Genomic DNA, 56,544 nt, shown 5'->3' on the forward strand with positions numbered 1-56,544 from the left:
GAGCTCACCGCCGGACGCGGTGCCGCCTGCCACCTCACCGCCGAGCAGCGCGCCGAGTTCTTCGCGGACTTCGCCGGCACCCGGGCCCCGGGCACGTGCCCGGGGCCACCGCCGTACCTCCGACGAGGAGGACGGGAAAGACGGGGAATCAGTCGTCGAGCGAGGTCATGACGTGCTTGATGCGGGTGTAGTCGTCGAAGCCGTACGCGGAGAGGTCCTTGCCGTAGCCGGACTTCTTGAACCCGCCGTGCGGCATCTCGGCGACGAGCGGGATGTGGGTGTTGATCCACACGCAGCCGAAGTCGAGGTTCTTGGACATCCGCATGGCGCGGGCGTGGTCCTTGGTCCACACCGAGGAGGCCAGGGCGTACTCGACGCCGTTGGCGTACTCCACGGCCTGGGCCTCGTCCGTGAACTTCTGGACGGTGATGACCGGGCCGAAGACCTCGTTCTGGACGATCTCGTCGTCCTGCTTGAGGCCGGAGACGACGGTCGGGGCGTAGAAGTAGCCCTTGTCGCCGACCCGGTGGCCGCCCGCCTCGACCCTGGCGTGGGCGGGGAGGCGCTCGATGAAGCCGCTGACCTGCTTCAGCTGGTTGGCGTTGTTGAGCGGGCCGTACAGCACGTCCTCGTCGTCCGGCAGCCCGGTCTTGGTGTCGGCGGCGGCCTTGGCGAGCTCGGTGACGAACTCGTCGTGGATGGACTCGTGGACCAGGACGCGGGTTGCGGCCGTGCAGTCCTGGCCGGCGTTGAAGTAGCCCGCGACGGAGATGCCCTCGACGGCCTTGGCAATGTCGGTGTCCTCGAACACGACGACCGGGGCCTTGCCGCCGAGCTCCAGGTGGACCCGCTTGACGTCCTTGGCGGCGGACTCGGCGACCTGCATGCCGGCCCGGACCGAACCGGTGATGGAGGCCATCGCCGGGACCGGGTGCTCGACCATGGCGCGGCCGGTGTCGCGGTCGCCGCAGATGACGTTGAAGACGCCCTTGGGCAGGATCTGGCCGATGATCTCGGCGATCAGCACGGTCGACGCCGGGGTGGTGTCGGACGGCTTGATGACGACGGTGTTGCCCGCGGCCAGGGCCGGGGCGAACTTCCAGACGGCCATCATCATCGGGTAGTTCCACGGCGCGACCTGCGCGCAGACGCCGACCGGCTCGCGCCGGACGATGGAGGTGAGGCCCTCCATGTACTCACCGGCCGAGCGGCCTTCGAGCATCCGCGCCGCGCCCGCGAAGAAGCGGATCTGGTCCACCATCGGCGGGATCTCTTCGGTGCGGGTGAGCTCGATCGGCTTGCCCGTGTTCTCCGACTCGGCGGCGATGAGGTCCTCGGCGCGCTCCTCGAAGGCGTCCGCGATCTTCAGCAGGGCCTTCTGGCGCTCGGCGGGCGTGGCGTCGCGCCAGGCGGGGAAAGCGGCCGCGGCGGCGTCCATGGCGGCGTCGACATCGGCCTGCCCGGAGAGCGGCGAGGTCGCGTAGACCTCCTCCGTCACCGGGTTGACCACATCGATGGTCCGCCCGTCAGCGGCGTCCCGGAACTCTCCGTTGATGTAGTTGCGCAGACGGCGCACCTCGGTGGTCACAACCACCCCTCCTGTCGACACGTCCAATGGGTGAGATGTCCAGCCTAGTCGCTCGGGTGTCGCTTTCGACATGCCCAACCGCCGTGAACTTCGGATTCAGTTAGATCAAGGTCCTCAGACAACGAATTTCATCGATCTGGGGTTGCCAGACGGACGAGTCCCGTGCACAGTGGATGTGTGGCCAGTCGCAGCGCAGACTCCAGGACCGGGAACGGATCGTCACCAGCGGTCGATGCCGTGTCCCTCGCAATCATCGAGCAGCTCCAGGAGGACGGACGCCGTCCGTACGCCGCGATCGGCAAGGCCGTCGGTCTTTCCGAGGCGGCCGTGCGACAGCGCGTCCAGAAGCTGCTCGATCAGGGCGTGATGCAGATCGTCGCCGTCACCGACCCCCTCACCGTGGGGTTCCGGCGCCAGGCGATGGTGGGCATCAACGTCGACGGCGACCTCGATCCGGTCGCCGAAACGCTGTCGGCCATGGCCGAGTGCGAGTACGTGGTGATGACCGCGGGCTCGTTCGACCTGATGGTGGAGATCGTCTGCGAGGACGACGACCACCTGCTGGAAACCATCAACAAACGCATCCGGGCCATACCCGGGGTGCGCTCCACCGAGAGCTTTGTGTACCTGAAGCTCAAGAAGCAAACCTATATGTGGGGAACCCGATAGCCGTGAGCAAGGACCTCAGCCGAACCGCGTACGACCACCTGTGGATGCACTTCACCCGCATGTCGGACTACGAGACCGCGCCCGTTCCCACCATCGTGCGGGGTGAGGGCACCTACATCTACGACGACCAGGGCAAGCGCTACCTGGACGGCCTGTCCGGCCTGTTCGTGGTCAACGCAGGTCACGGCCGGCACGAGCTCGCCGAGGCTGCCTACAAGCAGGGCCAGGAGCTGGGCTTCTTCCCGGTGTGGTCCTACGCCCACCCGAAGGCCGTCGAGCTGGCCGAGCGGCTGGCCGACTACGCGCCGGGCGACCTCAACAAGGTCTTCTTCACCACGGGTGGCGGCGAGGCCGTGGAGACCGCCTGGAAGCTGGCCAAGCAGTACTTCAAGCTCAAGGGCAAGCCGACCAAGTACAAGGTCATCTCGCGCGCGGTCGCCTACCACGGCACCCCGCAGGGCGCCCTGTCGATCACCGGCCTGCCGGCCCTGAAGGCCCCCTTCGAGCCGCTGGTCCCCGGCGCGCACAAGGTCCCGAACACCAACATCTACCGCGCCCCGATCCACGGCGACGACCCCGAGGCCTTCGGCCGCTGGGCCGCCGACCAGATCGAGCAGCAGATCCTCTTCGAGGGCCCGGACACCGTCGCCGCGGTCTTCCTGGAGCCGGTGCAGAACGCCGGCGGCTGCTTCCCGCCGCCGCCCGGATACTTCCAGCGGGTGCGCGAGATCTGCGACCGGTACGACGTGCTGCTCGTCTCCGACGAGGTCATCTGCGCCTTCGGCCGCCTCGGCACGATGTTCGCCTGCGACAAGTTCGGCTACGTGCCGGACATGATCACCTGCGCCAAGGGCATGACCTCGGGCTACTCCCCGATCGGTGCCTGCATCGTCTCGGACCGCATCGCCGCGCCGTTCTACGAGGGTGGCAACACCTTCCTGCACGGCTACACCTTCGGTGGCCACCCGGTCTCCGCGGCGGTCGGCCTCGCCAACCTCGACATCTTCGAGCGCGAGGGCCTCAACCAGCACGTCCTGGACAACGAGAACGCCTTCTTCACGACGCTGCAGAAGCTGCTCGACCTGCCGATCGTCGGCGACGTCCGCGGCAACGGCTTCTTCTACGGCATCGAGCTGGTGAAGGACAAGGCCACCAAGGAGACCTTCACCGACGAGGAGACCGAGCGCGTCCTGTACGGCTTCCTCTCCAAGGCGCTGTACGACAACGGCCTGTACTGCCGGGCCGACGACCGCGGCGACCCGGTCGTCCAGCTCGCGCCGCCGCTGGTCTCCGACCAGTCGACGTTCGACGAGATCGAGGGCATCCTGCGCACCGTCCTCACGGAGGCGTGGACCAAGCTCTGATTGGCACCCCGGTGGGGCGGACCGGCCACGGACCGGCCCTCCCACCGGCCGCCCGTCCGGCGGACCGGGAGCCCTCGCGGCTCCGGCCCCCCGGACGGGCGTGCCGCTCGACCGTCGTTTGACCGGCTCCGGACGGTCATCCCCTACGGTCCGCACGGCCCGGATGCGCCCATTCGAGTGGGAAGGGGCGCATCCGGGCCGTGTGCTGTGCGCTCACCGCGGTTCGGATCCCTACGGTGCCGAGTGACCGATCGGCCCTCTCTTCGTTCCCCCGTACGGGGGAACGGGAATAACGATCTGAACCGAGGTGTACGCCATGGTGGCCCCGCCGGACAACGATGTGATCTGGGCGCGCTCCCTGCACCACTCCCACAACGGCTCGCCCGCGCTCGGCGGCGTCTCCCTGGGGGTCCGCGACGGCGAGATCCTCGCCGTGACCGGTCCCCGGGGCTGCGGCAAGACGACCCTGCTGCACTGTCTGTCCGGTCAGTTGGTGCCCGAGCAGGGCGAGGTGTGGTTCAACAGCGTCCCCGTCCACACCATGGGTCCCCGGCTGCGCGAACGGCTGCGCCGCGACAGATTCGGCTGGATCGCCCCCGAACCCCAGCTGGTGCCCGAGCTGAACACCTGGGAGAACACCGCCCTCCCCCTGCTGCTGCGCGGCGCCTCGCACCGGGCGGCGAAGAAGGCCGCCATGGAATGGCTGGAGCGACTCGACATCGGCCCCTGCGCCAAGCAGCGGCCGCACACCCTGCTCCAGGGACAGCGCCAGCGGATCGCCGTCGCCCGCGCCCTGGCCGCCACCCCCGCGGTGATCTTCGCGGACGAGCCGACCGCGACCCTGCACCGGAGCGACCGCACGCACGTGCTGCGCACCCTCACCAGCGCGGCCCGCTCGCACGGCATCACGATCGTGCTCGCCACCCACGACGCGGAGGTCGCCGCCCTCGCCGACCGCACGGTCCCGCTGCTGGACGGCCGCCGCGTCGCCACCGTCGCCCTGCCCACCGGGTCCGATGCGGAGGGGCGCGCGGCGTGCTCGCTCTCCGTCTAGCCCGGGGCTCCCATCCGCTGGTCCTGCTGCGACGGCTGCTGGTCGCCGCCGCCTCCGCCGGGGTCGGCTTCCTCCTGCTGTGCACCCTGGGCTACGCCTCGGGGCACCCGACCCACTCCACCGGGGCCGTGCTGCGGCTGCTGTGGTGCTTCGTACCGCTCGCCGCCACCGTACAGTTCGCGGTCGCGGTGGCACGTACGGACCCGAGCACCCGGCCCCGCTCCGGACTGTCCGCCGTGGGCCTGGGGCCGGTCCGGCTGGCCGCCCTCGCGGCAGTCTCCACCGCCGTGGCCTGCACCCTCGGGTCGGCGGTGGCGCTGCTGTTCTTCCTGCACCTGCGCGGCGACCTGTCCGGGCTGCCGTTCGACGGTGCGGCGGCCGGGCTGCTCGGCGCGGGCACCCCGCTGCCGCTCGGCGCCGCGCTCGTGCTGCTGGCCCTGGTCCCGGTGGCGTCGGCCGTCGCGAGCGGACTGTCGCTGCGCACCGGGCCGGTTTCGCCGGCGGCCCCGGACAGCACCTCGTCCGACGTCCGGACGGAACCGGAGCCGCCCGACCCCGCCGCGCCCCCGACGGGGCTGCCGTGGGGCGTGGCGCTGATCGCGACCGGCCTGGCCGTCGAGGCGTACCTGAGCCGGGGCGACGGACACAGCCTGCTCCCGCTGCCCGGCAGGCTCGACGCCACCCCGGCCGGGGTGCTGACGGGGTGGACGCTGGCGGCGATCGGTCTGGCCCTGGCCGGCCCCAGTCTGACGTACTTCTGCGGGCGGCTGCTGCAGTCGGCCCGCCCGGGAGCCGTACGCCTGCTGGCGGGCCGGGTGCTGATGGACGAGGCGCGCCGGATCGGCCGGCCGCTGGGAGTGATCTGCGCGGTGCTCTCCGCCACCGTCGCCGCCCACGCGCTGTACGGGTCGGGGGAACACTCCTTCGGTCCGCTCACCGTGCTGGGCACGGTGCTCGTCCTCGGCTGCACGACGGCGACGCTGCTGACCTCGGCGCTGGAGGCGCGGCAGGCCCGCTCCGAGGGGGCGGGGACCCTGCTGCGGCTCGGTGCCCCGGCCTCGGCCCTGCGGATCTCGGCCGCGCTGCGCGCCGCCGTGCTGCTGCTCGTCTTCGCCCCGCTGACCTGGCTGATCGCGGAACTGGCCGCGCTGCCGCTGACGGCCTGAGAGCCCCGGGCCCGGTCGCCCGGTACGCCCCGGTGGGACGGGACGGGGCGTTGCCGGGTTCCGGGCCGTGGTGCCGGCTCAGGAGGAGGACGCGAGCCGGGCCGCGAGCGCGTCGAAGAACGCCTCCCAGCCGTCCTCGGCCGCCGCGTACTGCTCGGCCGTGAGGTTGCCCCCGCGCTGCCGGAAGACCATTTCGGTGCTCCCGTCGCCGCGGTCGGCGAAGGTGGCGGTGACGGTCTCGCCCTCGCTGCCGGCGGGCGCGGTGGCGTCCTTGAGCGTGAACACCAGGCGCTCGGGGGCGACCACCTCGCGGTAGACCCCGTGGAAGGGCATCTCCGCGCCCGGCACCACGATGACCAGGCTCCAGGAACCGCCCGGCCGGACGTCCATCGACACCCGGTCGAGCGGTACCTCGGCCTCGCCGCCGTACCAGGCCGCGAAGTGCTCGGGGGTCGTCCACGCCTCGAAGACGCGTCTGCGCGAGGCGTGGAGGACCCGGGTGATGTCGATGCCCTCGCGTGTTGACTCGGTCATGGTCCCTCGTCCTTCCCGCTTCCGGGTGCCCTCCGGGGCGACCGGTTCCGCGCCACGGGGACATCCGGCCATCGTCCAGCCCCCGGACGAGGTCTGCCACCGGGGCCCGCCGGACCCGTGCGGGAGGCGTACCGTCAGCGGGCGGCGGGCAGGACGACCGTCTCCGCCGCGTCGAAGCCGACCCCGACCACCGCACCCTCCTCGGGGGCGTCCCGCAGCGCGCACTCCGCCTCCAGGGCCGGACCGTTCTCCGGCAGCAGCCGTACGGCGACGTGGTCGCCCCGGAACGTCCGCGTCCCGACCACGCAGCGCAGCCCCTCGTCCGGGGCGCCGAGCCGGACCCCGGCCGGGCGCACCAGCAGATCGCACGCCCCCTGCGGCGAACCTCCCGGCACCGGCACCTCGCCCCACACCGTGGCCGCGACGGTTCCGTCCACCGTCGCCGCCACCACGTTGTCGAAGCCGAGGAACCGGGCGACGAAGGCGGAGGCGGGCCGCTGCCAGACCTCCAGCGGCGTACCGGCCTGGGCGATCCGTCCGTCGCGCATCACCACCACCCGGTCGGCCAGGGCGAACGCCTCGCCCTGGTCGTGGGTGACGGCGAGCACCGTCGTGCCCAGCCGCCCGAAGAGCGTGCGGAGTTCGACGACGAGCCGTTCGCGCAGGCCGCGGTCGAGCTGGCCGAGCGGCTCGTCCAGCATCAGCAGCTTGGGGCTCGGGGCGAGGGCCCGCGCGAGGGCGACCCGCTGCTGCTCGCCGCCGGACAGCGCGGCAACGGCGCGGCGCTGCGCACCGGGCAGGCCCACCAGGCCGAGGAGTTCACCGACCCTGCGCTCCTGGTCGCGGCGCGGCACCCCGCGCATCCGCAGCCCGAAGGCGACGTTGGCGCCGACGTCCCGGGTCGGGAAGAGCTGGTGGTCCTGGAACATCAGGCCGAGCCCGCGCCGGTGCACCGGCACCCCGGTCTGGTCGGCACCGTCCAGCAGCACCCGGCCGCCGTCCGGCGGGTGCAGTCCGGCGACCACCCGCAGCAGGGTGGACTTGCCGCTGCCGCTCGGCCCGAGCACGCACACGATCTCGTGCTCGGCGACCTCCAGGTCCACCGCGTCGAGCGCCACCCGCTCGCCGAAGCGCACCGTGGCCGATTCCAGTGTCAGCATCTCCAGAACTCCCCGGACATCTCTAGAACTCCCCGGACCGGTCCGTGCGGATACGTTCGAGCAGCAGCAGGGAGAGGGCGCAGACCACCATCAGGACGGTGCTGAGGGCCATCGCCTGGCCGTAGTTGAGCTCCCCGGCCCGCCCCAGCAGCCGGGCCACGGCGACCGGCAGCGTCGGACGGTCGGGCCGGGCGATGAACACCGTCGCACCGAACTCGCCGAGCGACACGGCGAACGCGAAACCGGCCGCGACCAGCAACGCCCGCCGCACCAGCGGCAGATCGACCTCCCGCCAGGCCCGCAGCGGCGAGGCGCCGAGCACCGCCGCCGCCTCCCTCAGCCGCCCGTCCACCGCCCGCAGGACGGGCAGCATGGTCCGTACGACGAAGGGCACGCCGACCAGTGCCTGGGCGAGCGGCACCAGCATCCAGGAGGTCCGCAGATCCAGCGGCGGTTCGTCCAGGGTGATCAGGAAGCCGAAGCCGACGGTGACCGCGGACACCCCGAGCGGCAGCATCAGCAGCGCGTCGAAGCCGCGGACGAGCCGCCCCGCGCGCCGGGTCAGCGCGGCGGCCGCGAGCCCGCCGACGACCAGTGCGACGACCGTGGCGACCAGCGCGTACTGCACGGAGTTCCAGATCGCTTCGAGCGGCGCGACCAGGAACGTCCCGCCGCCGGCGTCCACGGAGCCCAGGGCCCGGTAGAAGTCGGCGCCGTGGCCGCCGGGGGTGTCCAGCGAGCGCTCGACCAGCACCCCGAGCGGCAGCAGGATCAGCACCAGCACGGTCAGCAGCACGCCGCCGAGCAGCGCCCACTGCCCGGCGCCGCGCGGCCTGCGGGCGGTCCGCTCCGGGTCGACCAGCTTCAGCGCGGTCTCCCTGCGCCGTACCGTCCACGCGTGCACGGCGAGGATCGCGCCGACCGCGGCGAACTGCACCAGCGTCAGCACGGCGGCCGTCGGCAGGTCGAGCAGCTGGGCGGTCTGCCGGTAGATCTCCACTTCGAGCGTGGAGTAGCCGGGACCGCCGAGGATCTGCACGACCCCGAAGGAGGTGAAGGTGAAGAGGAAGACCATCAGCGCGGCGGCGGCCACGGCGGGGGCGAGGGCCGGCAGGGTGACCCGCCGCCAGGCCGCGAACCGTCCGGCGCCCAGGACCCGGGCGGCCTCCTCCTGCCGGGGGTCGAGCTGGGACCACAGCCCGCCGACGGTCCGTACGACCACCGCGTAGTTGAAGAAGACATGGGCGAGCAGGATGGCCCAGACGGTGGTGTCGAGCCGTACGCCCCAGAGTTCGTCGAGGAATCCGCCGCGCCCCAGCAGCGCCAGGAAGGCCGTCCCGACGACGACGGTCGGCAGGACGAACGGCACCGTGACGACGGCCCGCAGCAGTTGTTTGCCGGGGAAGTCGAGGCGGGCGAAGACATAGGCTCCGGGCAGCGCGATCAGCAGGGTCAGCGCGGTCGAGGCGAGCGCCTGCCAGCCGGTGAACCAGAGGACGTCGCGGATCTCCGGCCGGGTCAGCACCTCGCCGACCCGGCCGAACTGCCAGACCCCGTCCGCCTTCAGCCCGCGGCCGACGATCGCGGCGACCGGGTAGGCGAAGAACAGCGCGAAGAACGCCACGGGCACGGCCATCAGGCCGAGCCGCACCGCGTTCCCGCGCCGGGCCCCGGCACGGGCAGCACGTGCGCACCCGTGTCCCGGCCCGCGCGCACCGTCCCCGCGCGGGCCCTCCCCGTGGCCGCCCGCCCCGGCCGCGTCCGCCGCGCGTGCGGGGGACTTCGTTACTTCACTACGAGCGAGGACCACGACCGGACCCACTGCTCACGGTTCTTGGCGATGCGGTCCGGGGCGACGGTCGCCGGCTTCTCCACGGTGGCGCCGAACTTCGTGAAGAGTTCCGGCAGTTCCGCGTCCTCGACGACCGGGTTCACGAACATGTTGAGCGGCATGTCCTCCTGGAACTTCTTGCTGATCAGAAAGTCCAGCAGGGCCTTGCCGCCCGCTTCGTTCCTCGCGCCGTCCAGCAGGCCCGCGAACTCGATCTGGCGGAAGCAGGTCCCGGTGGCGACCCCGGTCGGGGCCTCGGCCGGCTGCTTCTTCGCGTACAGCACCTCGACGGGCGGGCTGGAGGCGTACGAGACGACGAGCGGCCGGTCGGCCTTGGCCTTCTTCCCGCCCGCCGAGCCGGAGAACTCCTCGTTGTACGCCTGCTCCCAGCCGTCGACGACCTTGACGCCGTTCTTCTCCAGCTTCTTCCAGTAGTCCTGGTAGCCCTTCTCGCCGTGGGTGGCGACGGTACCGAGGAGGAAGCCGAGGCCGGGCGAAGAGGTCGCGGCGTTCTCGGTGACGAGGAGGTCCTTGTACGCGGGCTTGGTCAGGTCGTCGAAGGACTGCGGCGGCGAGAGCTTCTTGTCGGCGAAGTACTTCTTGTCGTAGTTGACGCAGATGTCGCCGGTGTCGACCGGGGTGACCCGGTGCTCGGCGTCGAGCCGGGTGGCGTCCGCGACCCGGTCGAGGCCCTTGGCCTCGTACGGCGTGAAGAGACCGCTGTCGAGGGCGCGGGAGAGCAGCGTGTTGTCGACGCCGAAGAACACGTCGCCGCGCGGCGAACCCTTGGTCAGGATCTCCTGGTTGAGCGCGACACCCGCGTCGCCGCTCTTCAGGACCTTGACGGTGTAGCCGGTCTCCTTCGTGAACTCCTTCAGGACCTCTTCGGAGGCGTTGAAGGAGTCGTGGCTGACGAGGGTCACGGTCTTCGAACCGGAGCCCTTCGTGCCGCCGGAGCCGGAGGCACTGTCGTCGGAGCCCCCGCATCCGGCGAGCGCGGTGACGCCCAGCGCGGCGACGGCAGCCGTCGCCGCGAGCCGCCCGGTTCTGTGGGTGGTGCTCATCGTTGGATTCCTCCTGGGTTTTGGCCAGGAAGAGACGCGGCCCCGCCCGCGGAAAGCGGGCAGGGCGCAACAGCATGAGTTGATGACCGAACTTCCTACCCGGAATGACCCGGGCGAGGTTCAGAGGGTCTGCGGACGACCTGTCCTCGGTGCCGCACTCTCAGCGCTGTGGCGCTCCCCTGTCGGAATATGAAGTTGATTTCGGGGCCAGGTTACACGTGCCCTTCCGGGCCCGGAGTCCGCCGGGTGGCCTTCGGCCGGACGGCCGGGCCCGGTCGAAGGCCACGGCCGCCCGACAGGCTCTCAGCGCTCGGCCGCCGCCAGCTGTCCGCAGGCCCCGTCGATCTCCTGACCGCGGGTGTCCCGCACGGTCACCGGAACGCCGTGGGCGGCGATCGCCTCGACGAACGCCTTCTCGTCCTCGGGGCGGGAGGCGGTCCACTTGGAGCCGGGCGTGGGGTTCAGCGGGATCAGATTGACGTGCACCCGCTTGCCCTTGAGGAGCCTGCCGAGCAGGTCGCCGCGCCACGCCTGGTCGTTGATGTCACGGATCAGGGCGTACTCGATGGAGATGCGGCGGCCGGACTTCTCCGCGTACTCCCACGCCGCGTCCAGCACCTCGCGCACCTTCCAGCGCGTGTTGACGGGGACGAGGGTGTCGCGCAGTTCGTCGTCCGGTGCGTGCAGCGAGACGGCGAGGCGGCACTTGAAGCCCTCGTCGGCGAAGCGGAGCATCGCGGGCACCAGGCCAACGGTGGAGACGGTGATCCCGCGCTGCGAGAGCCCCAGTCCGTCCGGCTCCGGGTCGGTGAGCCGGCGGATCGCGCCGACCACCCGGTTGTAGTTGGCGAGCGGCTCGCCCATGCCCATGAAGACGATGTTGGAGAGCCTGGCCGGCCCGCCGGGGACCTCCCCGTCGCGCAGCGCCCGCATGCCGTCCACGATCTGGTGGACGATCTCGGCGGTCGACAGGTTGCGGTCGAGCCCGGCCTGTCCCGTCGCGCAGAACGGGCAGTTCATCCCGCATCCCGCCTGGGACGAGATGCACATCGTGACCCGCTCCGGGTAGCGCATCAGGACGGACTCGACGAGCGTCCCGTCGTGGAGCTTCCACAGCGTCTTGCGGGTGGTGTCGTCGTCGCAGCTGATGTGGCGGACCACGGACATCAGGTCGGGGAACATCGCCTCGGCGAGCTTGTCCCGCGATCCGGCCGGGATGTTGGTCCACTCGGCCGGGTCGTGCGCATACCGCGCGAAGTAGTGCTGCGAGAGCTGCTGGGCGCGGAACGGCTTCTCGCCGATCGCGGCGACGGCTTCCCTGCGCTCGGCGGGCGTGAGGTCGGCGAGGTGCCGCGGCGGCTTCTTGGCTCCGCGGGGCGCGACGAAAGTGAGTTCTCCGGGCTTAGGCATGGTCCATCCAGTGTCGCAGACGCGACGGCAGGGGCCCGCCGCCCTGTGGACGACGGGCCCCTGCCCGTGAAAACCCCGGCCGGGGCCGGTCTCAGCCGGTGCCGACGAACACCACCAGCAGCAGCCAGACCACGGGGGCGGTCGGCAGCAGCGAGTCCAGCCGGTCCATGATCCCGCCGTGCCCCGGAAGCAACGTGCCCATGTCCTTGATCCCGAGGTCCCGCTTGATCATCGACTCGCCGAGGTCGCCGAGGGTGGCGCTGGCCGCGACCGCGAACCCGAGCAGCAGCCCCTGCCACCAGGAACCGCCGTCGATCAGGAACTGCATGCACAGCGCGCCCGCGGCCATCGCGAAGGCGATGGCCCCGAACAGGCCCTCGCGGGTCTTCCCGGGGCTGATGCGCGGCGCGAGCTTGTGCTTCCCGAAGCGCCAGCCGACGGCGTAGGCACCCGTGTCGCTGACCACGGTCAGCAGCAGGAAGGTGAGCACCCGCTGCGGTCCGTCGTCGGCGGTCAGGAGCATGGCGACGAAGGTGGCGAGGAACGGCACGTAGAACGCGGCGAACACCCCGGCCGTGACGTCCTTGAGGTAGCCCTCGGGCGGCGCGGCCATCCGCCAGACGAGCACGGCGAGCGCGGTGAGCGCGGTCGCCACCCAGGCGCCTTCGGCGCCCCACGCGTAACCGGCCACCACCATCGCCGCGCCACCGACGGCCAGCGGGACGAGCGGCGCCTTGACGCCCTTGCGCTCCTCCAGCCGGGAGGTGAGCTCCCACAGGCCGACGACGACGGCGACGACGACCACGCCGACGAAGACGGCCTTCACGATGAACAGCGAGGCGACGATGACGGCGCCGAGCCCCACACCGACCCCTATGGCGGCTCGCAGGTCACGGCCCGCACGTTTCTTCTGCGGGGGCGGCGCGGCGGTGGACATGGGCTCCTGCGGCTTCTCGTCACGGAACAGGGGGCCGCCGCTCAGGCGTCCGGCCCCCTGGCCCCGGTCATCACGGTCGTCAGCGTCTCTACCTGCGTCGGGAACGTCCGGCACGATGGGCATGGGCCGAGTCTGCTGGGCGCCGTGCACATCGTATGCAGGACCCGCCGGGGCAGCCTGCAACTCGGGCACGCCCCAGCCGCCGGCTCCCGGCGGGGCGCCCCGGGAGGAGTCGTTCATCAGACCTCGAGCAGCTCGGCTTCCTTGTGCTTGAGCAGCTCGTCGACCTGTGCGACGTACTTCGCGGTGGTGTCGTCGAGCTCCTTCTCGGCGCGACGCACCTCGTCCTCGCCCGACTCCTTGTCCTTGACCAGCTTGTCGAGGGTTTCCTTGGCCTTGCGTCGCACGGCGCGGATGGAGATCTTGGCGTCCTCGGCCTTCGCCTTGGCGACCTTGATGTAGTCGCGGCGGCGCTCCTCGGTGAGCTCCGGGAAGGTGACCCGGATGATGTTGCCGTCGTTGCTCGGGTTGACGCCGAGGTCCGAGTCGCGGATGGCCTGCTCGATGTTGCGCAGCGCGCTCTTGTCGAACGGCGTCACGACGGCCATGCGCGGCTCGGGCACCGAGAACGAGGCGAGCTGGTTGATCGGGGTCAGCGCGCCGTAGTAGTCGGCGACGATCTTGTTGAACATCGCCGGGTGCGCACGGCCGGTACGGATCGCGGCGAAGTCCTCTTTCGCGACGACGACGGCCTTCTCCATCTTCTCCTCGGCCTCGAGGAGGGTTTCTTCGATCACCACGTGCTCCTGCGTGTCTTGAGCGGGCCCGGCGTGCTCGGGCCCTGCGGGTCCTGCGTCGCGTCCTCACCTGCACGGTGTCCGACCGGCAGGCCGTTGTCCATCCTTCGGGGCCTATCCCGGGGTGTTGCCCGAGGCCCTCGGCCGTTCCCGTCGTTACCGGGAAGGCCCCCGGTTCTCAGAGCCGGGTGCTCCGGTCACTCACGAGCGTGCCGATCTTCTCACCCTTGACCGCGCGGGCGATATTGCCCATGGCGGTCAGTTCGAAGACGAGGATCGGGAGGTCGTTGTCACGGCAGAGCGTGATGGCGGTGGCGTCGGCGACCTTGAGGTCGCGGGCGAGCACCTCGCCGTACTCGAGCGCGTCGAACTTCACCGCGTCGGGGTTGGTCTTCGGGTCGGAGTCGTAGACCCCGTCCACCCCGTTCTTGCCCATCAGCAGGCCCTCCGCGTCGATCTCCAGGGCGCGCTGGGCGGCGGTGGTGTCGGTGGAGAAGTACGGCATCCCCATACCGGCGCCGAAGATGACGACGCGGCCCTTCTCCAGGTGGCGCACGGCGCGCAGCGGGATGTAGGGCTCCGCGACCTGCCCCATGGTGATGGCGGTCTGGACGCGCGAGTCGATGCCCTCCTTCTCCAGGAAGTCCTGGAGCGCCAGGCAGTTCATGACCGTGCCGAGCATGCCCATGTAGTCGGACCGGGCCCGGTCCATGCCGCGCTGCTGGAGCTCAGCACCGCGGAAGAAGTTGCCGCCACCGATGACGACGGCGATTTCCGCACCGTCACGGACGACGGCCGCGATTTCCCGGGCGATGGCGTGTACGACGTCGGGGTCGACACCGAGACCCCCGCCGCCGGCGAACGCCTCTCCGGACAGCTTCAGCATGAAGCGTCCGGCCACCTTGCCGTCGTCGCGCTTGTGGTCACCTTGTGCGGCGCCCGCGCCCTTGTTCATGGAGATTCTCCTCGTGCACATACGAAGAAGGCCATTGCCGGTGGGTCTGGTGTCCCTCCGCGGCAATGGCCTCCTCGTCAGATCTGCGGTCGTACGGCGTGAGTGCGGCCGACGACTGCACTAGACCCTATAGGGGTCCACCGTTGTTCGCGGACGGACTCAGATGCCGACCTTGATGCGCGTGAAGCGCTTCAGGGTGACACCGGCCTCGTCCAGGACCTTCTGAACGGACTTCTTGTTGTCCAGCGCGTACGGCTGGCCGAGGAGGGTGGCCTCCTTGAAGAAGCCGTTGACGCGACCCTCGACGATCTTCGGGAGCGCGGCCTCGGGCTTGCCCTCGGCGCGCGTGGTCTCCTCGGCGACGCGGCGCTCGGCCTCGACGACCTCGGCCGGGACGTCCTCGCGGGACAGGTACTTCGGGGCGAACGCGGCGATGTGCTGCGCGATGCCCTTGGCCAGCTCGGCGTCGGCCTTGTCCAGCTCGACCAGGACACCGATCTGCGGCGGCAGGTCGGGCATGGTGCGGTGCATGTACACGGAGACGTACGCGCCGGTGAACTGCGCGAAGCGGTCCAGGACGATCTTCTCGCCGAGGTTGGCGTTGGCCTCGTCGACGTACGCCTGGACGGTCTTGCCGGCCTCGATCTCGGAGGCGAGCAGCGCCTGGATGTCGGCCGGGGAGGTGGCGGCGACGTGCGCGGCGAGGGTGTTCGCGACGTTCTGGAACTTCTCGCCCTTGGCGACGAAGTCCGTCTCGCACTTCAGCTCCAGCAGAACACCGGAGGTCTGGTCCTCGGAGACGAGGGAGACGACGGCGCCGTTCTCGGCAGAGCGGCCCTCGCGCTTGGCGACGCCCTTCTGGCCCTTGATACGGAGCGCCTCGACGGCCTTGTCGACGTTGCCGTCGGCCTCGTCGAGCGCCTTCTTGCAGTCCATCATGCCGGCGCCGGTCAGCTCGCGGAGCTTCTTGACGTCAGCGGCGGTGTAGTTCGCCATGAGTCTGTGTTTCTCTCTCGAAGTCTGAAAGATCTACGGGTGAACGGCGGGGGCGGTGCTCGTGGCACCGGCCCCCGCCGTCGTCAGCCGTGACGGCTGTCAGGCCTGCTCGGCGTCCGCGGCCGGGGCCTCGGCCGGCTTCTCGGCCTCGGCGGCCTTCTCGGTCTCGGCGGAGGACTGCACCTCGGCGTCGGCCTTCTTGTCGCCCTCGAGCAGGTCGCGCTCCCACTCGGCGAGCGGCTCGCCGGCGGCCTTCTCGCCCGGCTTCGAGTCACCGGTGGCGGCACCGGAACGGGCGATGAGACCCTCGGCGACGGCGTCGGCGATCACGCGGGTGAGCAGGGTGACGGAGCGGATCGCGTCGTCGTTGCCCGGAATCTTGTAGTCGACCTCGTCGGGGTCGCAGTTGGTGTCGAGGATCGCGACGACCGGAATGTGGAGCTTGCGCGCCTCACCGACGGCGATGTGCTCCTTCTTGGTGTCGACGATCCAGACGGCGCTGGGCACCTTCTGCATCTCGCGGATACCACCGAGGGTCTTCTCCAGCTTGGCCTTCTCGCGGGAGAGGACCAGGAGCTCCTTCTTGGTGAGGCCGGAGGCGGCCACGTCCTCGAAGTCGATGAGCTCGAGCTCCTTCAGACGCTGAAGGCGCTTGTAGACGGTGGAGAAGTTGGTGAGCATGCCACCGAGCCAACGCTGGTTGACGTACGGCATGCCGACGCGCGTCGCCTGCTCGGCGATGGCCTCCTGGGCCTGCTTCTTCGTACCCACGAACATGATGGAGCCGCCGTGGGCGACGGTCTCCTTGACGAACTCGTAGGCGCGGTCGATGTACGACAGCGACTGGAGCAGGTCGATGATGTAGATGCCGTTGCGCTCGGTGAAGATGAAGCGCTTCATCTTCGGGTTCCAGCGACGGGTCTGGTGACCGAAGTGGACGCCGCTCTCCAGCAGCTCCCGCATCGTGACGACGGCCATGGCCGTACTCCTTGAGGTGCTCGGTTGTCGCGACCGCAGGATTGCTGTCGCGCCTGACGCCCCGACGCGCCGTGCCACGAGGGACCGAGGAGCGCGGCCACCGTCCGCTGAGAGGGAGGTGGCGGGGCGTGCGAAGTCGACCCGGTGACCCGGATCGCCATAGGAAGTGTACGGGACGGCCCGGGTGCCGGGTGACGGCGCTGTCCACAACCGGTCGGTAGTCCACAGATCCGGTTCATGATCCACACGGACCGGAGTGTTGCGGGACGGTTCCGTCATGCGATGCACACCTGCTCCGACCGCTTCCCGTTCCCCGCGCGCATGCCGCGGGTCCGTGCCCCGCGCATCCGGCTCGCCGCGCGGGGCGTTCGCGGCTCGTGCGCGGGGCGCGTTGGGAGTGGCGGTGGTACTGCTCGTGGTGCTGTGCGGTCTGCCGGCCGGGGCGGCCGAAGCCCCCGCCTCGCCTCCGACGCCGTCACCTCCGCCCTCCGCGCCTCCGCCCGCGCCCGTTCCTCCACCGGATCCGGCTCCCGGGCCGGGCGGCGGGCGGGGGTGGCCGCTCGTGGGACGGCCCTCGGTCGTACGGGGGTGGGAGCCTCCGGCCGGTCCCTACGGGCGGGGGCACCGCGGGGTCGACCTCGCCGCCCGGCCGGGGGCGGCGGTGCTCGCCGCGGCCTCGGGCCGGGTGTCGTTCGCGGGGCGGGTGGCGGGGCGCGGGGTGGTCGTGATCGAGGTGGCGGGGAGCGGCGATCCGCCCCTGCGCACCACGTACGAGCCGGTGCGCGCCGCGGTCGCGAAGGGCGAGGAGGTGACGGCGGGACAGGTGGTGGCCGCCTTGGAGGCGGGGCCCTTCCACTGCGCGTCGGGCTGTCTGCACTGGGGGCTGCGGCGCGGGGACGCGTATCTGGATCCTCTGTCGCTGCTGCCGCCGTCACTGCTGCGACGGGGCCCGTCCAGGCTGCTGCCGGTCTTCGGCGTGCCGGAGTCCTCGGCACCGGCCGAGGGGACCGGGGACGGGCTCGCCGCCCCCGGCGTTCTGTTCGCCGCCGCGCTGCGGCGACGGCGTCGGTGTCAGTCCCGCACGCCCTGCACGCCTCGGAGGACCATGGCCACGGCGGTGTCCGCGATCACGTCCGGCTCCTCGGCCACACCCAGTTCGATACGTCGCACCGCGGCGTCCACCGAACCCTGGAGCAGCATCGCCGCCAGCCTCGGCTGTTCGTGGCCCAGATCGCCGAGCGCCTCGACGATCATGGCGATCAGCCCGCCGTGCGCGGCCCTGATCTTCTCGCGCGCCCCGGCGTCCAGCTCGCTCGCCGAAATGGCGACGACCGCCCGGTGGCGGCGGTCCCCGACGAGATCGAGCTGCCGGCGCACATAGGCCTCGATCCTGCCCTCGGGCGTGGCGGCCTGCTCCATCGCGCTCTCGACCTCGGCCGCCCAGACGGGGAAGTCGACGGCGCAGAGCTCCTCGACGACGGCCGCGCGGGAGCGGAAGTACTCGTATACGGAGGACCGGGCGAGGCCCGTGCGTTCGGCGAGGGCGGGGAAGGTCAACGCCTCCGTACCGCCCTCGGACAGCAGGGAGCGGGCGGCGTCCAGGAGGGCGCCGCGCTGCATGGTCCGGTGCTCGGCCACCGAGGCCGCTCGAATCCTGGGCACGTGTCCACTCTACGGCGACCGGTGTTCGAGAGAGTGCGTACGGCCCCGATCGGTGGCCGAAGCAGTGATGGCCGGCGCCCGGCCGCAGAAGGTCTCAGCGTCCGGCGTCGGCCAGTTTCGCGCGCAGTTGCAGCACCGATTTGGTGTGGATCTGGCTGACCCGGCTCTCGGTGACCCCGAGCACATTGCCGATCTCGGCAAGGGTGAGGCCCTCGTAGTAGTAGAGCGTGACGACCGTCTTCTCCCGCTCCGGCAGCGTGTTGATGGCGCGGGCGAGCAGCCGTCTGAGCTCGCGGTCCTCGGCGACCTCCACCGGGTCGTCGGCGGCGGGGTCCTCCAGCGTGTCCATCAGGCTCAGCCGGTCGCCGCCCTCGCCGCCGACGTGCAGCAGATCCTCCAGGGCGACCACATTGGCCAATGACAACTGGCTGAAAACCGCGTGCAGTTCATCGAGTGCGATGCCCATCTCCGCGGCGACCTCCGCCTCGGAAGGGGTGCGTCGCAGCTGGGCCTCCAGCGTGGCGTAGGCGCGTTCCACGGCCCGCGCCTTCTGGCGCACCGAGCGCGGAATCCAGTCCAGTGCCCGGAGTTCGTCGATCATCGCGCCGCGGATGCGGGTGATCGCGTACGTCTCGAACTTGATCGCGCGCTCGATGTCGAACTTCTCGATCGCGTCGATCAGCCCGAAGACCCCCGAGGAGACGAAGTCCGCCTGCTCGACGTTGGAAGGCAGGCCCACGCTCACCCGGCCCGCGACGTACTTCACCAGCGGCGAGTAGTGCAGGATCAGCTGCTCCCGCAGGCGCTCGTCGCCCGTGGACTTGTACGAACGCCACAACTCGTCGAGCGAGGAGGGGGCGGGGGGGCGCACAGTGCCACGCGCAGCCGGTGGTACTGCCGCACGGTCAGACCCGGAGGTGTGCTGGGGCATGTGGTGCCTTGAGCCGTTCTGCTGAGAAGCGCTGGGGGACGTATGTCTGAGTCGGAATCCTTGTGAGCGTAGCGTGACTGCGGTGTAGCGGTCCGCGAAGGATATGGGATCGGCGGTCCGTGAATCCGGACGATTCGACAGGACTGCGGTCCGGAACCGTAGTCACGTGCGTGGGCCCCGAAGGCATCGTTGGAGGATCCACCGGGGGCATCGGCATCACCTTTTCACCCGAATGCCCCAGGTCAAGTACCGCCTCGCCGCGCGTCGCCGTTGCGAGCGGGTCGCGACGTCAACTGCCATCCGTCGCCATGTCGTTCGACGAACCCCAGTGAGTGCAGTTCGTACAGTCTGCCGAGTGCTTCGTCGGTACTGGTTCCGGCCATCCGGGCCACGTCGCGCCCGCTGGCGGCGCCCCGGAACGGAAGGGCGTCCAGGACCCGGGCGGAGACCGCGTCCAGCCGGTCCCTGGGGTGCACGGGACCGTGCCTGGCCGGGGCGAGTTCACCGATGTTCCCCACCAGCTCGGCGACTTCCGAGGCGTCGGTCACCAGAATGCCCTCTCCGCGGAGGAGCTCATGGACCCCGGCGGACAGGGCACTGGTGGCCGGGCCGGGCACCCCCATCGTGAAACGGCCGAGACGCTGCGCGTTGCGCGCGGTGACCAGTGAACCGCTGCGGTATTCGGCCTCGACCACGACCGTCCCGCGCGTCAACGCGGCGATGACCCGGTTCCGGAGGATGAATCTGCTGCGGGTGGGATGATCGGACGGCGGCAATTCGCCGATGACGAGCCCCTGTTGCGCAATCCGTCCGATCAGTTCGGCGTGTCCCCGGGGGTAGGCGACGTCCACTCCGCAGGCGAGGACCGCCGCCGTCGCCCCGCCGACGGCCAGCGCCCCGCGGTGCGCCGCCCCGTCCACCCCGAAGGCCGCTCCCGACACGACCACCCATCCCAGCTCCGCGAGCCCCGCGCCGAGGCTCGCCGCCATGTGCGATCCATACGGTGTGCAGGCGCGGGCGCCGACCACGGCGACCGAGCGCAGCGCCCAGAGCCGCAGATCGCGCGGCCCCCGCACCCACAGGCCGGTCGGCCTCGCGTCCGCGAGGTCGTCGAGCTGGGTGGGCCATTCCCGGTCGCCGGGGCAGACGAACCGTCCCCCCGTTCCGGCCACCGCCGAGAGGTCCCGCTCCGGCTCCACGCCCTCGGCCCGCAGCCGGTATCCGGCCAGCCGTTTCGGAGTCATTCCGCTCAACCGTTCCGCGGTGCCGTCCCCGGTGGTGATGCGCCGGAGCAGTTCGACGGCCCCGTACTCGCGCAGCCAACGGCCGCCCCGCTCGTCCCCCGGCTCCAGAATGCGGGTCAGGGCAGCCCGCGCCAGCCGCTCCGAACCACTCACCACCGTCCCCGTCCCCGTCCCCGCTTCCACCTCCGGCCCCGGCCCCGGTACCGCCTTCGCGACCGGCCCCGGTCCGCCGTCCGTCCGCGGGCTCATGACGCCCCGGCCCGGACCAGGGAGCCCCGCGGCACCCCGGTGCGCAGCTCCAGGGCCACCGCGACGTCGGACGCGTCCGGCCGGTCGGCGGCGCGCAGATCGGCGACCGTCCACGCCACCCTGAGCACCCGGTCCAGCCCTCGCGCGGTGAGCATGCCCCGTTCCATGTCCCGTTCGGCCTCCAGGAGTGCGCCCGGTGCCGCGATCAGCCTGGTCCGCAGCTCGTGGCCGGGCACCTCGCTGTTGGTGGACCATCCCGTGCCCGCCAGCCGCTCCGCCGCGCGCGCCCTGGCCTCCCGGACCCGGGCGGCGACGGAGGCCGACGACTCGCCCCTGCCGCCCCGCGCCAGCAGATCGTCGCGCTTGACCGGATCGACGGTCACCCTCAGGTCCACCCGGTCCAGCAGGGGGCCGGAGAGCCTCGCCCGATAACGCCTGACCGAAGACGGCGGGCACTCGCAGCCGGCACCGCTGAGCCCGTGCCGACCGCACGGGCAGGGGTTGGCGGCCAGCGCCATCAGGAATTTCGCGGGCAGCCGCACCACCCCGGCGCTGCGCGCCACCACCACGTGCCCCGACTCCAGCGGCTGGCGCAACGCGTCCAGCGCCCGCACGGAAAATTCCGGCGCCTCGTCCAGGAAGAGGATCCCCCGGTGGGCCAACGAGACCGCGCCGGGTCGCGGCAGCCCGTTGCCGCCGCCGACGAGGGACTGCATCGTCGCCGAGTGGTGCGGTGCGCAGTACGGCGGGCGGGAGACCAGCGGCTCCCCCGGCGGCAGGATGCCCGCCACCGAGTGCACCGCGGTCACCTCCAGGGACTCCGTCCTGGTCAGCGTCGGCAGGATCGTCGGCAGCCGTTCGGCCAGCATGGTCTTGCCCGCCCCGGGCGGTCCCGAGAGCAGTAGATGGTGCCCGCCCGCCGCGGCCACCTCCAGGGCCTTTCTGGGCCGTTCCTGTCCCGCCACGTCCGCCAGGTCCGGCACGTGCCCCTCGCCCGGCCCGGTCCCTTGGGCGAGCCCGGTGCCGATGCCCGCGCCCGGCACCATCAGCCCGGACAGCATGGTGTCGGGGCGCCCCTCCTCGTGTTCCTCCCGCTCGTCCGGCACCGGCTCGTCGCAGAGCACGGCGATCAGCTGCCGCAGACTCCGCACACCGAGGACGGCGACCCCGGGGACCAGTGCCGCCTCCCCCGCGGTCTGCTCGGGCACGACCACCTGGCGGTACCCGGCCTCCGCCGCGGCGAGCACGGAGGGCAGCACACCCCGCACCGGCCGCACCCGGCCGTCGAGGCCCAGCTCGCCGATCATCACCACATCGGCGATGGACGCCGGGTCGATCCGCTCCGCCGCCCCCAGCACCGCGCACGCCACGGCGAGATCGAACCCCGAACCGCTCTTGGGCACGGAGGCGGGTGACAGGCCCACCGTGAGTTTCTTCTGCGGCCACTCGGCCCCGGAATTCACGACCGCGGCCCTGACCCGGTCCCGGCTCTCCACCAGGCTCTTGTCCGGCAGCCCCACCAGGGTGAACGCCGCCACCCCCGCCTCCAGGTCCGCCTGGACCTCCACCACCACGCCCTCGACGCCGACCAGCGCCACCGAGCAGGCCCGTGCGAATCCCATCAGGCCACCCCCCGCGCGTGCTCGGCGACGGGTGCTCCGCGCCTGGGCAGCACCACCCCGACCAGGTCGATTCGGACCCCGCCGGGCGGCGGGCCGCCGTGCCGGTCGAGCCAGATTCCGGCCAGCCGCCGCAGCCGCCCCGCCTTGACCGGTGTGACGGCCGCCATCGGATGCTCGAAGCCCCCGGCCCTGCGGGTCTTCACCTCGCAGACCACGAGGACGTCGCCGTCCAGCGCGACGATGTCGATCTCACCGGCGCGACAGCGCCAGTTCCGTTCCAGTACGGACATGCCGGCTCCGGCCAGCAGCCGCACCGCCAGATCCTCGCCGTACCGCCCGAGTGCCCCCCGTGCGTTCATTTCGGCACCACCTCCGGGACCGACTCTGACGCGTCCGGTCCCGGCTTGTGGATCTTGGTGGACAACTCCGCAGTTGTGGATATCCCGGCCACCCAGGAGAGGGAATCAGCCCCCTACCACGAAGAAGGAGAGCCTCCGGGGCGTGCCGGCCGGCACGGGTCGGCCCCGGCCCGAACCTGTCCCCGGCCCGGATCTGTCCTCCTGCCCGGACCGGCCTCCCGTCTCCAGATCAGCCTCCCGGAAGTTCGAGATCGCTCTTGTTGAGCTCTTCGATGTTGACGTCCTTGAACGTCAGCACCCGTACCTGCTTGACGAAGCGCGCGGGCCGGTACATGTCCCAGACCCAGGCGTCCGCCATCGACACCTCGAAGAACACCTCGCCCTGAACCGAGTGCACCTGCATCTCGTAGTCGTTGGTGAGGTAGAAGCGCCGTTCGGTCTCGATCACGTATTTGAACAGACCGACGACGTCTCGGTACTCCCGGTAGAGCTTCAGCTCCATCTCGGTCTCGTACTTTTCGAGGTCCTCGGCGCTCATTGGCATGTTCCCCTTCAGCCGTGCGTGCCCCCATTGTGCGCCAGGCACCGGCTTCCCGGGCGCCTAGGCGATTTCGGGATCCAGAACCAGCGGCACACTCGGGGGACCCTCGTCGAGCAGCGTGCGCAGCAACTCGGCGAGCCTGGTCGGGTACACCGTCTCACGCGCCGCCGACAGTTCGTCGGAAGTCCACCACCTCAGACCCGCGACGCTGCGCCGTTCCAGTCCGGTCTGACCGCTGGTGTCCGTGGCGGTCTGCGTCGTACGGGCCAGGAAGTACCACTCGTCCTGTTCCCAGCGCCGGCCGTCGAACGGGAACGAGCACCTCCGCTGCCAGAGCAGCGGGCCCAGCTCGGCATCGGTGATCCCGGTCTCCTCCACGAGTTCGCGCAGCGCGGCTTCCTCCCGCGTCTCGTCGCCCTCCAGACCGCCGCCGGGGGTGAACCACCAGGTGCTTCGCGGATCGTCCGGTTCGAAGCCGTGGATCAGGAGTATCCGGTCGTCGGGGTCCAGGAGCACCACCCGGGCGACCTTCCGCTTCTCAACGCGCATCGGCGGCTGTCCTTCCACGCTCCCTGCGCGCCGCGACCGGGCCGTACGCCGCGCCTCCCAGGATGAGCACCACACCCACCCCGACGGCGGTGAGCTGGAGTTTCAGCGGGCCGGGGGACGACACCCCGCCGGGGAAGGCGGCGAAGTCCTGTGGGCGCTCGATCATGCCGTCCATCGGCCAGGCGATGGCGTCCACCCTGGCCTGCACCGCGCCGCGCGGGACGGAGCCGTGCCCGGGGTCGGTCAGATGGACCCTGGAGTCCAGCGAGGACCTGCGCTCGTCCCCCAGCAGGAAGAGCTGGCCCCGGGGCACCTCCGCCGTGAAGTTCTCGCCCGAGGCCGGGTCCTTCGCCTGCAGATACGATTCCTCGACAGGCTTGCCGTTGATCGTGAGCCGGCCGTCCTTCCCGCAGCAGGCGATCCTGTCGCCGCCGACCCCCACCACCCGCTTCACCATGGGCATGTCGCCCCAGGCCGGGTCGGTGAAGATCACCACGTCGCCGCGGCGCACCTCGTCGCCGTCGATCCGCTGCGCGAGCACCCGGTCCCCGGCGTGCACCGTCGGAGTCATCGAGTCGGTCGGCACCGTGTACGGCTTGTACACCACCGCCGCCCAGGCGAACCCGCCGAGGAAGAGCACACAGCCGACGGCCACGGCCAGCCCCGACAGCATGCTGCCGAGCCGACCGTGGCCGTCTCCCGTACGTCCTGTTCCACTCATCCCAGCGCCCCCCGCATCGGAGATCGACAATCGCTGATCCGAGTCGGCACCCTACCCGGCGGTACGCCCGCCGGTCAGCCTCCTGCGACGCCACAGTACGAGCGGCAACGCCCCGGCCACGCCCAGTGCTCCCGGCGCCAGCCCCATCGCCGCGTTGATCCCCGGCTGCTCGAAGGTCTTCGGGATCGGCAGGGTCGCCCAGCGGTTGATCGGCCACGCCACGACGACGGCCCGGCCGACCACCTCGTCGTTGGAGACCGTGCCGTTGCCCGGCAGCTCCTGGTGGTAGCGGGAGTCGAGGGAGTTCTGCCGGTGGTCCCCCATCACCCAGATCCGGCCCTCGGGCACCTTGATCGGGCCGAACGGCTCGTCGTTGCAGGGGCTGTTCCCCTCGAAGATGTACGACTTGTCGTCCAGGGCCTTGCCGTTGACCGTGACCGGGCCGTTCTTCTTGCACTCCACGACATCGCCGCCGACCCCGATGACCCGCTTGATCAGGTCCTTCTCCTCGGCGGACGGCATCAGTCCGATGAAGCTCAGGAATTTCTGCACGGCGTTCGGCTCGGGCGTCGCGGTGTTCTCCAGCCAGCCGCCCGGGTCGTGGAAGACCACGACCTCGCCGCGCTCGGGCTCCGCGCCGAACCACGGGGTCAGCTTGTCGACCAGCACCCGATCGCCCCGCTGGAGCGTGTTCTGCATCGAGTCCGAGGGAATCGAGAACGCCTGCACCAGGAACGTCTTGATCAACAGCGCGAGAACCAGTGCGATGCCGATGAGCAGGGGCAGCTCCTTCCAGAAGGAGCGAGGCTTCTTCGGGCCCCTGCCGCCGTCCGGAGCGTCCGCGTCACTCTGCGCGCGGCCCGCCGCTCCGGCGGACTCGGCATGGTCCGGATTGCCCGGCCGGTCCTCGGGTTCCTCGTGTCCGGATCGTGCGCCGACCGCCAAATCCCCCACATCCACTCCTTACTCCGTGCCACCGCCCGCGCCCTAGCCGGTGCAGGCCCACCACTCCCATAACGAGCGGGAGTTCCGCAGGGGTCGGGAGAGGGATCATTCCATTGAGATTCCGGGACGACACACTATGCGACGGACCCGACGCGGCGGCCGTCCCGGCGCGCGCGTCCGGGACCGAGCCGAATGTGGCCGGTTCCTCCAGTTTCCGCCAGTGGGAGAAGGGCCAGGCGATCACGACGGCCCGCCCCACGACCTCGTCCTCGGAGATCGTGCCGTGTTCGGGCTCGTCCAGGTGATAGCGCGAATCGGCCGAATTGGAACGGTGATCGCCCATCACGAAGATCCGGCCGACCGGAACCTTTACTTCGAATTTGATGAGGGAGGGCGGGTTGCCGGGATGCAGATAGGGCTCGTCGAGCGGTACGCCGTTGACGCTGATCCGGCCGTCCTTGCCGCAGCACTTCACCGTGTCGCCGCCCACCGCGACCACTCGCTTGATCAGGTCCTGCTCGTCGTCGGAGGGCAGCAGGCCGATGAAGGTCAGTGCCTGTTTCACCTGCTTGACGACGACGGGCGGCTCCCCCTTGTCGACGTTCTCCTGCTGGAGCCAGCCGCCCGGGTCCTTGAAGACGACGACGTCGCCGCGCTGGGGCCGGGAGCCGAACCAGGGCGTCAGCTTGTCCACCAGCACCCGGTCACCGATGCGGATGGTCTGCTCCATCGATCCCGAAGGGATCACGAACGCCTGCACCAGGAAGGTCTTGAGCACCAGCGCGATCAGCAGCGCCACGGTGATGAGCAGCGGGATCTCGCGCAGGGCCGACCTGCGCCGCCGCCGCTTGACCCTGCGGGCCAGTTTGCGCCGCTCCGCCCGGGTGGGCAGGGAGCGCCCGGTCCTCGGTCCGTCGCCGTCCTGCGGTGTTCCGGAGCCGCCCCGTCCGCGGCCGCGGTTACCCATGGCTCCTGCCCGGCGCCCGTACGGCGTCGGGGGCGGCACTGTCCGGCAGCGAGCCCAGCCGGCTCGGCGGCCAGCCGATCCAGTCCACCCGGCCGATCACCATGTCCACGGGGACCATGCCCCCGCCCGGCTCGCCCAGGTGGTCGCGCGAGTCGCGGGAATTGCTCCGGTGGTCGCCCATCATCCACAGCGTGCCGTCGGGGACGACGATGTCGAAGCGGGCCCGGGAGGGGGCGTCCCCCGGATACAGGTAGTTCTCGACGACCGCCCGGCCGTTCACCTCGACCCTGCCGCGGCTGTCGCAGCACACCACCCGGTCGCCGCCCACGCCCACCACGCGTTTCACGTAGTCGGTCTCGGCAGGTTCCGCCAGGCCCAGGGACGAGGCCACCGAGTGCACCACCCCGGCGACGGGGTTCTCCTGCAAGGGCTCCTGCACGAAGGACCCCGTGCCGTCGAAGACCACCACGTCACCGCGGTGCGGCACTCTGCCGAAACGGTACGCCAGCTTGTTCACCAGCACCCGGTCCCCGATCCGCAGCGTGGGCTCCATCGAGCCGCTCGGGATCAGGAAGGGCTGCACCACGAAGTGGCTGAGGAGCAGCACGAACACCGTGCAGACGGCCCCGAGCACGGCGGTCCGCCGCCAGGTCATCCAGCTGCCCGGCACCACCGGAACACGCAAGGAGCGCGACCGCTCCTCCGTACCCGGGCAGGGTTCGCAGGAGGGGTCGCGCTCCGAGGGCTTTGCTTCCGTGTCCATCGAGGCCAGAGCCTATCCGGCAGACCTGTGGACCAGGGAGTCAGCTCAGTTGTCGCGCTTCTCCTTGATCTTCGCGGCCTTGCCGCGCAGCTCACGGAGGTAGTACAGCTTGGCGCGACGGACGTCACCGCGGGTGACGAGCTCGATCTTCTCGAAGATCGGGCTGTGCACCGGGAAGGTGCGCTCGACGCCGACGCTGAAGGACACCTTGCGGACCGTGAAGGTCTCGCTGACGCCCGCGCCCTGGCGGCGGATGACAACACCCTTGAACTGCTGGATACGGGAGCGGTTGCCCTCGATCACTCGGACGTGGACATTGACGGTGTCACCGGGGCGGAACGCCGGGATGTCGGTACGCAGCGACGCGGCATTGACGTCGTCGAGCAGGGAAGCCATGTTGTCCGCTTTCTTCGCCGATGCCACAGGTCATCGACGGGAGATCGTGATGAATGGAGGTGCTGACCGCGTCGGGCGGGCGTCGGGCCGTCCCCGCGGGCGGGGAATCGAATCAGCCGCTTTCCCCCTGTGGCAGGGGCGCGCGCCGGACGGACAGCAGCGGCCTATTCTTCCACGGCCCGGGGCCTGCGCCAAAATCGGCCGTCGGGCTCAGGTGACCAGCCGAGGATGGAGAGCATCTCGCGGTCCTTCTTGTCGAACTCCGCGGCGTCGCAGCGCTCGATCAGATCGGGCCGGTTGAGGGCGGTACGGCGGAACGCCTCGTCCCGCCGCCAGCGGGCGATCTTCCCGTGGTGACCACTGAGCAGCACCTCGGGGATCTCCCTGCCGCGCCACACGGGCGGCTTGGTGTAGACGGGGCCCTCCAGCAGGTTGGCCATCGCGCCGGGGGCGAAGGAGTCGTCCCGGTGCGATTCCGCGTTGCCGAGCACGCCGGGCAGCAGCCGGGCCACCGCCTCCGTGATCACCAGCACCGCGGCTTCCCCGCCGGCCAGCACGTAGTCGCCGATGGAGACCTCGACGACCGGCATCCGGGTCGCGTACTCGTCCATCACCCGCCGGTCGATGCCCTCGTAGCGGGCCGGCGTGAAGATCAGCCACGGCCGTTCGGAGAGTTCGACGGCGAGTTCCTGGGTGAAGGGGCGGCCGCTGGGGGTGGGCACCACCAGCACCGGGGAGTGCGCCCCGGCCTCGTACCCGCCCGCCAGGGCGTCGTCCAGCGCCTCGCCCCACGGCTCGGTCTTCATGACCATGCCCGGACCGCCACCGTACGGGGTGTCGTCGACCGTGTTGTGCCGGTCGTACGTCCAGTCGCGCAGGTCGTGCACGTGGACGTCGAGGCGACCGCGCGCGCGGGCCTTGCCGACGAGCGAGACGTTCAGCGGCTCCAGGTACTCCGGGAAGATCGTGACGACGTCGAGGCGCATCAGTCGTCCTTCCCCGGGCCGGGCTCCCCGTCGCCCTCTTCGTCGCGCGAGGAGGCGATCACGGCCTGGCCCTCGTCGATCAGCCCCGGCGGCGGGACGATCACCGCGCGCTGCTCCTCCAGGTCGATCTCGGTGACGATCTCCTCGACGAACGGGATCATCACCTCGCTGCCGTCCGGCCGCTCGACGATGAAGAGGTCCTGGGACGGCAGGTGCGTGATCTCGGAGATCCGGCCGACGACGGTGCCGTCGGTCAGGACCACGTCGAGGTCCATGAGCTGGTGGTCGTAGAACTCCTCGGGATCCTCGGGGAGTTCGTCCGGGTCGACCTCGGCGATCAGCAGCGTGTTGCGCAGGGCCTCGGCAGCCGTACGGTCGCGCACGCCCTCGAAGCGCAGCAGCAGCCGTCCGCTGTGCACCCGCCCGGTCTCGATCGTCAGCGGTCCGGCACCGGCCGGTTCGGTGACGAGCACGGCTCCGGGCGCGAGCCGCAGTTCCGGCTCGTCCGTACGGACCTCGACGGTGACCTCGCCCTTGATGCCGTGGGCACGGCCGATCCGCGCGACTACCAACTGCACCTTGTGTCTCTCCTGTCATACGACGACGGGCCGGGGCGGGCGCATGGCCCTCCCCGGCCCGTGCCGGTGTTCAACTCTGTCAGCGAACCTGGTCCACATCGACGAGGTCGACGCGGATGCCGCGGCCGCCGATGGCGCCCACGACGGTACGCAGCGCACGCGCGGTGCGGCCGTTGCGGCCGATCACCTTACCGAGGTCGTCGGGGTGGACCCGGACCTCCAGCACGCGGCCGCGGCGCAGGTTGCGCGAGGCGACCTGCACATCGTCGGGGTTGTCGACAATGCCCTTCACGAGGTGCTCGAGAGCCTCCTCGAGCATGCTCAGGCCTCGGTCGACTCGGCGGAAGCAGCCGCGTCAGCAGCCTCGTCCGCCTTCTTGTCGGACTTCTTCGCCTTCTGCGTGATGGCCTCGCCCTTGGACTCTTCGCCGTCCTTGGTCAGGGCCTCGAACAGGGCGCGCTTGTCCGCCTTGGGCTCCGGCTGCAGCAGCGGCGCGGGGGCCGGGAGACCCTTGTGGGCCTGCCAGTCACCGGTGAGCTTCAGGATCGCGAGAACCGGCTCGGTCGGCTGGGCGCCGACGGACAGCCAGTACTGCGCACGCTCCGAGTTGACCTCGATGCGCGAGGGGTTCTGCACCGGGTGGTACAGGCCGATCTCCTCGATGGCCCGGCCGTCACGGCGGGTACGGGAGTCGGCGACGACGATGCGGTAGTGAGGCGAACGGATCTTGCCCAGACGCTTCAGCTTGATCTTGACTGCCACGGGAGTGGTGTCTCCTGGTCTATGACGTGGTTGGGCACAACGAAGATGCCACGTGGGGTTGCGGTACTCGGGTGCCCGATGGACGCGTCAGCCGGAGGAGAGAGGGGTCCTGTGCGACTGTCGAGTACAGCTAGTCATTGTGCCACACCGCATCGGGTCACCCCACCGCGACCGCCCCTTCCGGGATGCGGAACGGCTTTCCGCACCCCCCGCAGACGATCGGCGCCTGCGCCAGGACCGACGGGACGACCCGGACGTTGCGACCGCAGTCGCAGACGGCCTTGACGCGGACGCCTCCGCCGGAGGAGCCGTGCCGGGCGGCCGGCCCCCGGAAGGAGCGCTTGGTGTCGGCGGCGGTGGCGACCGTGTGCGCCTTGAGGGCGCGCTGCAGCCGCTCGATCGTCGGCCGGTAACGGCGCTTGGCCTCGGGGTTGAGCGTGACCAACGAGAAGCCGCTGCTGGGATGCGGCTCCTCGGCGTGGTCCAGGCCCAGCTCCTCGGCGATCGCGAGGAATCTGCGGTTGTGGTAGCGGCCGGCGCGGGAGGTGTCGCGTACACCTCGGGCGGCGGCGATTCCGTGGACTGCCTCATGGAGCAGTCGCTCGAAGGAGAGCTCGGCGCCGCAGGCGGACGAGGACTCTCCGATCAGGGACTCGGGCGCGGCCAGATCCGGCAGCTCGGGGTGGTACCGCTGAATGTCGGCCCACGCCTGCGCCAGCTCTGCGGCAAGTACAGGTGGTGTCGTGCTCACGTCGTGACAACGAGCACGAGTGCCCCGGTGTTCCGATTCCGGGCCATCCCAAATAATTTGCACGTACCAGTCAGTTGCCCTTGATGCGTCCCGACGAGGGCGGGTGCGCCGATCTGCGGAGAAGCCCGCACAGCTCCCACCAAGGTGGTACGTAGCGCCGCGTACGCCCGGACGCGTGGGCGACCGCCGCGCACCGGGGCACCGCACGCTCCCCGGGACGGGTGGGGCGTCGGTGGACACGGGCCGCCGGAGCGACCCTACCGGGCGCATCGTCCGAATCGGGCGCCGCCCCCCTTCCCGGCCGCGCGGTGCTCGACGTGCCCGGCCGGGCGGGTCGGGTAAGACTGGGGCGAGGAGCGGGAGACGGGCGCCCGTCGCCCGCCCGTCCGGCACGGGCTCCCCCTCCGGTTCCCCGGGGCACACCACCGCGACAGGCGACTCCCGCCCGCGGTTCCCCGGACGCGACCGCGGCCGCGCGGCGCTCCGGCACACGGGGAAGCGGGCACGCCCGCGCACGGCAGCATCCACTCGGGCACGACCGATCGGACACGACCGACCTCTCGGCGGATTGGGGCGCTTCCATGACACCAACGCTCGTCCGGCACCACGACCACCCGGAGACGCTCACCCGGATGGCCCCCGAAAGCCGCGCCCGGGACTGGGCCGAGATCCAGGAGCGGATGCTGGCACCGCTGTACGAAGCGGTGTACGAGCGGCTCGAAGTGGGGCCCGGTACCCGGCTGCTCTCTCTGGGCTGCGGCTCCGGTCTCGCGCTGCTGATGGCCGCCGGCCGGGGCGCCCGGGTCACCGGTGTGGACACCGACCCCGAACGGCTGGCGCTCGCCCGGACCCGGCTGCCGCACGGGCCCGGCGGCGACGGTTCCCCGGCCTCGGGTCCGCGGTTCCTGAAAGGTGGTCCGGCCGCGGCCCCGCCGCCCGACGGGGCGCCGTACAACCTGCTCACCGCCTTCACCCCGATCGGCTGCTCGTTCGACGACGGCGAGGAGCTCGTGGCCACGCTGCGGTCCGCCGTGCCGCTGGCCGCCCGGAGAAGCGTCGTCGTGCTGACCGGATGGGGACCGCCGGAGCGGTGCACGGCGGAGCCCGTGCTGCGGGTGGCCGCGCGGCTGGCGGACGGCGGCCGGGCGCCCCGGGCGGGCGGCTGGCGGTCGGCGGGGCGGGACGACCTGGAGGACGTGGCGTTCCGGGCCGGTCTGCACCCCGACGGTTCGGGCCGGGTGGCGTGCCCGTTCGGGTACCCGGACCTGGACAGCGCGGTGCGGGGACTGCTCTCCACGCCGCTCTTCGACGCGGCGGCACGGGCGGCGGACCGCTCCCGGGTGGAGAAGGAGGTCGCGGAGGCGCTCCGTCCGCACCGGCGCCGGGACGGCTCGGTCTGGATGCCGAACGTCTTCCGCTACCTCGTGTGCACCACCTGAACCTGATGCCTCGTGCGCACCACCTGCGCGAGGGCCGCTACTTGGCGAGGCGGGGGAGGCCCGCCGCCCGGTACGCCTCGGCCTCCTCCAGCGTCTCCTTCTCCAGCAGTGCCGCGGCCAGCGCGTCCAGCCGTTCCCGGTTCTCGCGCAGGAGCCGGCAGGCCGCCTCGTAGCACTCGTCGACGATGCGCCGCATCTCGTCGTCCACCGCGTCGAGCGTGGCGGGGGCCGCCGACAGCCCGTACGCCTGCTGGGCGTCGCCCGGAATCGCCGTCAGCCTGCCCACCCTGTGGCTCATCCCCCAGCGGCCGACCATGCCCCGGGCCAGGTTGGTGACCTGTTCCAGGTCGCTCTCCGCACCGGTGGTGATCATTTCGAAGACCACCTGCTCGGCCGCCATGCCGCCGAGCGCCCCGATGATGCGTCCGCGCAGGTACTCCTCGGTGTACGCGTACTTGTCGGCGTCCGGCGTCGAGAGGGTGACGCCCAGGGCCCGGCCGCGCGGCACGATGGTGACCTTGCGGACCGGGTCGGCGCCCGGCTGGAGCATGCCGAGCAGCGCGTGGCCGCTTTCGTGGTACGCGGTCCTGCGGCGTTCCTCGTCGGACATGACCAGTGAGCGTTCCGCCCCCAGCTGGACCTTCTCCAGGGCGTCGGAGAAGTCGGCCCCGCCGACCTCGGTCTGCCGGCGCTTGACCGCGAGCAGTGCGGCCTCGTTGGCCAGGTTGGCGAGGTCGGCGCCGGTCATGCCGGGGGTCGTTCCGGCGACCTGGGCGAGGTTCACGTCGTCGGCCAGCGGGATCTGCCGGGTGTGGATCTCCAGGATCGCCTCCCGGCCGTGCCTGTCCGGCGGGCTGACCTGGACGATCCGGTCGAAGCGGCCGGGCCGGGTGAGGGCGGGGTCGAGGACGTCGGCGCGGTTGGTGGCGGCGAGGACGACGACGCCCTCCGAACCGGAGAAGCCGTCCATCTCGGTGAGGATCTGGTTGAGCGTCTGCTCGCGCTCGTCGTGGCCGCCCATGCCGGAGCCGCCGCCGCGGGCCCGGCCGATGGTGTCGATCTCGTCGATGAAGACGATGGCTGGGGCGACCTTGCGCGCCTCCGCGAAGAGTTCCCGCACCCGGCTCGCGCCGACGCCGACGATCATCTCGATGAACTCGGAGGCCGACGCGGAGAAGAACGGCACTCCGGCCTCCCCGGCGACGGCCCGTGCCAGCAGCGTCTTGCCGGTGCCGGGCGGTCCCGCGAGCAGCACGCCGCCGGGCATCCGGGCGCCCATCTTCCGGTACGCCTGCGGGTTCTTCAGGAAGTCCACGACGTCGTTGAGCTCGCCCTCGACCTCGTCGATCCCGGCCACGTCCGCGAAGGTGGTGCGTCCGTTGCTCTCCAGCTCGACGGGTTTGGGCGGGGCCTTGCGTCCGAAACCGCCCATCCCGCCGCCCATGCCCCGGGCCATCCGCCGGGCGACGAACACCCAGAGCAGGACGAGCAGCAGCATGGGCGCGAGCGAGATCAGCAGGTTGGCGAGGAAGCTGCGCTGCTGGACGACCGGTTCGGCGGTGACGGTGACGTCGTCCTTGACCAGTTCGGCCCAGAGGTTGTCCTCGGCGAAGGCCGGGCGCTGGGTGACGAACTTGGTGTACTTCTCGTCGCTCCCCGGGACCTTCGTCTCCTTCTTGAGCTGCCCCTGGATGGTGTCGCCCTTGGAGTAGATCTTGGAGACGTTGCCCGAGGTGACCTGCTTGCTGAACTCCGTGTACGCGATCGTCCGCTGCTCCTCCCCGTTGAAGAAGGACAGCACCAGATTGGCGATCAGGTAGACGGCGAGCGCGGTCAGCAGCAGTCCGCCCCAGCCTCCCGGCATCTTCCGGCCCGGTGGCGGGGGCGGCGGTGCGCCCTCGGAGCGCCAGGGCTGGTCGGTTCGGTCGCGGGGAGGTACGGGATTGGTCACGCGCGCTCCTCTGCCGACAGCCGTTGGAAGCGACGTTAAGGGAGGAGTGCGGACAAAGCCCTCCCAGGGGGCGTGCACTGGGCCCTTGGAGGGACGGGCCTGCGACAGCCGTGGGGTCCGGGGCTCCCCGGCCGGACACGCCCGAGGGGGCGCCCGCCGGGGAGGCGGGCGCCCCCTCGGGGACGTCATCGGGCCGGTGCGACCGGTACGACCGGTGCGGCCCGGAGACCGACGGGAGCGGTTCAGCCCATGAACTTCTTGAACTCGTCGGGCAGCTCGAAGTTCTTGTCGTCCTGTGCCGGCAGTCCGAGCGCGCCGCCCTGCGCCGCCTGCGCCCGGCGGGCCGCCGCGGCCTGCTCCTCGGCCTTGCGCTTCATCGGGTTGCCGCTCTTGCGCTTGCCCTTGGCCTGCTTGACCTGCTTCTTCTGCCGACCGGGGCCGCCGCCCATGCCCGGCATCCCGGGCATCCCCGGCATGCCGCCGCCCTGGGCCATCTTCGACATCATCTTGCGGGCCTCGAAGAACCGCTCGACGAGGTTCTTCACCGCGGAGACCTCGACACCGGAACCCTTGGCGATACGGGCCCGGCGCGAGCCGTTGATGATCGTCGGCTCGGCGCGCTCCTTCGGGGTCATCGACTTGATGATTGCGGCGGTGCGGTCCACGTCGCGCTCGTCGATGTTGTTGATCTGGTCCTTGATCTGTCCCATGCCGGGCAGCATCCCGAGCAGCTTGGAGATGGAGCCCATCTTCCTGACCTGCTCCATCTGGGCCAGGAAGTCGTCGAGCGTGAAGTCCTTGCCCTTGCTGGACGCCAGCTTGGAGGCCATCTTGGCGGCCTCTTCCTGGCTGAAGGTCTTCTCCGCCTGCTCGATCAGGGTGAGGAGGTCACCCATGTCGAGGATGCGGGACGCCATGCGGTCGGGGTGGAAGGCGTCGAACTCGTCGAGCTTCTCACCGTTCGACGCGAACATGATCTGCTTGCCCGTGACGTGGGCGATCGACAGGGCCGCACCACCGCGGGCGTCGCCGTCGAGCTTGGAGAGCACCACGCCGTCGAAGCCGACGCCGTCGCGGAACGCCTCGGCGGTGTTGACCGCGTCCTGGCCGATCATCGCGTCGACGACGAAGAGGATCTCGTCGGGGCTGACGGCGTCGCGGATGTCCGCGGCCTGCTGCATCAGCTCCTGGTCGATGCCGAGGCGGCCCGCGGTGTCGACGATCACGACGTCGAACTGCTTGGACCTGGCGTACTCGACCGAGTCCTTGGCGACCTGGACCGGGTCGCCGACGCCGTTGCCCGGCTCGGGGGCGTACACCGCCACACCGGCGCGGTCGGCGACGACGCTGAGCTGGTTGACGGCGTTGGGGCGCTGGAGGTCGCAGGCGACGAGCAGCGGGGAGTGGCCCTGGCCCTTGAGCCAGAGGCCGAGCTTTCCGGCGAGGGTGGTCTTACCGGCACCCTGGAGACCGGCGAGCATGATCACGGTCGGCGGGTTCTTGGCGAACCGCAGCCGCCGGGTCTCGCCGCCGAGGATGCCCACGAGCTCCTCGTTGACGATCTTGACGACCTGCTGGGCCGGGTTGAGCGCCTGGGAGACCTCGGCGCCGCGCGCCCGCTCCTTGACGTTGGCGATGAAGGCGCGGACGACGGGCAGTGCGACATCCGCTTCGAGCAGGGCGATACGGATCTCGCGAGCCGTGGCGTCGATGTCCGCCTCGGACAAGCGGCCCTTGCCCCGGAGGTTCTTGAAAGTCGCGCTAAGGCGGTCGGAGAGAGTATCGAACACGGCGCTCGTCGGTCCTCAGGGTCGGGGGCGGTATGGATCGCTCCCTAGGGTATCCGGCTCGGGCGGGCAGCCGTCCTTGCCGGTGGCTGTTGCCCGGACCGGACGGGGATCCTCGCGGCGGCGGAGGCGACGGACCCGCGACGGACCGGGACAGCCCTCGGAACGGCCCCGGCCGGCAGGGCAACCGGCGGCCCCGGCGGGAACGGCCCCGGTGGATACGAGGCCCGGCGCCCGTCGGAAACGGCCCCCACCCGTGCGAGGTCCGGCGGCCGGAGCCAGACACCTGGGCCGGGCGCCGGGGCCTGAGCCGACCCCCGGTGGCCGGGCCCGGCGCCGTTCCTCATCGCAGCGCGTGCTCGATGTCCTGCGCCAGCGCCGCCGCCTCGGCGTCCGGCAGCGGCGTGCCGTCCCGGCGCGTGACGTAGAGCGTGTCCACCGCGTTGGCCCCCAGCGTCGACACGTGCGCGCTGCGCACCCGCACCCCGCCGCCCTCCAGGGCCCGGACGATGCGGTGCAGCAGCCCCGGGGCGTCCTGGGCCCGCACCTCGATCACCGTCGCCAGCTCCGATCCGGCCGCCGCGACGGTCACCCCCGGCGGCGGGGCCTTCGTCCCGCGTCGGCGCGGGTGGGCCGCCTCGCGCTCGGCGAGACGGGCCCGGAGGTCCAGGGAGCCGTCCAGGGCGCGCACGAGGTCGGCGCGGAGCCGGGCGGCCTGCGGCGGGGAGCCGTACTCGGCCGCGACCCGCCAGCTGAGCAGCAGCAGCTCCGCCGGGCCGCCCGGTCCGGTGGGGAGCTCCACGGCGCGCAGGTCGGCGGCGCGCACGGTGAGGCGGTGCAGGGCGAGGACGCCCGCCGCTGCGGGCAGTACGCCGGGGCGGTCGGGCAGGGCGATGTGGAGTTCGACACCGACGGGTTCCGGTTCGCCGTTCTCGTCGTGGGACGCGGTCCGGGCGCGCAGGGAGAGGACGGGGCCGCCGGTACGGAGGGCCTCGACGACGAGGCGTTCCTGCTCGGCGCCGATCGCGGCGGGTTCCGGTTCCTCCGGGGCCTGTCCGGCGAGCACCGCGGCGACACGTCCGACGAGGTCGGCGACGAGGGAGGCGCGCCAGGTGGACCAGGCGGCGGGGCCGGTGGCGAGCGCGTCGGCCTCGGTGAGCGCGTGCAGCAGCTCCAGGGTGGCGGTCGTGCCGACGGCGGCGGCGACGGAGCGGACGGTCGCCGGGTCGTCGAGGTCGCGGCGGGTCGCGGTCTCGACGAGCAGCAGGTGGTGCCGTACGAGGGTGGCGACGACGTCCGTGTCGTGCCGGTCGAAGCCGATCCGGGCGGCCGTGTCCCGGGCGACGACCTCCCCGGCCGCACAGTGGTCGCCGGGCCACCCCTTGCCGATGTCGTGCAGCAGCGCGGCGACCAGGAGCAGGTCGGGGCGGCCGACGCGGCGGGTGAGCGAGGAGGCGCGGACGGCCGTCTCGACGAGGTGGCGGTCGACGGTCCAGGTGTGGACGGGGTTGCGCTGGGGACGGCAGTGGACGCGTTCCCAGTCCGGGAACAGCCGGGTGATCAGCCCTTCGGCTTCGAGCGCCTCCCAGACGGGCACGGTGGCCCCGCCCGCGCCGAGGAGGGCGACGAGTTCCTCGCGGGCCTCGGCGGGCCAGGGCACCGGCAGCGGGCCGGAGGCGGCGAGGCGGCGTACGACGTGCCGGGAGAGCGGGAGTTCGGACCGGGCGGCCGCGGCGGCCGCGCGCAGGAAGAGCACGGGGTCGCGCTCGGGGCGGGCGGTACGGGCGAGGGCGACCTCGCCGTCGGCCTCGACGACGCCCTCGGCGAGCGGGGTGCGCTCCGGGGCGACCGTCCGGCCGCCGCCCGGCACGACGCGCGGCCGGGGGCGCGCGGAGCGGGCGCGCAGGACGCGGGAGACCTCGCGCCAGGTGACGTCGGTGGCGTACGAGACGGTCCGGGCGGCCTCGTAGATCCGGCGGAGCAGGGCGTCCGCGTCGAGGATGCCGAGGGCTTCGGCGACCTGGTCCTGTTCCTGGAGGGCGAGGCGGTCGGTGGCGCGGCCGGTGGTGAGGTGGAGGGCGTCACGGGTGTCGAGGAGGACGCGGCGGGCCTCGGCGAGGCCCTGGCGGGGGGCGTCGGCGACCCAGGACGCGGCGATCGCGCGCAGGACGGTGAGGTCGCGCAGTCCGCCGCGGGCCTCCTTGAGGTCGGGTTCGAGGAGGAACCGGAGTTCGCCCCGGCGCTCGGCCCGTTCTCGGCAGAGTTCGGCGAGGGCGGGGAGGCGGGCGGGGGCCCGGTCGCGCCAGTCGGCGAGGACCGCGGTGCGCAGGGCGGCCACGAGGCCGGGGTCACCGGCCACGGGCCGGGCGTCGAGCAGCCCGAGCTGGACCCTGAGGTCCTCGTCCGCCGCCTTGCGGACCTCGGCGGGGGTGCGGACGGAGTGGTCGAGGGCGAGGCCGAGGTCCCAGACGGGGTACCAGACGCGGTCGGCGAGGGAGGCGACGGCCGCGGGACCGGCCCTGCCGTCGTGCAGGAGCAGCAGGTCGAGGTCGCTGCGCGGGGAGAGTTCGCCGCGCCCGTAGCCGCCGACGGCGACGAGGGCGGCGCCGTGGACGCCCGTCTGCTCGGCCGAGGTGTCGAACAGCGCGGTGAGCCAGTGGTCGGTGAGCGTCGCGAGGGCCGCGCGGCGCGGTGGCCCGGACCGCGCCTCCCCGTGGAGGAGGCGCAGCCGGGCCGCCGCGTAGCCGCCGGGTTCCGAGGTCGTGGTTCCGGAGGAGGTCGTGGTTCCGGGGGTCGTTCCGGTGCTCGTCACCCTGCTGCCTTTCGTCTCGGGACCGTCGGTCAGAGTGCGTCCGGGCCGCGTTCGCCGGTGCGTACCCGAACCGCGGTTTCGACGGGCACGCTCCAGACCTTGCCGTCGCCGATCTTCCCGGTCCGGGCGGCCCGTACGACCACGTCGATGAGCTGTTCGGCGTCCTCGTCCTCGACGAGGACCTCGATCCGGATCTTGGGCACGAGGTCGACGGTGTACTCGGCGCCCCGGTAGACCTCGGTGTGGCCGCGCTGGCGTCCGTATCCGTTGGCCTCGGTGACCGTGAGGCCGTGGACGCCGAAGGTCTGGAGGGCTTCCTTGATCTCGTCCAGCCGGTGGGGCTTCACGACTGCGGTGATGAGCTTCATGCGTCCACCCTCTTCGCCTTCGTCTCCCTCTCCACCCTCGTCGGCCTCTCCTTCTCCGTCTCCGTCCTCGCCCTCGCCGCTGCCGTGCCGCCCGGTGCGGGGCTCGTGGTGCGTGGGGCGGTGCCGCCGCCCGCTCCGGTGAGGTCGTACGCGGTCTCGGCGTGCTCGACCCGGTCGATGCCGGAGACCTCCTCGTCCTCGGTGACCCGCATGCCGATCGTCCGGTCCAGGAGGAGGGCGAGGGCCGCGGAGACGGCCAGGGAGTAGGCGAGGACGGCGAGGACGCCGACGGTCTGCTTGCCGAGCTGTTCGAGGCCACCGCCGTAGAAGAGGCCCTTGGCGTCGGACTGGACGCCGCCGGTGGCGAAGAGGCCGACGAGCAGGGAGCCGGCGATGCCGCCGACGAGGTGGACGCCGACCACGTCCAGGGAGTCGTCGTAGCCGAACCGGTACTTCAGGCCGACGGCCATGGCGCAGAGCACGCCGGCGATCGCGCCGACCGCGATGGCGCCCAGCGGGCTGACCGCGCCGCCGGACGGGGTGATGGCGACGAGTCCCGCAACCGCGCCGGAGGCTGCGCCGAGGGTGGTGAAGGAGCCGTGGCGGAGCTTCTCGTAGCCGAGCCAGGCGAGCATCGCGGCGGCGGTGGCGACCTGGGTGTTCACGAACATGACCGCGCCGACGCCGTCGTCGTTGCCGAGCCACGAGCCGGCGTTGAAGCCGAACCAGCCGAACCAGAGCAGGCCGGCGCCGAGCATGACGAGGGGCAGGCTGTGCGGCCGCATCGGGTCCTTCTTGAAGCCGACGCGCTTGCCGATGACGAGGATCACGCCGAGCGCCGCCGCACCCGCGTTGATGTGGACGGCGGTGCCGCCGGCGAAGTCGATGACGCCCAACTCGAAGAGCCAGCCGCCCGCGCCCCAGACCCAGTGGGCGACGGGGAAGTAGACGACGGTGACCCAGAGCGTGATGAACAGGGCCCAGGAGGTGAACTTGACCCGGTCGGCGAGGGCGCCGCTGATCAGTGCCGGGGTGAGGACGGCGAACATGAGCTGGAAGACGGCGAAGACGTAGACCGGGATCGTGCAGCCGGCCCAGAGCTGGGTGACGCCGATGCCGCTGAGGCCGAGGTAGTCCGGGTTCCAGCCCACGAGGGAGCCGATGTCGGTGCCGAAGGCGATGCCGAATCCGTAGAGCACCCACAGGATCGTGACGATCCCGAGGCTGATGAAGCTCATCATCAGCATGTTGAGGGTGCTCCTGACCCGGACCATGCCTCCGTAGAAGAAGGCCAGGGCCGGAGTCATGAGCATCACCAGGGCGGAGCAGATGAGCATGAACCCGGTGTTGGCGGCGGACAGCGTCGGCGTGTCCGCCGCAAGCGTCGTGATGCCTGGGGCCATCAGTGCCTCCTCGTCGTCGGTGCGGCCGCGTGCGGGTGATCGGAGCGGCACCACGTGCGGGACCACTGGGGAAGGTGCGGGCCGGTCATGGGTCCGAGATTCGCCCAGCGCGGTTTCCACCGATGCCGCCCGGTGTTTCGCAGGGGTGACGAAGAGGTCGGGCGTGTTACGTCCCCATGAACCGGTGGTGGCCCCTCCGGGGGCGGGCCCGTCCCGTGTTCCGGGCCGCGTACGGTGCGCCCACGGCCCCTCCGGGACGGGGAGCGGCGACTACGGGAGCAGCGGCCACGGGGGCGGCGACGCGAACCGGCCACGCCGACCACCCGCTGACCTGGCCATGGGGGGAGCCGAAGTCGGTCTTGTGGGGTGGCCGCCGTGGCCGGGGTCCAGTGCGCCGGTCAGACCGCTTCCGCGGTCTCCGGCAGTTGTTCGGTGAGGAGTTCGGTGATCCTGGCGACCTCGGGGATGTCCCCGAAGTCCCTGGCAGCGGTGTCGACGGTCTTGCGGAGCCGGGTGTTGACCCGCTCGGAGCGGACCTTCTTCGCGACGTGCAGGGCCTGCTCGGCCAGGAGCGTGGACTGCTCGGGCTCGCGTTTGAGGAGGTGGACGGTGGCGAGGCCGATCAGATTGAGCGCGTACGACCGCTGGTGCTCGTCGTCCTCCTCGAAGAGCTGGACGGCCTTCTCCATCAGGGGCTCGGCGAGGGCGGCGTACTTGGGGCTGCGGCCCGCCACGTAGGCGAGATCGCGGTAGGAGTGGGAGTTCTCGCCGTTGAGCTCGGCCTCCGAGAAGAAGCGGATCCAGTCGGGCTCGGGCTCGCCGTCGATCCCCACGTCGAGGAAGGTGTCCTCGGCCATCCGGACGGCTCGTTTGCACTTGCTGGGCTGGCCCATGTTGGCGTACGCGCGGGCCTCCATCGCGTACAGCATGGCCTGGGTGCGCGGGGTGGCGCAGTCCCGGCTGCCGTACTGGGCGAGGTGGATCAGTTCGAGGGCGTCCTCGGGCCGGCCGAGGTGGATCATCTGGCGGCTCATGCTGGACAGGATGTACGAGCCCAGCGGTTTGTCACCGGCCTCTTTGGCGGCGTGGAGCGCGAGGACGAAGTACTTCTGGGCGGTGGGCTGGAGGCCGACGTCGTAGCTCATCCAGCCCGCCAGCTCGGCCAGTTCGGCGGCGCACCGGAAGAGCCGCTTGGCGGTGGCGGCGGGTTGGGGTTCCTGGAGCAGGTCGGTGACCTCGTGGAGCTGGCCGACGACGGCCTTGCGGCGTAATCCGCCACCGCACTGCGCGTCCCACTGCCGGAACATCGCGGTGGTGGACTCCAGCAGGTCGAGCTCGGGGCCGGAGAGCCGGGAGGGGCGGCGGGCGTCGGCGGCCGGTTCGGGTTCCTCGACGGGCGCACCGACGACGGGCACCAGCCAGCGCTGCATGGGCTCGATCAGGGCGGGTCCGGCGGCCAGGGAGAGCGAGGAACCGAGGAAGCCCCGCCGGGCGAGCATGAGATCGCTGCGGGAGAACTCGCTGAGCAGGGCGACGGTCTGCGGACCCGCCCAGGGCAGGTCGACGCCGGACACGGACGGTGACTGGTGCGCGGAGCGCAGTCCGAGATCCTCGACGGCGACCACGGAACCGAAGCGCTCGGAGAAGAGCTCGGAGAGGATGCGCGGGATCGGCTCGCGCGGCTGCTCCCCGTCGAGCCAGCGCCGCACCCGGGAGGTGTCGGTGCTGACGTGGTGGGCGCCCATCTGGCGGGCCCGGCGGTTCACCTGCCGCGCCAATTCGCCCTTGGACCATCCGCTGCGCATGAACCACGAGGTCAACTGCGCGTTGGGGCGCTTACCGGTATGCGTACCGCCTGCGCCGCTGCCACTCACTGGAACGCCCCCATCCCGCTGGAAACTGTCGCGCGAACCTTTATCAGAATGCCCCGAGCCGATGCCGCCCATACGGGGGTCGCGCACCGTCGAACAGGAAATCGGGTTGCCTCCGGCATACCCGCGGGTGCACATACTTCCATGGTTCGTGTACCGACGGTAATCCTACGATCACCCCCGAGCGAGGGGGCCTACAGAAACGCCACCATTCGCCACCCCTTCGGATGAACACCGTCCCCGGCGAGCGCGATTCACTTGACACACGGCGATCAGCAGTGGGTGCAGGGAAGTACGGCGAGGTGCGTGAACGATATCGCGCGCCCCGAATGCCACCGGCGCGCTCCGGATCGACGGCGACGGCGGAGCGTCCCGACTGCGCCCCGTGTCGTAACCACCGACGAGCCGGACCCGTTGGAGGGGGCATGGGCTTCACGATCGGCGGCATCCGCGAGATGCGCACCGGCTCACGGCGGCGCGGCCGTGCTGCCGAGCACACGGCGGTGGCCGAGTACACAGGGCTGTGGGGCTGGGCCGTCGTGCCGGGCGCGCGGGCGGTGGGCGGCCGCTGTTCCTGCGGGAAGGCCGACTGCTCCTCCCCCGGCGCCCATCCGCTGGGCTTCGCCCCGGAGGTCCCCGCGGGCGCCACGCTCGACGCGGCGGCGCAGGCGTGGGCCCGGGTGCCGGGCGCCTCGATGCTGCTGCCGGTGGGCCGCGCCTTCGACGTCCTCGACGTGGCCGAGGCGGCCGGGCGCCGGGCCCTGGTGCGGATGGAGCGGATGGGGCTGCCGCTGGGTCCGGTGGCGGTGACCCCCGCCGGGCGGACGCAGTTCTTCGTGGCCCCGGGGGCCGCCGCCGAACTCCCGCAGCTGCTGTACCGGATGGGCTGGGACGACGCCGGGCTGGACCTGCGGGCGCTGGGCGCCGGCTGCCACATCACCGCCCCGCCGTCCGACGAGGGCGGGCTGGGCCCGGTCCGGTGGCTGCGTCCGCCGGCGCTGGACACGACGTCCGCGCCGCCGCAGGCACGGCTGCTGCTGGGCACGCTGGCGTACAGCTGCCATCGCGCGCCGCTGCGCGGCTGAGCCGCCGCGAGCGCCGGAGCACCACCCGGACTTCCGGACACGACCCGAGGCCCCCCATGACGCGAAGGGGCCCGAGCGCATGGACGTCATGCGTTCGGGCCCCTTCGCGTGGGTGGGGGCGGGGCGTCAGTCCCCGATCAGGGCGTCGACGAACGCCTCGGGCTCGAACGGCGCCAGGTCGTCCGGCCCCTCGCCGAGACCGATCAGCTTGACCGGGACGCCCAGTTCGCGCTGGACGGCGACGACGATGCCGCCCTTGGCGGTGCCGTCCAGCTTGGTGAGCACGATGCCGGTGATGTCGACGACCTCGGCGAACACCCGGGCCTGCACCAGGCCGTTCTGCCCGGTCGTGGCGTCGAGCACGAGCAGGACCTCGTCGAGCGGCCCGTGCTTCTCGACGACCCGCTTGACCTTGCCGAGCTCGTCCATGAGCCCGGTCTTGGTGTGCAGCCGCCCGGCGGTGTCGATGAGCACCACGTCGGCGCCCTCGGCAATGCCTTCCTTCACCGCGTCGAAGGCGATCGAGGCGGGGTCGCCGCCCTCGGGTCCGCGCACGGTGCGGGCACCGACGCGCTCGCCCCAGGTCTGGAGCTGGTCGGCGGCGGCCGCCCGGAAGGTGTCGGCCGCGCCGAGCACGACGCTGCGGCCGTCGGCGACGAGCACCCGGGCCAGCTTGCCGGTGGTGGTGGTCTTGCCGGTTCCGTTGACGCCGACGACCATCACGACGCCGGGCGTGTCGAGGCCGCTCTCCGTCTTGACCGCACGGTCGAAGTCGGTGCCGACCAGGGTGACGAGTTCCTCGCGCAGCAGCGCGCGCAGCCCCTCGGGAGTACGGGTGCCGAGGACGCGGACTCGTTCGCGCAGCCGCTCCACCAGCTCCTGGGTGGGGGTGACGCCGACATCGGCGGTGAGGAGGGTCTCCTCGATCTCCTCCCAGGTGTCCTCGTCGAGGTTGTCGCGGGACAGGAGCGTGAGCAGCCCCTTGCCGAGGGAGTTCTGCGAGCGGGCGAGCCGGGCGCGCAGCCGCACCAGGCGGCCTGCGGTGGGCTCGGGCACTTCGAGCTCGGGGACGGCGGGCGCCTCCGGCTCGACGACCTCGGGGGCCTCCTCGACGGGAGCCCCGGCCTGGGGTGGGCCGACCTCCTCGATGGTGCGGCGCGGTTCCTCGCGCGGCGTTTCGGCTTCCTCGCCGACATGGGGCTCGGCGGGGGGAGTGATGGTCGGCGTGCTCGACGGCGCCGGGGGCAGCTGCTTCTTCTTGCGGCCGCTGACCACGAGCCCGCTGATCACGCCGACCGCGACCAGGGCGATGACTACAGCAAGGATGACGAATTCCATAACCCACCCAGTATCAGTCACGTCGGCCCGCGGAGGCCGCCCCGAAGGATCACTCCCGCACCCCTCGGTACGTTATGCACCCTTTGGCGGTAAATGTACGACCCTGCCCGTGGAGACCCACGACCCGGAACCCGTCCCCGACGGCGAACGCACCGGCCGCACCCGGACCCTCGCCCCCGCCCGGCCGGACCCTCGCCCCCGACCGGGTCCGGTGGCGACCGCGCCCTACACTTCTGACGCCACGTCAGCTAAGGTCCGGCTCGCCGAGTCCGCCCGACGACGGGGGCACGTGTCATGACCTACACAGTGGTGCGGTTCAATCTCGTCGCTCCCGACGCCACCCCCGAGTCGCTCTCGGCCCGGTACCGCGCCGCGCTGGAGATGGCCGCGTACGCCGACGCGCACGGCATCGACACCGTGCAGACCGAGGAGCACCACGGCGCCGCCGACTCCTGGCTGCCCTCCCCCTTCGTCTTCGCCGGTGCGGTGTTCGGCGCCACCCGCCGCATCGCGGTCACCGTGTCTGCGGCCATCGGCCCGCTGCACGACCCGCTGCGGCTGGCCGAGGACATCGCGGTCCTGGACCTGCTGAGCGCCGGCCGGCTGGTGACGGTGGCGGGGATCGGCTACCGGCCCGAGGAGTACGAACGGGCGGGCGTCGACTGGGCCGGGCGCGGCAGACTCCAGGACGAGCTCCTGGAGACCCTGGTGCGGGCCTGGACCGGCGAGCCGTTCCCGTACCGGGGCCGCACGGTCCGCGTCACACCGCGCCCGTACACCCGGCCGCATCCGCCGCTGCTGGTGGGCGGCAGTTCGCGGGCGGCGGCACGGCGGGCGGCCCGGTTCGGGCTGCCGTTCTTCCCGAGCGCGCACCTGCCGGAGCTGGCGGCGTACTACGAGGAGCGGCGCGCCGCGTTCGGGACGGAGGGCTTCTGCATGATGCCCGCCGCCGAGACGCCCCTGCTGCACGTGTCCGAGGACCCGGACCGGACGTGGGCGGAGTACGGCGAGCACTTCCTGCACGAGGCGCGTACGTACGCCTCCTGGCAGTCCGGGAACATCCGCTCGGCCGTGCGCTCCACGGCCACGACGGTGGCGGAGCTGAGGGCGGAGGGGGTCTACCGGGTCGTCGCCCCGGACCGGTGCGCCCCCTGGGCCGGGGCGGCGGACGCCCTGGTGCTGCATCCGCTGTGCGGCGGGATGCCGGTGGAGGAGGGGTGGCGGAGCCTGCGGCTGTTCTGCGAGGCGGTGGCGCGCCGGCCGTGACCGCGAAACCGGGCCCGGCCGAGGAGCGGAGCAGCAGGTCAACGGGTCAGCGGGACAACGGGGATCAGCCCATCTCCTCCAGCGCCTTGCCCTTGGTCTCCTTCACGAACTTGAGCACGAAGGGGATCGAGAGCGCGGCGAAGCACGCGTAGATGATGTACGTGCCCGAGAGGTTCCAGTCGGACAGGCTCGGGAAGCTCGCGGTGATCGCCCAGTTGGCGATCCACTGCGCGGACGCGGCGACCCCGAGGGCGGCGGCGCGGATCCTGTTGGGGAACATCTCGCCGAGGAAGACCCAGACGACGACGCCCCACGACAGGGCGAAGAAGAGCACGAACACATGGGCCGCGACGAGCGCCACGGCGCCCTGGGGGCTGGGCAGCTTGCCGTCGACCAGGTCGGCGGAGAAGGCCCAGGCCTCGCAGGCGAGGGCGAGGGCCATGCCGGTGGAGCCCACCAGGGCGAGCGGCTTGCGGCCCACCCGGTCCACCAGAACCATCGCGATGACGGTACCGACGATGTTGATGATGGAGGTGGTGAACGAGTAGAGGAAGGAGTCGGTCGGGTCGACGCCGACGGACTGCCAGAGCGTCGCCGAGTAGTAGAACGCCACGTTGATGCCGACGAGCTGCTGGAAGACCGACAGGCCGATACCGACCCAGACGATCGGCAGGAAGCCGAGGCGGCCGCCGAGCAGATCCTTGAAGGTGGACTTGTGCTCGCTGTACATGGCGGTCTCGATCTCGGCCACCCGGGCGTCGAGGTCGACGTTCTTGCCCTCGACCTCCTCCAGGATCCGCCGGGCCCGGTCCTTCCTGCCGACCGAGACAAGGAACCGGGGCGACTCGGGAATCGCGAACGACAGCAGGCCGTACAGCGCGGCCGGGACGACCATCACGCCGAGCATCCACTGCCAGGCTTCGAGGCTGCCGATCCGGCCGCGCTGGTCGCCGTCGGCGAGTTGCAGGATGCCGTAGTTGACCAGCTGGGAGATGGCGATGCCGATGACGATCGCCGCCTGCTGGAAGGAGCCGAGCCGGCCGCGGTAGGCGGGCGGCGAGACCTCGGCGATGTACGCCGGTCCGATCACCGAGGCCATGCCGATGGCGAAGCCGCCGATGATGCGCCACATCGCCAGGTCCCAGAGCGCGAACGGGAGCGCGGAGCCGACGGCGCTGATGGTGAAGAGCAGGGAGGCGATCTGCATGCAGCGGATGCGGCCGATGCGGTCTGCGATGCGCCCCGCGGTGGCCGCGCCGATCGCACAGCCGATCAGGGCGATGGCGATGACCTGGGCGAGCGTTCCGGAGCCGATGTCGTAGCGGCTGCGGATCGCCTCGACCGCGCCGTTGATGACGGAGCTGTCGTAACCGAACAGGAAACCGCCCATCGCGGCGGCCGCGGTGATGAAGATGACATGGCCGAGGTGGTCCGGGTGGGCCGCTCGGGCTCCGGACGCCGGTCCCTGCGAGGTGTGGGTCACATGAACTCCTGATGCCTGGCCGCGTCGTCAGGTGGGGGCGAACTCCTCCAAGTGGCGCACAACTTCCCAGCTGCCACCACTTGAAGGCAATCGCGACACCGCAGGTAATGCGAGTTCAAGTTTTGAAGCAGTTGTCCCGAATCGGGCGGCCGCCTCCCCGGAGCACCCAAAAGGTTCGTCGATGTCTTGAAGGTCGGGTACCGGCTCAGCGCAGCCGCTGGCTGATGACCTTCGAGACCCCGTCGCCCTGCATCGAGACGCCGTACAGCGCGTCGGCGACCTCCATCGTCCGCTTCTGGTGCGTGATCACGATGAGCTGCGAGCTCTCCTGGAGCTCCTCCATGATCCGGATCAGCCGCTGCAGGTTGGTGTCGTCCAGCGCCGCCTCGACCTCGTCCATCACGTAGAACGGGCTCGGCCGGGCCTTGAAGATCGAGACCAGCAATGCCACGGCCGTGAGCGAGCGTTCGCCGCCGGAGAGCAGCGAGAGCCGCTTGACCTTCTTGCCGGGCGGCCTGGCCTCGACGTCCACCCCGGTGGTGAGCATGTTGTCCGGATCGGTCAGGACGAGCCGCCCCTCGCCGCCCGGGAAGAGCCGCGAGAACACGCCCTCGAACTCCCGGGCCGTGTCCCGGTACGCCTCCGTGAACACCTGCTCGACCCGCTCGTCGACCTCCTTGACGACCTGCATCAGATCGGCCCTGGTCTTCTTCAGGTCCTCCAGCTGCTCGGAGAGGAACTTGTGCCGCTCCTCCAGGGCGGCGAACTCCTCCAGGGCGAGCGGATTCACCTTCCCGAGTTGCTGATACGCCCGTTCGGCCGACTTCAGCCGCTTCTCCTGCTCGGCCCTGACGAACGGCTTCGGCTGGTTGCGCGGATGCTCCGGGTCCTGCGGCAGTTCCTCGCCCTCGGCGGCCGGCGAGGGCGGTACGAGCTGGTCGGGGCCGTACTCGGCGGCCAGCCCGGCCGGTTCGACCCCCAGCTCCTCCAGCGCCTTCGTCTCCAGTTGCTCTATCCGCAGCCGCTTCTCGGCACCGAGCACCTCGCCGCGGTGGACGGAGTCGGTGAGCTTGTCCAGCTCGGCCTTGAGCTCGCGGCCCCGGTCGCGCCCGGCCGCCAGGTCCCGTTCCCGTTCCGCCTTCGCCGCCTCGGCCACGGTCCGCTCCCGCTCGGCCCGTACGACGGAGACCTCGACGTGGGCGAGCAGTTGACGGGCACCGGACGCGACGGCGGAGGCCACCTCGGCCTCGTGACGCAGCCGGGCCCGGCGCCGCTCGGCGCGGGCGCGGGCCTCCCGTTCGGCGCGGGCGCCCCGGTCGAGGGAGTCCGCACGGCCCGCGAGGCCCTTGACCCGCTCCTCGTGGGTCCGCACCTGGAGGCGCGCCTCCATCTCCGTCTGGCGGGCGTTGGCGCCGTCGGCAGCGAGCCGGTCGCGCACGGAGGTGTCCGGCTCCTCCTCCACCGGCATCTCCTCGGCGACGAGCAGCCGCTCGGCCAGCTCCTCGGCCTCCGCCGTCGCCCGTTCCAGCGCCTCCTGGGCGCGGGTGGCCGCCGCGGTCGTCCGCTCGGCCTCGCCCGCGGCACCGCGTGCCTGCCCGGCCAGCCGCCCCAGCTGCTGGGCCACCCCGGACTTCTCCCGCTCGGCGGCCCGGCGCCGCTCCCCGAGCTCCTCGACCAGTCCGGCGCTCGCCCGGCGCCGCTCCCCCGCGAGCCGCTGCGCCTCGGCCGACTCCGCGCACCGGACGGCCAGTTCCTCCAGCCGGGCGGCGGCCTCGTCGACCGATGCCTGCACTTCGAGCAGGCTCGGCGCCCCGGCGGAACCACCGTGCGCGAAACGGGCCGAGAGGACGTCCCCCTCGGCGGTCACGGCCGTCAGTTCCGGATGTACGGCGACGAGTCCCTCGGCGTCCTCCAGTGTGTCGACGACCACCATGTCCCGCACCAGCGCGCGGACGGCGTCCATCAGTCCGGCGGGCCCGCGGACGAGACCGGCCACGGCGGGCGGCCCGCCCACGGCGACGGCCACGGCGTGCCCGGCAGTACGGGACCCGGCCGCGTCCGTTGCCCCCTGCGCCTGCCCGGGTAGGCGCACGGCCGCCCTGCCACCGGCAACAGCCTCCCCGTTGGCAGCACCCGCATCGGGGCTACCGGAAGCATCCTCGACAGCACCCGCACCAGAACCACCGGAAGCACCACCAGCCGCACCGGCACCGGAGCCACTGGAAACACCACCGGCAGCACCCGCATCAGGGGCACCGCCCTGGTCGGGGACTCCGGCGCGCACCCCGCCCAGCAGCAGCGCCGCCCGCCCCGCGTCCTCCTTGCGCAGCAGCCGGATCGCCTCCGCCGCCGCGGCCGGGTCCGTCACCGCGACCGCGTCCGCCGCCGCGCCCAGGGCCGCCGCCACGGCGACCTCGTACCCCGGCTCCACCGTCAGGAGTTCCGCGGCCGGCCCGAGCAGCCCCGACAGCCGGTCCTGCGCGCCGAGCAGCGCGCCCGTGCCGTCCTTGCGCCGCAGGCCGAGTGCGAGCGCCTCGTGACGGGCCGCGACCGCCGCCCGTTCCCGTTCGGCGGCGGTGGCCGCCTCCCGGCTCGCGGAGAGCACCGCCTCCGCCTCCGCGAGTTCCCGCTTGGCGGCCTCGTGCTGTTCGGCGAGTTCCGCGTCACCGGCGTCCAGGCCCTCGACCTCGGCCTTGAGCTGTTCGTACTCCTCCTGGGCGGCGACCGCCCGTTCCCGCGCCTCGTCCCGGGAGGCGGCCAGTCGGTCGATCTCGGCCTGGGCCGAACCGGCGCGGCTGCGAGCCGCGTTGACCTGCCCGTTCAGCCGGGCGAGCCCTTCGCGGCGGTCCGCGATGGCGCGGGCCGCGTCCTTGAGCCTGCGCTCCTCGGCCGCCAACTCCCGTTCCAGCTCGGCGCGGTGGGCCGCGGTGTCCTCCAGCGCGTGTTCCGCCGCGGCCAGTGCGGCCTCCAGCTCCGCCTCCTGCTCGCGGATCCGGGCGGCCTCCCGCTCCATGTCCTCCGGGTCGCGACCGCGCCGCTCCTCCACGGCGGGGGCGGTGGCGCTCTTCACCCGGGCGTCGGCCAGCGAGATCGTGCCGCGCACCCGCTCCGCCAGCTGCGACAGCTCGTACCAGGTCTGCTGGGCGCGCTGGAGCCGCGGCGCCAGCCGCCGTACCTCGTCCTCCAGCTCCGCCTCGCGCGCCAGGGCCGCCTTGAGTTCCTGCTCCGCCGCCTCCCGGCGCTGCTTGAGCGCGGCCTCGTCGGCGATCTCGCTGCGCAGCGCGGTGCGCAGCCGTACCAGGTCGTCGGCGAGCAGCCGCAGTCTGGCGTCGCGCAGATCGGCCTGGATGACGGCGGCCCGGCGCGCCACGGCCGCCTGCCGACCGAGCGGCTTCAGCTGCCGCCGCAGTTCGTCGGTCAGGTCCTGGACGCGGGCCAGGTTGGCCCCCATCGCGTCCAGTTTCCGCAGCGCCTTCTCCTTCCGCTTGCGGTGCTTCAGCACGCCCGCGGCTTCTTCGATGAACGCGCGCCGGCCCATCGGATCGGCGTGGAGCACGGAGTCCAGCTGGCCCTGGCCGACGATGACGTGCATCTCCCGGCCGATGCCCGAGTCGGAGAGGAGGTCCTGGATGTCCAGCAGCCGGCAGGTGTCGCCGTTGATCTGGTACTCGCTGCCGCCGTTGCGGAACATGATCCGAGTGATCGTCACCTCGGCGTACTCGATGGGCAGCGCGCCGTCGGAGTTGTCGATGGTCAGCGACACCTCGGCCCGCCCGAGCGGCGGCCGCCCGGTGGTGCCGGCGAAGATCACGTCCTCCATCTTGCCGCCGCGCAGGGACTTGGCCCCCTGTTCCCCCATGACCCAGGAGAGCGCGTCCACCACATTGGACTTGCCCGATCCGTTGGGGCCGACGACGCACGTGATGCCGGGTTCGAACCGCAGCGTCGTGGCGGAGGCGAACGACTTGAAACCACGCAGGGTGAGGGCCTTGAGGTGCACGCCGCCGGACTCTACCTTTCACTCTCGGTTTCGCTGATGAAGGTGCAGGGCACATCAGACGGTAAGGGAAGGGGTGCCCACCGGGGACGGGTCCCGCGCGGGTCCGGGCGGAAAAGTTCCGGGCGGAAAAGTTCGGGGCGGTAAAAGAAAGAAGGGACGCCGAAGCGCCCCTTGCAAATCTTGTGCGGTGTCACACCGTGCGCGATGTTGCCGGTGCGCGATTTCTCCGGTGCGGTTGCGCATGACGGATCAAGGCCGTGTCACGGGCGTGACGGATCACGACGTGACAGATCAAGAGCAGTGATCTTCGATGATCCGGCGACGATCCGGGTGATGGTCTCGGACGGCTGCCGCGTACGGCCCGACCGGCCCCTGGGGGCCACCGGTCAGGTCAGCGCCGGCTCCGCCTGAGGGACGTCGATGTCGATGCTGTCGAGCAGCGACTCTTGGTGCTGGGCGGCGGCGTTCAACGCGTCGTTCTCACCCTGGATCCGTACGAGCTCGGATTCGAGGTCCTGGACGCGCTGCTGGAGCCGTCGCATCTCGGCGAGGAGTCGCGGGTCGGAACCGCCGACGTAACCGAGAAGCGCCTTTGCCATGATGGATGGTCCTCCACACTGAGTGACCGACCGATGCGGTGTGGGTCGTGAGGGAATCGCACCCGCGGTGCTCGGCAGTGCATCTGTCATCACTGCTGTTCTGCTGCCAAACAGCCCTGCCGAACAGCTGAGGTGCGCGGGGATTTCAGCGTCTCACCAAAAAGTTTGACGGTCAACACGATCACGCCCCGTGGACACGGGCATCCCGGGGGCGCGCGGCTCGACGATCATGCGGCGCGACTCTCCTGCGGGGCCCTGGAGGGCGTGGAGATCATCCTTACCGCCGCAGCCTGGCACGCCGAGCGAATCTTGGCAACCACCCGGCCAATCCGCAGGTCATTTCATGTGTGCGGGGATGCGAGACCCGTCACACAACCCCCCGCTACAGATCGAACACTGCTCGAACACGGATGCGCCCGCAGCCCGGAACGGGCCCGGATCAGCGGATCGCGAAGCCCTCGTAACCACCGCGCGGGGTGTCCCATATCTCAGTGACGCCGTCCACGCGGCCGGGTGTGTCGTCCGAGCGCAGCCACTCCAGCAGCCGGTGGCAGTTCTCCCGCCGCCCTTCGGCGACGATCTGCACCCTGCCGTCGTCGAGGTTGAGGGCGAAGCCGGTGAGGCCGCCGATCTCCAGGGCGTTCGCTCTGGTGAACCAGCGGAATCCCACCCGCTGCACACGGCCGCGCACCCACACGGTGAGTCGTATGTCTTCGTTCATACCCGAACGCTAACCGGCCAATTGCCACCGGAGCACTTCCCGGTCACAGGCCATGGCGTACAGTCCCGTCGCAACGACCTCACCCGATCAGGTGAACCGTGTTGACGTCGGCAGCGGCGTCCAGAACCCCGGAAGGGCTCAGCCAGATGGGACGCCACAGCCGCTCCGCCGCAGCTCCTGGCACCGAGAACCACGCGGCGGGGGGCACGGGCGCGGCCCGGCCCCGCGGCCACCGCAGAAAGCCGTCCGCGAGCCCCGTCCGTACCGGACTGGTCGGCGTCTCCGCGGCGCTCGCCGTGGGAGCCGTGGCGATGAGCTCCGGTCTGCTGCCCGGCGGCGGCACGTACACGATCGGCGGCGGGCCTTCCGAGCACGTGCGCCCGGAAGGGGACTCGGACCTGCTGACCCAGGGCGGCTCCAGCATCGCGCCGGCCGACCGCGGCACCTCGTCCGCCCAGTCCGGCCGGGGGATCGGCCGCGCCGACGGCCTGGCGAAGGCGGAGTCCTCCACCCCGTCCGCCTTCCCCTCCAAGACGCCCAGGACATCCAGGACGTCCGACGGGGCGAAGCCGTCCCGGTCGGCCACGGCCGCCGGATCCGAGGCCTCGCGAAGCTCCGCGCCCGCCGCCGGGAAGTCCTCGGCCGCGCCGAAGACCTCCGCCTCCGCCTCCGTCCCGACCGCCCGCAGATCCGTGACCTCGGCCCCGGCCTCCTCCTCCGCGCAGGCCGCCGTGCTCGCCCTGGTCAACCAGGAGCGCGCGAAGGTCGGCTGCAGCCCGCTGACCGCCAGGGCCTCGCTCGCCTCCCTCGCCCAGGACTTCAGCGAGGACATGGCCTCCCGCGGCTTCTTCGACCACACGGACCCCGACGGCCGCAGCCCCTGGGGCCGCGCGTCGAAGGCCGGTGTGAAGGGCCTCGCCGCCGAGAACATCGCCCGCGGCCAGGCCGACGCCCAGGCCGTGATGGAGGCCTGGATGAACAGCGCGGGCCACCGGGCGAACATTCTCAACTGCGACTACAAGACCCTCGGCGTCGGCGTGCACCAGGGCTCCGGCGGCCCCTGGTGGACCCAGGAGTTCGGCTTCTGACCGTCGCCCCGCCCGCCGCCCGTCCCCCGTTTCCGCGCCCGGTCCGCCCGGGTCCGGGTCGGGTCAGGCCCGGCGCGGCGGGCGCTGACAGCGCGGGCAGAAGTAGCTGGAGCGGTTCATCCACGGGCGGCGGCGGATCGGCGTGCCACAGCGGCGGCAGGGCTCGTCCTCGCGCCCGTACGCGTCCAGCGAGCGGTCGAAGTAGCCGGACTCGCCGTTCACGTTGACGTAGAGGCTGTCGAAACTGGTGCCGCCCTGGTCGAGCGCCGCGTTCATCACGTCGCGGGCGTGACCCAGCAGTTCGGCCGCCTTGGGCCGGGTCAGGGTGGCGGTCGGCCGGTCGTAGTGCAGCGCGGTGCGCCAGAGCGCCTCGTCCGCGTAGATGTTGCCGACGCCGCTGATCAGCGACTGGTCGAGCAGGGCGCGCTTGATCGTCGTCCGGCGTGCGCGCAGGGCCGTGCAGAAGGCCGCGTCGTCGAAGGCCGGGTCCAGCGGGTCGCGGGCGATGTGCGCGATGGTGTCGGGCAGCCCGTCCGTGCTGTCGGCGGCGCATTCGTGGAGCGAGAGCCCGCCGAAGGTCCGCTGGTCGACGAAGCGGAGTTCGGTGCCGAGGGAGTCGTCGAAGCGGATCCGGACGCGCAGGTGCTTCTCGTCGGGTGCGTCCTGCGGCTGCACGAGGAGCTGGCCGCTCATGCCGAGGTGGCCGAGGAGCGAGCTGGACGCGTCGTCCAGCGGCACCCAGAGGTACTTGCCGCGGCGCATGGCCGTCCCGAGGCGGGCCCCGCCGAGCCGGGCCGCGAAGTCCACGCCGCCCGCGAGATGGCGGCGGACCGCACGCGGGTGCAGCACCTCGACGTCGGCGACGGTGCGGCCGGTCACCCAGCGCTCCAGACCTCGCCGTACGACTTCGACCTCGGGCAGCTCGGGCACGGTGTCGCTCCTGAAGGGACGGCCCCGACGGGGACGGCGGGAAGGGAAAGGGGCCCTGGGGAAAGCGTACGTTTCCGGGCAGGAAGAACCCCCCGGTGCGCGGGCACCGAGGGGTTCCCGGGTCAGGCCGGAGCGGCGTCCGTGGACGGCGACGGGTCGGCAGAGGTGTCGGCGGCCCCTCCGTCGACGGCGGTCTTCGCCGCGTCCTCCCGTGCCTGTGCGGCGGCGCTGATCTCGCGCCAGGCGGACTCCGCCGCCTGCTGCTCCGCTTCCTTCTTGCTACGGCCGGTGCCGGTGCCGTACGAGACACCACCGACGCGAGCAGCAGCAGTAAAGGTCTTCTCGTGGTCCGGGCCGGTCTCCGTGACGAGGTACTCGGGGACTCCGAGGCTCTCGCTCGCGGTGAGCTCCTGGAGGCTGGTCTTCCAGTCCAGGCCGGCACCGAGGTTCGAGGACCTGTCGATCAGCGGGTCGAAGAGCCGGTGGACCAGCTCCGAGGCCGCGCTGAGGCCCTGGTCGAGATAGACCGCACCGATCACCGCTTCGAGGGTGTCGGCGAGAATGGACGCCTTGTCCCTGCCGCCCGTGCCCTCTTCACCGCGGCCGAGCCGGATGAAGGAGCCGAGTTCGAGGCCGCGGCCCACTTCCGCAAGCGCACGCGAGTTGACCACCGCGGCCCGCAACTTGGCCAGCTGGCCTTCGGGCAGATCGGGGTGGGTGCGGTACAGCGTGTCCGTGACCACCAGGCCGAGCACCGAGTCCCCGAGGAATTCGAGCCGCTCGTTGGTGGGCAGACCGCCGTTCTCGTACGCGTACGAACGGTGGGTCAGCGCACGCACCAGAAGGGCGGTCTCGAGTTGATACCCGAGCCGCCCTTCCAGAAGCGTGTGGGACGAGGCTGTGTTGACGTTGTCTGCCTTCTTCTTGGCGTTGGACAACTCAGACATCGGGCCTCTCACCAGCCGCTCAGACCTCGAGGACCTGGCGCTTGTTGTACGTGCCGCAGCTGGGGCACGCGATGTGCTGCAGCTTCGGCTCCTGGCAACGCTCGCACGAAACCAGGGTGGGGACCGCAGCCTTCCACTGCGACCGGCGGTGGCGCGTGTTGCTGCGCGACATCTTCCGCTTCGGAACAGCCACGGCTACTTCTCCTGCTTCTCGTCGACGCCCGCATCGGCGCCGCCCATGTTGTCCTTCTCGCCGTCCTGAATGGTGTCGGCGAGTCCTTGCAATGCCGCCCAACGAATGTCGACGGCGTCGTGGTGATGACCGGGGTTCTCGTCCAGCCTGATTCCGCATTCGGAACACAGACCGGCACAGGACTCCCGGCACACCGGCTGCATCGGCAGTGCGAGCACCACCGCATCACGCAGCACTGGTTCGAGGTCGAACAGGCCGTCCTCGACGAAGAGCCTGTCCTCGTCGTCCTCGGCGTCGTCGGCCGGTTCCGCCTTGGCGCGGCCCCGGTCGTCGGCGTCAGGGTACGAGAACATCTCCTGGAAGTCCGCAGCGACCTCTTGGCGCAGCGGCTCCAGACACCTTACGCACTCCCCCTCGGCGGTCGCACGGGCGGTGCCTGTGACGAGCACCCCTTCCATGACCGATTCGAGCCGGAGGTCCAGCTCCACGGGTGCGCCTTCCGGCACCCCGATGACCCCGTCGAGGCCGAGGTCCGCGGGAGCGTCCACCGAGCGGGTCAGCCGCTGGAGGGCACCGGGACGCCGACCCAGCTCGTGCGTGTCGAACACGAGGGGGTTTCGGTGGTCGAGGTGGCCGTTCAGGGCTTTTCCTGCTTTCGAGATCATGTGCAACACGCGTCGTGGGAGGGCCGACCGGATTCGAAGTCGAAGCGGGCAGCCGGGATCGCGGACATA

51 protein-coding genes and 1 pseudogene are annotated in these 56,544 nt (G+C 71.5%); 9 read left to right on the forward strand and 43 right to left on the reverse strand.

The window, feature by feature from the left end; genetic code table 11:
• Nucleotides 1-148: 148 nt before the first annotated feature.
• A complete protein-coding gene (locus ACWCXX_RS26935) occupies nucleotides 149-1,588 on the reverse strand; it encodes a gamma-aminobutyraldehyde dehydrogenase (protein WP_451131538.1) in 1,440 nt (479 codons plus the stop codon).
• Nucleotides 1,589-1,765: 177 nt separating this feature from the next.
• Between ACWCXX_RS26935 and ACWCXX_RS26940 the strand changes: the two genes are divergently transcribed.
• The 4 genes from ACWCXX_RS26940 (at nucleotide 1,766) to ACWCXX_RS26955 (ending at nucleotide 5,841) form a co-directional block, all read left to right on the forward strand.
• Complete coding sequence (locus tag ACWCXX_RS26940) at nucleotides 1,766-2,257, forward strand: Lrp/AsnC family transcriptional regulator (protein WP_451131540.1); 492 nt, start codon at nucleotides 1,766-1,768, stop codon at nucleotides 2,255-2,257.
• A complete protein-coding gene (locus ACWCXX_RS26945) occupies nucleotides 2,242-3,621 on the forward strand; it encodes an aspartate aminotransferase family protein (protein ID WP_356933257.1) in 1,380 nt (459 codons plus the stop codon). The genes ACWCXX_RS26940 and ACWCXX_RS26945 overlap by 16 nt, the downstream gene beginning before the upstream one ends.
• 316 nt (nucleotides 3,622-3,937) lie before the next feature.
• Nucleotides 3,938-4,675: an ABC transporter ATP-binding protein gene (locus ACWCXX_RS26950; RefSeq protein WP_451131543.1), complete on the forward strand. Its 738-nt coding sequence runs from the start codon at nucleotides 3,938-3,940 to the stop codon at nucleotides 4,673-4,675.
• Entirely contained in the window at nucleotides 4,657-5,841 is a 1,185-nt protein-coding gene (locus ACWCXX_RS26955; protein ID WP_451131545.1) for a hypothetical protein, read from the forward strand. Before ACWCXX_RS26950 ends, ACWCXX_RS26955 begins: the two co-directional genes overlap by 19 nt.
• A gap of 78 nt (nucleotides 5,842-5,919) precedes the next feature.
• Here ACWCXX_RS26955 and ACWCXX_RS26960 read toward each other — a convergent pair whose 3' ends face one another.
• The 10 genes from ACWCXX_RS26960 to rpsB form a co-directional block, all read right to left on the reverse strand.
• Nucleotides 5,920-6,375 (reverse strand): SRPBCC family protein, encoded by a 456-nt coding sequence (locus tag ACWCXX_RS26960; RefSeq protein WP_451131547.1) that lies wholly within the window; start codon nucleotides 6,373-6,375, stop codon nucleotides 5,920-5,922.
• A 134-nt stretch (nucleotides 6,376-6,509) separates the two neighbouring features.
• Entirely contained in the window at nucleotides 6,510-7,535 is a 1,026-nt protein-coding gene (locus ACWCXX_RS26965) for an ABC transporter ATP-binding protein (RefSeq protein WP_451131549.1), read from the reverse strand.
• Between the two features lie 22 nt (nucleotides 7,536-7,557).
• Nucleotides 7,558-9,171: an ABC transporter permease gene (locus tag ACWCXX_RS26970; protein ID WP_451131660.1), complete on the reverse strand. Its 1,614-nt coding sequence runs from the start codon at nucleotides 9,169-9,171 to the stop codon at nucleotides 7,558-7,560.
• Between the two features lie 149 nt (nucleotides 9,172-9,320).
• Nucleotides 9,321-10,430 (reverse strand): thiamine ABC transporter substrate-binding protein, encoded by a 1,110-nt coding sequence (locus tag ACWCXX_RS26975; protein ID WP_451131551.1) that lies wholly within the window; start codon nucleotides 10,428-10,430, stop codon nucleotides 9,321-9,323.
• Between the two features lie 303 nt (nucleotides 10,431-10,733).
• Nucleotides 10,734-11,840, reverse strand: a complete 1,107-nt coding sequence (rlmN, locus tag ACWCXX_RS26980) for a 23S rRNA (adenine(2503)-C(2))-methyltransferase RlmN (RefSeq protein WP_148839604.1) — start codon at nucleotides 11,838-11,840, stop codon at nucleotides 10,734-10,736.
• Between the two features lie 91 nt (nucleotides 11,841-11,931).
• Nucleotides 11,932-13,017, reverse strand: coding sequence for a phosphatidate cytidylyltransferase (locus ACWCXX_RS26985; protein WP_451131554.1), 1,086 nt, complete (start codon nucleotides 13,015-13,017; stop codon nucleotides 11,932-11,934).
• Nucleotides 13,017-13,574, reverse strand: a complete 558-nt coding sequence (frr, locus tag ACWCXX_RS26990; RefSeq protein ID WP_148839600.1) for a ribosome recycling factor — start codon at nucleotides 13,572-13,574, stop codon at nucleotides 13,017-13,019. Before frr ends, ACWCXX_RS26985 begins: the two co-directional genes overlap by 1 nt.
• 178 nt (nucleotides 13,575-13,752) lie before the next feature.
• Entirely contained in the window at nucleotides 13,753-14,529 is a 777-nt protein-coding gene (gene pyrH, locus ACWCXX_RS26995) for a UMP kinase (RefSeq protein WP_451131557.1), read from the reverse strand.
• 159 nt (nucleotides 14,530-14,688) lie between these two features.
• The gene (gene tsf, locus ACWCXX_RS27000; RefSeq protein ID WP_189545911.1) at nucleotides 14,689-15,525 is read right to left on the reverse strand and encodes a translation elongation factor Ts; all 837 of its coding nucleotides are present in this window, start codon (nucleotides 15,523-15,525) and stop codon (nucleotides 14,689-14,691) included.
• A 99-nt stretch (nucleotides 15,526-15,624) separates the two neighbouring features.
• Nucleotides 15,625-16,503, reverse strand: a complete 879-nt coding sequence (gene rpsB, locus ACWCXX_RS27005) for a 30S ribosomal protein S2 (protein WP_451131560.1) — start codon at nucleotides 16,501-16,503, stop codon at nucleotides 15,625-15,627.
• A gap of 277 nt (nucleotides 16,504-16,780) precedes the next feature.
• On the opposite strand from rpsB, the pseudogene ACWCXX_RS27010 reads away from it, so the two are divergent.
• Nucleotides 16,781-17,497: pseudogene (locus ACWCXX_RS27010) on the forward strand (peptidoglycan DD-metalloendopeptidase family protein); the annotation flags it as partial.
• 77 nt (nucleotides 17,498-17,574) lie between these two features.
• Here ACWCXX_RS27010 and ACWCXX_RS27015 read toward each other — a convergent pair.
• The 17 genes from ACWCXX_RS27015 to ACWCXX_RS27095 all read right to left on the reverse strand — a co-directional run bounded on the left by ACWCXX_RS27015 (nucleotide 17,575) and on the right by ACWCXX_RS27095 (nucleotide 30,529).
• Nucleotides 17,575-18,141: a TetR/AcrR family transcriptional regulator gene (locus ACWCXX_RS27015; protein ID WP_451131662.1), complete on the reverse strand. Its 567-nt coding sequence runs from the start codon at nucleotides 18,139-18,141 to the stop codon at nucleotides 17,575-17,577.
• A gap of 118 nt (nucleotides 18,142-18,259) precedes the next feature.
• Complete coding sequence (gene whiG / locus ACWCXX_RS27020; RefSeq protein ID WP_451131562.1) at nucleotides 18,260-19,096, reverse strand: RNA polymerase sigma factor WhiG; 837 nt, start codon at nucleotides 19,094-19,096, stop codon at nucleotides 18,260-18,262.
• 242 nt (nucleotides 19,097-19,338) lie between these two features.
• Nucleotides 19,339-20,493: a DNA-processing protein DprA gene (gene dprA / locus ACWCXX_RS27025; RefSeq protein WP_451131564.1), complete on the reverse strand. Its 1,155-nt coding sequence runs from the start codon at nucleotides 20,491-20,493 to the stop codon at nucleotides 19,339-19,341.
• A gap of 92 nt (nucleotides 20,494-20,585) precedes the next feature.
• Nucleotides 20,586-22,211: a YifB family Mg chelatase-like AAA ATPase gene (locus ACWCXX_RS27030; RefSeq protein ID WP_451131566.1), complete on the reverse strand. Its 1,626-nt coding sequence runs from the start codon at nucleotides 22,209-22,211 to the stop codon at nucleotides 20,586-20,588.
• The gene (locus tag ACWCXX_RS27035; protein ID WP_451131568.1) at nucleotides 22,211-22,570 is read right to left on the reverse strand and encodes a YraN family protein; all 360 of its coding nucleotides are present in this window, start codon (nucleotides 22,568-22,570) and stop codon (nucleotides 22,211-22,213) included. The genes ACWCXX_RS27030 and ACWCXX_RS27035 overlap by 1 nt, the downstream gene beginning before the upstream one ends.
• Nucleotides 22,571-22,799: 229 nt before the next feature.
• The gene (locus tag ACWCXX_RS27040; RefSeq protein WP_003965949.1) at nucleotides 22,800-23,108 is read right to left on the reverse strand and encodes a DUF2469 domain-containing protein; all 309 of its coding nucleotides are present in this window, start codon (nucleotides 23,106-23,108) and stop codon (nucleotides 22,800-22,802) included.
• A gap of 63 nt (nucleotides 23,109-23,171) precedes the next feature.
• Nucleotides 23,172-23,660, reverse strand: coding sequence for an NUDIX hydrolase (locus tag ACWCXX_RS27045; RefSeq protein ID WP_451131570.1), 489 nt, complete (start codon nucleotides 23,658-23,660; stop codon nucleotides 23,172-23,174).
• Nucleotides 23,650-24,381 (reverse strand): signal peptidase I, encoded by a 732-nt coding sequence (gene lepB, locus ACWCXX_RS27050; protein WP_451131572.1) that lies wholly within the window; start codon nucleotides 24,379-24,381, stop codon nucleotides 23,650-23,652. Before lepB (ACWCXX_RS27050) ends, ACWCXX_RS27045 begins: the two co-directional genes overlap by 11 nt.
• A gap of 51 nt (nucleotides 24,382-24,432) precedes the next feature.
• Nucleotides 24,433-25,326: a signal peptidase I gene (gene lepB / locus ACWCXX_RS27055; protein WP_451131664.1), complete on the reverse strand. Its 894-nt coding sequence runs from the start codon at nucleotides 25,324-25,326 to the stop codon at nucleotides 24,433-24,435.
• Nucleotides 25,226-26,293 carry a signal peptidase I gene (gene lepB, locus ACWCXX_RS27060; RefSeq protein ID WP_451131574.1) on the reverse strand — a complete coding sequence of 356 codons (1,068 nt, stop codon included), beginning with the start codon at nucleotides 26,291-26,293 and terminating at the stop codon, nucleotides 25,226-25,228. The genes lepB (ACWCXX_RS27055) and lepB (ACWCXX_RS27060) overlap by 101 nt, the downstream gene beginning before the upstream one ends.
• Nucleotides 26,286-27,056 (reverse strand): signal peptidase I, encoded by a 771-nt coding sequence (lepB, locus tag ACWCXX_RS27065; RefSeq protein ID WP_451131576.1) that lies wholly within the window; start codon nucleotides 27,054-27,056, stop codon nucleotides 26,286-26,288. The genes lepB (ACWCXX_RS27060) and lepB (ACWCXX_RS27065) overlap by 8 nt, the downstream gene beginning before the upstream one ends.
• Before the next feature lie 45 nt (nucleotides 27,057-27,101).
• Nucleotides 27,102-27,452 (reverse strand): 50S ribosomal protein L19, encoded by a 351-nt coding sequence (gene rplS, locus ACWCXX_RS27070; RefSeq protein ID WP_148839582.1) that lies wholly within the window; start codon nucleotides 27,450-27,452, stop codon nucleotides 27,102-27,104.
• A 164-nt stretch (nucleotides 27,453-27,616) separates the two neighbouring features.
• Complete coding sequence (gene trmD, locus ACWCXX_RS27075; RefSeq protein ID WP_451131578.1) at nucleotides 27,617-28,438, reverse strand: tRNA (guanosine(37)-N1)-methyltransferase TrmD; 822 nt, start codon at nucleotides 28,436-28,438, stop codon at nucleotides 27,617-27,619.
• On the reverse strand, nucleotides 28,438-29,016 hold the full coding sequence (gene rimM / locus ACWCXX_RS27080) for a ribosome maturation factor RimM (RefSeq protein ID WP_451131580.1): 579 nt from the start codon (nucleotides 29,014-29,016) through the stop codon (nucleotides 28,438-28,440). Before rimM ends, trmD begins: the two co-directional genes overlap by 1 nt.
• A gap of 79 nt (nucleotides 29,017-29,095) precedes the next feature.
• Nucleotides 29,096-29,335: an RNA-binding protein gene (locus ACWCXX_RS27085; protein WP_005311361.1), complete on the reverse strand. Its 240-nt coding sequence runs from the start codon at nucleotides 29,333-29,335 to the stop codon at nucleotides 29,096-29,098.
• Between the two features lie 2 nt (nucleotides 29,336-29,337).
• Nucleotides 29,338-29,778, reverse strand: a complete 441-nt coding sequence (gene rpsP, locus ACWCXX_RS27090) for a 30S ribosomal protein S16 (RefSeq protein ID WP_283854292.1) — start codon at nucleotides 29,776-29,778, stop codon at nucleotides 29,338-29,340.
• Nucleotides 29,779-29,935: 157 nt separating this feature from the next.
• Nucleotides 29,936-30,529: a hypothetical protein gene (locus ACWCXX_RS27095; RefSeq protein WP_406497851.1), complete on the reverse strand. Its 594-nt coding sequence runs from the start codon at nucleotides 30,527-30,529 to the stop codon at nucleotides 29,936-29,938.
• A gap of 581 nt (nucleotides 30,530-31,110) precedes the next feature.
• Here ACWCXX_RS27095 and ACWCXX_RS27100 point away from each other — a divergent pair.
• Nucleotides 31,111-31,968, forward strand: coding sequence for a class I SAM-dependent methyltransferase (locus tag ACWCXX_RS27100; protein ID WP_451131583.1), 858 nt, complete (start codon nucleotides 31,111-31,113; stop codon nucleotides 31,966-31,968).
• A 37-nt stretch (nucleotides 31,969-32,005) separates the two neighbouring features.
• Here the strand turns inward: ACWCXX_RS27100 and ftsH are convergent, their stop codons facing one another.
• The 6 genes from ftsH to nsdA all read right to left on the reverse strand — a co-directional run bounded on the left by ftsH (nucleotide 32,006) and on the right by nsdA (nucleotide 42,163).
• Entirely contained in the window at nucleotides 32,006-33,919 is a 1,914-nt protein-coding gene (ftsH, locus tag ACWCXX_RS27105) for an ATP-dependent zinc metalloprotease FtsH (protein WP_451131585.1), read from the reverse strand.
• A 242-nt stretch (nucleotides 33,920-34,161) separates the two neighbouring features.
• A complete protein-coding gene (ffh, locus tag ACWCXX_RS27110; RefSeq protein ID WP_451131587.1) occupies nucleotides 34,162-35,709 on the reverse strand; it encodes a signal recognition particle protein in 1,548 nt (515 codons plus the stop codon).
• Nucleotides 35,710-36,049: 340 nt separating this feature from the next.
• A complete protein-coding gene (locus tag ACWCXX_RS27115; RefSeq protein WP_451131589.1) occupies nucleotides 36,050-38,518 on the reverse strand; it encodes a [protein-PII] uridylyltransferase in 2,469 nt (822 codons plus the stop codon).
• A 29-nt stretch (nucleotides 38,519-38,547) separates the two neighbouring features.
• Nucleotides 38,548-38,886 carry a P-II family nitrogen regulator gene (locus tag ACWCXX_RS27120; RefSeq protein WP_451131591.1) on the reverse strand — a complete coding sequence of 113 codons (339 nt, stop codon included), beginning with the start codon at nucleotides 38,884-38,886 and terminating at the stop codon, nucleotides 38,548-38,550.
• On the reverse strand, nucleotides 38,883-40,289 hold the full coding sequence (locus ACWCXX_RS27125; RefSeq protein ID WP_451131593.1) for an ammonium transporter: 1,407 nt from the start codon (nucleotides 40,287-40,289) through the stop codon (nucleotides 38,883-38,885). The genes ACWCXX_RS27120 and ACWCXX_RS27125 overlap by 4 nt, the downstream gene beginning before the upstream one ends.
• A gap of 398 nt (nucleotides 40,290-40,687) precedes the next feature.
• Nucleotides 40,688-42,163, reverse strand: a complete 1,476-nt coding sequence (gene nsdA / locus ACWCXX_RS27130; RefSeq protein ID WP_451131597.1) for a transcriptional repressor NsdA — start codon at nucleotides 42,161-42,163, stop codon at nucleotides 40,688-40,690.
• Between the two features lie 422 nt (nucleotides 42,164-42,585).
• Here nsdA and ACWCXX_RS27135 point away from each other — a divergent pair, with 422 nt between their 5' ends.
• Nucleotides 42,586-43,245 (forward strand): bifunctional DNA primase/polymerase, encoded by a 660-nt coding sequence (locus ACWCXX_RS27135; RefSeq protein ID WP_451131599.1) that lies wholly within the window; start codon nucleotides 42,586-42,588, stop codon nucleotides 43,243-43,245.
• Nucleotides 43,246-43,371: 126 nt separating this feature from the next.
• Here the strand turns inward: ACWCXX_RS27135 and ftsY are convergent, their stop codons facing one another.
• A complete protein-coding gene (ftsY, locus tag ACWCXX_RS27140) occupies nucleotides 43,372-44,583 on the reverse strand; it encodes a signal recognition particle-docking protein FtsY (protein WP_451131601.1) in 1,212 nt (403 codons plus the stop codon).
• 294 nt (nucleotides 44,584-44,877) lie between these two features.
• Between ftsY and ACWCXX_RS27145 the strand changes: the two genes are divergently transcribed.
• A complete protein-coding gene (locus ACWCXX_RS27145) occupies nucleotides 44,878-45,849 on the forward strand; it encodes an LLM class flavin-dependent oxidoreductase (protein ID WP_451131603.1) in 972 nt (323 codons plus the stop codon).
• A 64-nt stretch (nucleotides 45,850-45,913) separates the two neighbouring features.
• Here ACWCXX_RS27145 and ACWCXX_RS27150 read toward each other — a convergent pair whose 3' ends face one another.
• The 4 genes from ACWCXX_RS27150 to ACWCXX_RS27165 all read right to left on the reverse strand — a co-directional run bounded on the left by ACWCXX_RS27150 (nucleotide 45,914) and on the right by ACWCXX_RS27165 (nucleotide 52,652).
• Nucleotides 45,914-47,332 carry a sugar porter family MFS transporter gene (locus tag ACWCXX_RS27150; protein ID WP_451131605.1) on the reverse strand — a complete coding sequence of 473 codons (1,419 nt, stop codon included), beginning with the start codon at nucleotides 47,330-47,332 and terminating at the stop codon, nucleotides 45,914-45,916.
• Nucleotides 47,333-47,537: 205 nt separating this feature from the next.
• Nucleotides 47,538-51,332, reverse strand: a complete 3,795-nt coding sequence (locus ACWCXX_RS27155; protein ID WP_451131607.1) for an AAA family ATPase — start codon at nucleotides 51,330-51,332, stop codon at nucleotides 47,538-47,540.
• A 386-nt stretch (nucleotides 51,333-51,718) separates the two neighbouring features.
• The gene (locus tag ACWCXX_RS27160) at nucleotides 51,719-51,931 is read right to left on the reverse strand and encodes a hypothetical protein (protein ID WP_148839554.1); all 213 of its coding nucleotides are present in this window, start codon (nucleotides 51,929-51,931) and stop codon (nucleotides 51,719-51,721) included.
• A gap of 439 nt (nucleotides 51,932-52,370) precedes the next feature.
• Nucleotides 52,371-52,652, reverse strand: a complete 282-nt coding sequence (locus tag ACWCXX_RS27165) for an acylphosphatase (protein ID WP_451131609.1) — start codon at nucleotides 52,650-52,652, stop codon at nucleotides 52,371-52,373.
• 146 nt (nucleotides 52,653-52,798) lie between these two features.
• On the opposite strand from ACWCXX_RS27165, the gene ACWCXX_RS27170 reads away from it, so the two are divergent.
• Nucleotides 52,799-53,740: a CAP domain-containing protein gene (locus ACWCXX_RS27170; RefSeq protein ID WP_451131611.1), complete on the forward strand. Its 942-nt coding sequence runs from the start codon at nucleotides 52,799-52,801 to the stop codon at nucleotides 53,738-53,740.
• A gap of 63 nt (nucleotides 53,741-53,803) precedes the next feature.
• On the opposite strand, the gene mutM is transcribed toward ACWCXX_RS27170, so the two are convergent.
• The 4 genes from mutM to ACWCXX_RS27190 all read right to left on the reverse strand — a co-directional run bounded on the left by mutM (nucleotide 53,804) and on the right by ACWCXX_RS27190 (nucleotide 56,475).
• A complete protein-coding gene (mutM, locus tag ACWCXX_RS27175; RefSeq protein ID WP_451131613.1) occupies nucleotides 53,804-54,670 on the reverse strand; it encodes a bifunctional DNA-formamidopyrimidine glycosylase/DNA-(apurinic or apyrimidinic site) lyase in 867 nt (288 codons plus the stop codon).
• Nucleotides 54,671-54,792: 122 nt separating this feature from the next.
• Complete coding sequence (rnc, locus tag ACWCXX_RS27180) at nucleotides 54,793-55,617, reverse strand: ribonuclease III (protein ID WP_451131615.1); 825 nt, start codon at nucleotides 55,615-55,617, stop codon at nucleotides 54,793-54,795.
• A gap of 19 nt (nucleotides 55,618-55,636) precedes the next feature.
• A complete protein-coding gene (gene rpmF, locus ACWCXX_RS27185) occupies nucleotides 55,637-55,810 on the reverse strand; it encodes a 50S ribosomal protein L32 (RefSeq protein ID WP_003965982.1) in 174 nt (57 codons plus the stop codon).
• A 2-nt stretch (nucleotides 55,811-55,812) separates the two neighbouring features.
• Complete coding sequence (locus ACWCXX_RS27190) at nucleotides 55,813-56,475, reverse strand: YceD family protein (protein ID WP_391728444.1); 663 nt, start codon at nucleotides 56,473-56,475, stop codon at nucleotides 55,813-55,815.
• Nucleotides 56,476-56,544: the final 69 nt, after the last annotated feature.

Source organism: Streptomyces sp. NPDC001732, assembly GCF_053596315.1.

Coding starts and splice junctions, on each gene's coding strand:
- ACWCXX_RS26950 (WP_451131543.1), top strand. CDS start 3,938: ATGGTGGCCCCGCCGGACAACGATGTGATCTGGGCGCGCTCCCTGCAC.
- ACWCXX_RS26960 (WP_451131547.1), bottom strand. CDS start 6,375: ATGACCGAGTCAACACGCGAGGGCATCGACATCACCCGGGTCCTCCAC.
- ACWCXX_RS26965 (WP_451131549.1), bottom strand. CDS start 7,535: ATGCTGACACTGGAATCGGCCACGGTGCGCTTCGGCGAGCGGGTGGCG.
- ACWCXX_RS26970 (WP_451131660.1), bottom strand. CDS start 9,171: ATGGCCGTGCCCGTGGCGTTCTTCGCGCTGTTCTTCGCCTACCCGGTC.
- ACWCXX_RS26975 (WP_451131551.1), bottom strand. CDS start 10,430: ATGAGCACCACCCACAGAACCGGGCGGCTCGCGGCGACGGCTGCCGTC.
- rlmN (WP_148839604.1), bottom strand. CDS start 11,840: ATGCCTAAGCCCGGAGAACTCACTTTCGTCGCGCCCCGCGGAGCCAAG.
- ACWCXX_RS26985 (WP_451131554.1), bottom strand. CDS start 13,017: ATGAACGACTCCTCCCGGGGCGCCCCGCCGGGAGCCGGCGGCTGGGGC.
- pyrH (WP_451131557.1), bottom strand. CDS start 14,529: ATGAACAAGGGCGCGGGCGCCGCACAAGGTGACCACAAGCGCGACGAC.
- tsf (WP_189545911.1), bottom strand. CDS start 15,525: ATGGCGAACTACACCGCCGCTGACGTCAAGAAGCTCCGCGAGCTGACC.
- rpsB (WP_451131560.1), bottom strand. CDS start 16,503: ATGGCCGTCGTCACGATGCGGGAGCTGCTGGAGAGCGGCGTCCACTTC.
- whiG (WP_451131562.1), bottom strand. CDS start 19,096: ATGCCCCAGCACACCTCCGGGTCTGACCGTGCGGCAGTACCACCGGCT.
- ACWCXX_RS27030 (WP_451131566.1), bottom strand. CDS start 22,211: ATGGGATTCGCACGGGCCTGCTCGGTGGCGCTGGTCGGCGTCGAGGGC.
- ACWCXX_RS27035 (WP_451131568.1), bottom strand. CDS start 22,570: ATGAACGCACGGGGGGCACTCGGGCGGTACGGCGAGGATCTGGCGGTG.
- ACWCXX_RS27040 (WP_003965949.1), bottom strand. CDS start 23,108: ATGAGCGCCGAGGACCTCGAAAAGTACGAGACCGAGATGGAGCTGAAG.
- ACWCXX_RS27045 (WP_451131570.1), bottom strand. CDS start 23,660: ATGCGCGTTGAGAAGCGGAAGGTCGCCCGGGTGGTGCTCCTGGACCCC.
- lepB (WP_451131572.1), bottom strand. CDS start 24,381: ATGAGTGGAACAGGACGTACGGGAGACGGCCACGGTCGGCTCGGCAGC.
- lepB (WP_451131574.1), bottom strand. CDS start 26,293: ATGGGTAACCGCGGCCGCGGACGGGGCGGCTCCGGAACACCGCAGGAC.
- lepB (WP_451131576.1), bottom strand. CDS start 27,056: ATGGACACGGAAGCAAAGCCCTCGGAGCGCGACCCCTCCTGCGAACCC.
- rplS (WP_148839582.1), bottom strand. CDS start 27,452: ATGGCTTCCCTGCTCGACGACGTCAATGCCGCGTCGCTGCGTACCGAC.
- trmD (WP_451131578.1), bottom strand. CDS start 28,438: ATGCGCCTCGACGTCGTCACGATCTTCCCGGAGTACCTGGAGCCGCTG.
- ACWCXX_RS27085 (WP_005311361.1), bottom strand. CDS start 29,335: ATGCTCGAGGAGGCTCTCGAGCACCTCGTGAAGGGCATTGTCGACAAC.
- ACWCXX_RS27100 (WP_451131583.1), top strand. CDS start 31,111: ATGACACCAACGCTCGTCCGGCACCACGACCACCCGGAGACGCTCACC.
- ACWCXX_RS27120 (WP_451131591.1), bottom strand. CDS start 38,886: ATGAAGCTCATCACCGCAGTCGTGAAGCCCCACCGGCTGGACGAGATC.
- ACWCXX_RS27125 (WP_451131593.1), bottom strand. CDS start 40,289: ATGGCCCCAGGCATCACGACGCTTGCGGCGGACACGCCGACGCTGTCC.
- ACWCXX_RS27135 (WP_451131599.1), top strand. CDS start 42,586: ATGGGCTTCACGATCGGCGGCATCCGCGAGATGCGCACCGGCTCACGG.
- ftsY (WP_451131601.1), bottom strand. CDS start 44,583: ATGGAATTCGTCATCCTTGCTGTAGTCATCGCCCTGGTCGCGGTCGGC.
- ACWCXX_RS27145 (WP_451131603.1), top strand. CDS start 44,878: ATGACCTACACAGTGGTGCGGTTCAATCTCGTCGCTCCCGACGCCACC.
- ACWCXX_RS27160 (WP_148839554.1), bottom strand. CDS start 51,931: ATGGCAAAGGCGCTTCTCGGTTACGTCGGCGGTTCCGACCCGCGACTC.
- ACWCXX_RS27165 (WP_451131609.1), bottom strand. CDS start 52,652: ATGAACGAAGACATACGACTCACCGTGTGGGTGCGCGGCCGTGTGCAG.
- ACWCXX_RS27170 (WP_451131611.1), top strand. CDS start 52,799: ATGGGACGCCACAGCCGCTCCGCCGCAGCTCCTGGCACCGAGAACCAC.
- rnc (WP_451131615.1), bottom strand. CDS start 55,617: ATGTCTGAGTTGTCCAACGCCAAGAAGAAGGCAGACAACGTCAACACA.
- ACWCXX_RS27190 (WP_391728444.1), bottom strand. CDS start 56,475: ATGATCTCGAAAGCAGGAAAAGCCCTGAACGGCCACCTCGACCACCGA.